At 56.3% G+C, this 57,671-nt stretch carries 53 protein-coding genes and 1 pseudogene (1 of these 54 running past the window's edge); 35 read left to right on the top strand and 19 right to left on the bottom strand.

The genetic code is table 11. The annotated features are described in order from the left end of the window. Positions 1 to 125 (bottom strand): transposase (locus tag AB1644_04340; GenBank protein ID MEW6050276.1); only part of this gene is annotated, 125 nt, incomplete at its 3' end. Positions 126 to 368: 243 nt separating this feature from the next. On the opposite strand from AB1644_04340, the gene AB1644_04345 reads away from it, so the two are divergent. From AB1644_04345 to AB1644_04390, 10 genes are all read left to right on the top strand, one after another. Continuing rightward, positions 369 to 1,295 (top strand): hypothetical protein, encoded by a 927-nt coding sequence (locus AB1644_04345; GenBank protein ID MEW6050277.1) that lies wholly within the window; start codon positions 369 to 371, stop codon positions 1,293 to 1,295. A gap of 240 nt (positions 1,296 to 1,535) precedes the next feature. Then, positions 1,536 to 2,582: a hypothetical protein gene (locus AB1644_04350; GenBank protein MEW6050278.1), complete on the top strand. Its 1,047-nt coding sequence runs from the start codon at positions 1,536 to 1,538 to the stop codon at positions 2,580 to 2,582. Positions 2,583 to 2,703: 121 nt separating this feature from the next. After that, positions 2,704 to 3,609: a hypothetical protein gene (locus AB1644_04355; GenBank protein ID MEW6050279.1), complete on the top strand. Its 906-nt coding sequence runs from the start codon at positions 2,704 to 2,706 to the stop codon at positions 3,607 to 3,609. A gap of 174 nt (positions 3,610 to 3,783) precedes the next feature. Further along, on the top strand, positions 3,784 to 6,456 hold the full coding sequence (locus AB1644_04360) for a hypothetical protein (protein MEW6050280.1): 2,673 nt from the start codon (positions 3,784 to 3,786) through the stop codon (positions 6,454 to 6,456). A 104-nt stretch (positions 6,457 to 6,560) separates the two neighbouring features. Further along, positions 6,561 to 8,375 carry an OPT/YSL family transporter gene (locus tag AB1644_04365; protein MEW6050281.1) on the top strand — a complete coding sequence of 605 codons (1,815 nt, stop codon included), beginning with the start codon at positions 6,561 to 6,563 and terminating at the stop codon, positions 8,373 to 8,375. Between the two features lie 227 nt (positions 8,376 to 8,602). After that, a complete protein-coding gene (locus tag AB1644_04370; protein ID MEW6050282.1) occupies positions 8,603 to 10,279 on the top strand; it encodes a hypothetical protein in 1,677 nt (558 codons plus the stop codon). A gap of 162 nt (positions 10,280 to 10,441) precedes the next feature. Then, positions 10,442 to 11,233 (top strand): hypothetical protein, encoded by a 792-nt coding sequence (locus tag AB1644_04375; GenBank protein MEW6050283.1) that lies wholly within the window; start codon positions 10,442 to 10,444, stop codon positions 11,231 to 11,233. Then, complete coding sequence (locus AB1644_04380) at positions 11,223 to 11,453, top strand: helix-turn-helix domain-containing protein (protein MEW6050284.1); 231 nt, start codon at positions 11,223 to 11,225, stop codon at positions 11,451 to 11,453. The genes AB1644_04375 and AB1644_04380 overlap by 11 nt, the downstream gene beginning before the upstream one ends. A gap of 89 nt (positions 11,454 to 11,542) precedes the next feature. Continuing rightward, positions 11,543 to 11,932, top strand: coding sequence for a DUF2007 domain-containing protein (locus AB1644_04385; GenBank protein ID MEW6050285.1), 390 nt, complete (start codon positions 11,543 to 11,545; stop codon positions 11,930 to 11,932). Next, complete coding sequence (locus AB1644_04390) at positions 11,925 to 12,368, top strand: DUF3788 domain-containing protein (GenBank protein ID MEW6050286.1); 444 nt, start codon at positions 11,925 to 11,927, stop codon at positions 12,366 to 12,368. The genes AB1644_04385 and AB1644_04390 overlap by 8 nt, the downstream gene beginning before the upstream one ends. A 325-nt stretch (positions 12,369 to 12,693) precedes the next feature. Here AB1644_04390 and AB1644_04395 read toward each other — a convergent pair whose 3' ends face one another. Beyond that, a complete protein-coding gene (locus AB1644_04395) occupies positions 12,694 to 13,893 on the bottom strand; it encodes an OmpA family protein (GenBank protein MEW6050287.1) in 1,200 nt (399 codons plus the stop codon). 380 nt (positions 13,894 to 14,273) lie between these two features. Between AB1644_04395 and gyrA the strand changes: the two genes are divergently transcribed. Continuing rightward, positions 14,274 to 16,703: a DNA gyrase subunit A gene (gene gyrA, locus AB1644_04400; protein ID MEW6050288.1), complete on the top strand. Its 2,430-nt coding sequence runs from the start codon at positions 14,274 to 14,276 to the stop codon at positions 16,701 to 16,703. 467 nt (positions 16,704 to 17,170) lie between these two features. Here the strand turns inward: gyrA and AB1644_04405 are convergent, their stop codons facing one another. Together AB1644_04405 and AB1644_04410 are read right to left on the bottom strand one after the other, a co-directional pair. Then, positions 17,171 to 18,739, bottom strand: coding sequence for a YCF48-related protein (locus AB1644_04405; protein ID MEW6050289.1), 1,569 nt, complete (start codon positions 18,737 to 18,739; stop codon positions 17,171 to 17,173). A 160-nt stretch (positions 18,740 to 18,899) separates the two neighbouring features. Further along, positions 18,900 to 19,109: a hypothetical protein gene (locus tag AB1644_04410; GenBank protein ID MEW6050290.1), complete on the bottom strand. Its 210-nt coding sequence runs from the start codon at positions 19,107 to 19,109 to the stop codon at positions 18,900 to 18,902. 385 nt (positions 19,110 to 19,494) lie between these two features. Here AB1644_04410 and AB1644_04415 point away from each other — a divergent pair, with 385 nt between their 5' ends. The 3 genes from AB1644_04415 to AB1644_04425 all read left to right on the top strand — a co-directional run bounded on the left by AB1644_04415 (position 19,495) and on the right by AB1644_04425 (position 22,927). Further along, positions 19,495 to 20,115 carry a hypothetical protein gene (locus AB1644_04415; protein MEW6050291.1) on the top strand — a complete coding sequence of 207 codons (621 nt, stop codon included), beginning with the start codon at positions 19,495 to 19,497 and terminating at the stop codon, positions 20,113 to 20,115. 153 nt (positions 20,116 to 20,268) lie between these two features. Further along, the gene (locus tag AB1644_04420; GenBank protein MEW6050292.1) at positions 20,269 to 21,252 is read left to right on the top strand and encodes an HD-GYP domain-containing protein; all 984 of its coding nucleotides are present in this window, start codon (positions 20,269 to 20,271) and stop codon (positions 21,250 to 21,252) included. Positions 21,253 to 21,697: 445 nt separating this feature from the next. Continuing rightward, a complete protein-coding gene (locus AB1644_04425; GenBank protein MEW6050293.1) occupies positions 21,698 to 22,927 on the top strand; it encodes a multiheme c-type cytochrome in 1,230 nt (409 codons plus the stop codon). A gap of 64 nt (positions 22,928 to 22,991) precedes the next feature. Here the strand turns inward: AB1644_04425 and AB1644_04430 are convergent, their stop codons facing one another. From AB1644_04430 to AB1644_04440, 3 genes are all read right to left on the bottom strand, one after another. Then, positions 22,992 to 23,549, bottom strand: coding sequence for a hypothetical protein (locus AB1644_04430; GenBank protein MEW6050294.1), 558 nt, complete (start codon positions 23,547 to 23,549; stop codon positions 22,992 to 22,994). A 9-nt stretch (positions 23,550 to 23,558) separates the two neighbouring features. Further along, positions 23,559 to 25,766, bottom strand: coding sequence for a tail fiber domain-containing protein (locus tag AB1644_04435; GenBank protein MEW6050295.1), 2,208 nt, complete (start codon positions 25,764 to 25,766; stop codon positions 23,559 to 23,561). A gap of 348 nt (positions 25,767 to 26,114) precedes the next feature. Continuing rightward, positions 26,115 to 27,503 (bottom strand): radical SAM protein, encoded by a 1,389-nt coding sequence (locus tag AB1644_04440; GenBank protein ID MEW6050296.1) that lies wholly within the window; start codon positions 27,501 to 27,503, stop codon positions 26,115 to 26,117. A gap of 342 nt (positions 27,504 to 27,845) precedes the next feature. On the opposite strand from AB1644_04440, the gene AB1644_04445 reads away from it, so the two are divergent. Further along, entirely contained in the window at positions 27,846 to 28,229 is a 384-nt protein-coding gene (locus AB1644_04445; GenBank protein ID MEW6050297.1) for a RidA family protein, read from the top strand. A gap of 97 nt (positions 28,230 to 28,326) precedes the next feature. Here AB1644_04445 and AB1644_04450 read toward each other — a convergent pair whose 3' ends face one another. From AB1644_04450 to AB1644_04465, 4 genes and pseudogenes are all read right to left on the bottom strand, one after another. Then, positions 28,327 to 28,992: an OmpA family protein gene (locus AB1644_04450; GenBank protein ID MEW6050298.1), complete on the bottom strand. Its 666-nt coding sequence runs from the start codon at positions 28,990 to 28,992 to the stop codon at positions 28,327 to 28,329. Positions 28,993 to 29,196: 204 nt separating this feature from the next. Continuing rightward, positions 29,197 to 29,283, bottom strand: a pseudogene (locus tag AB1644_04455) (hypothetical protein). 173 nt (positions 29,284 to 29,456) lie between these two features. Continuing rightward, positions 29,457 to 30,341 (bottom strand): DUF2231 domain-containing protein, encoded by an 885-nt coding sequence (locus AB1644_04460; GenBank protein ID MEW6050299.1) that lies wholly within the window; start codon positions 30,339 to 30,341, stop codon positions 29,457 to 29,459. A 16-nt stretch (positions 30,342 to 30,357) separates the two neighbouring features. Continuing rightward, the gene (locus AB1644_04465) at positions 30,358 to 30,843 is read right to left on the bottom strand and encodes a hypothetical protein (protein ID MEW6050300.1); all 486 of its coding nucleotides are present in this window, start codon (positions 30,841 to 30,843) and stop codon (positions 30,358 to 30,360) included. Between the two features lie 353 nt (positions 30,844 to 31,196). Between AB1644_04465 and AB1644_04470 the strand changes: the two genes are divergently transcribed. From AB1644_04470 to AB1644_04490, 5 genes are all read left to right on the top strand, one after another. Further along, complete coding sequence (locus AB1644_04470) at positions 31,197 to 32,279, top strand: ATP-binding protein (protein MEW6050301.1); 1,083 nt, start codon at positions 31,197 to 31,199, stop codon at positions 32,277 to 32,279. Beyond that, positions 32,276 to 33,646, top strand: a complete 1,371-nt coding sequence (locus tag AB1644_04475) for a sigma-54 dependent transcriptional regulator (protein MEW6050302.1) — start codon at positions 32,276 to 32,278, stop codon at positions 33,644 to 33,646. The genes AB1644_04470 and AB1644_04475 overlap by 4 nt, the downstream gene beginning before the upstream one ends. Before the next feature lie 188 nt (positions 33,647 to 33,834). Beyond that, on the top strand, positions 33,835 to 35,145 hold the full coding sequence (locus AB1644_04480; GenBank protein MEW6050303.1) for a TolC family protein: 1,311 nt from the start codon (positions 33,835 to 33,837) through the stop codon (positions 35,143 to 35,145). Positions 35,146 to 35,163: 18 nt separating this feature from the next. After that, on the top strand, positions 35,164 to 36,903 hold the full coding sequence (locus AB1644_04485) for an efflux RND transporter periplasmic adaptor subunit (protein MEW6050304.1): 1,740 nt from the start codon (positions 35,164 to 35,166) through the stop codon (positions 36,901 to 36,903). A gap of 20 nt (positions 36,904 to 36,923) precedes the next feature. Then, positions 36,924 to 40,385: an efflux RND transporter permease subunit gene (locus tag AB1644_04490; GenBank protein ID MEW6050305.1), complete on the top strand. Its 3,462-nt coding sequence runs from the start codon at positions 36,924 to 36,926 to the stop codon at positions 40,383 to 40,385. 2 nt (positions 40,386 to 40,387) lie between these two features. On the opposite strand, the gene AB1644_04495 is transcribed toward AB1644_04490, so the two are convergent. From AB1644_04495 to AB1644_04530, 8 genes are all read right to left on the bottom strand, one after another. Next, complete coding sequence (locus tag AB1644_04495; GenBank protein MEW6050306.1) at positions 40,388 to 41,608, bottom strand: hypothetical protein; 1,221 nt, start codon at positions 41,606 to 41,608, stop codon at positions 40,388 to 40,390. A 3-nt stretch (positions 41,609 to 41,611) separates the two neighbouring features. Next, positions 41,612 to 43,057 (bottom strand): MBOAT family O-acyltransferase, encoded by a 1,446-nt coding sequence (locus AB1644_04500; GenBank protein MEW6050307.1) that lies wholly within the window; start codon positions 43,055 to 43,057, stop codon positions 41,612 to 41,614. Between the two features lie 180 nt (positions 43,058 to 43,237). Continuing rightward, entirely contained in the window at positions 43,238 to 43,555 is a 318-nt protein-coding gene (locus tag AB1644_04505) for an RNA-binding protein (protein ID MEW6050308.1), read from the bottom strand. 50 nt (positions 43,556 to 43,605) lie between these two features. Continuing rightward, on the bottom strand, positions 43,606 to 44,310 hold the full coding sequence (locus AB1644_04510; protein ID MEW6050309.1) for a type 1 glutamine amidotransferase: 705 nt from the start codon (positions 44,308 to 44,310) through the stop codon (positions 43,606 to 43,608). 76 nt (positions 44,311 to 44,386) lie between these two features. Further along, positions 44,387 to 45,274: a polyamine aminopropyltransferase gene (speE, locus tag AB1644_04515; protein MEW6050310.1), complete on the bottom strand. Its 888-nt coding sequence runs from the start codon at positions 45,272 to 45,274 to the stop codon at positions 44,387 to 44,389. A 26-nt stretch (positions 45,275 to 45,300) separates the two neighbouring features. After that, positions 45,301 to 46,482, bottom strand: coding sequence for a type III PLP-dependent enzyme (locus tag AB1644_04520; protein ID MEW6050311.1), 1,182 nt, complete (start codon positions 46,480 to 46,482; stop codon positions 45,301 to 45,303). 14 nt (positions 46,483 to 46,496) lie between these two features. Further along, entirely contained in the window at positions 46,497 to 46,913 is a 417-nt protein-coding gene (gene speD / locus AB1644_04525; protein MEW6050312.1) for an adenosylmethionine decarboxylase, read from the bottom strand. Between the two features lie 36 nt (positions 46,914 to 46,949). After that, positions 46,950 to 47,492: an XRE family transcriptional regulator gene (locus AB1644_04530; GenBank protein MEW6050313.1), complete on the bottom strand. Its 543-nt coding sequence runs from the start codon at positions 47,490 to 47,492 to the stop codon at positions 46,950 to 46,952. Between the two features lie 267 nt (positions 47,493 to 47,759). Between AB1644_04530 and AB1644_04535 the strand changes: the two genes are divergently transcribed. The 15 genes from AB1644_04535 to plsX form a co-directional block, all read left to right on the top strand. After that, positions 47,760 to 48,308: an outer membrane beta-barrel protein gene (locus tag AB1644_04535; protein ID MEW6050314.1), complete on the top strand. Its 549-nt coding sequence runs from the start codon at positions 47,760 to 47,762 to the stop codon at positions 48,306 to 48,308. A gap of 21 nt (positions 48,309 to 48,329) precedes the next feature. Next, positions 48,330 to 48,857 carry a hypothetical protein gene (locus AB1644_04540; protein MEW6050315.1) on the top strand — a complete coding sequence of 176 codons (528 nt, stop codon included), beginning with the start codon at positions 48,330 to 48,332 and terminating at the stop codon, positions 48,855 to 48,857. 180 nt (positions 48,858 to 49,037) lie between these two features. Beyond that, the gene (locus AB1644_04545; GenBank protein MEW6050316.1) at positions 49,038 to 49,298 is read left to right on the top strand and encodes an AtpZ/AtpI family protein; all 261 of its coding nucleotides are present in this window, start codon (positions 49,038 to 49,040) and stop codon (positions 49,296 to 49,298) included. Further along, a complete protein-coding gene (locus AB1644_04550) occupies positions 49,291 to 49,704 on the top strand; it encodes a hypothetical protein (protein MEW6050317.1) in 414 nt (137 codons plus the stop codon). Before AB1644_04545 ends, AB1644_04550 begins: the two co-directional genes overlap by 8 nt. Next, positions 49,701 to 50,525, top strand: a complete 825-nt coding sequence (gene atpB / locus AB1644_04555; GenBank protein MEW6050318.1) for a F0F1 ATP synthase subunit A — start codon at positions 49,701 to 49,703, stop codon at positions 50,523 to 50,525. The genes AB1644_04550 and atpB overlap by 4 nt, the downstream gene beginning before the upstream one ends. A gap of 47 nt (positions 50,526 to 50,572) precedes the next feature. Beyond that, positions 50,573 to 50,812, top strand: coding sequence for an ATP synthase F0 subunit C (gene atpE, locus AB1644_04560; protein ID MEW6050319.1), 240 nt, complete (start codon positions 50,573 to 50,575; stop codon positions 50,810 to 50,812). Positions 50,813 to 50,878: 66 nt separating this feature from the next. After that, a complete protein-coding gene (gene atpF / locus AB1644_04565; GenBank protein ID MEW6050320.1) occupies positions 50,879 to 51,361 on the top strand; it encodes a F0F1 ATP synthase subunit B in 483 nt (160 codons plus the stop codon). Between the two features lie 5 nt (positions 51,362 to 51,366). Next, positions 51,367 to 51,915 (top strand): ATP synthase F1 subunit delta, encoded by a 549-nt coding sequence (atpH, locus tag AB1644_04570; GenBank protein ID MEW6050321.1) that lies wholly within the window; start codon positions 51,367 to 51,369, stop codon positions 51,913 to 51,915. A 127-nt stretch (positions 51,916 to 52,042) separates the two neighbouring features. Further along, positions 52,043 to 53,551 (top strand): F0F1 ATP synthase subunit alpha, encoded by a 1,509-nt coding sequence (gene atpA / locus AB1644_04575; GenBank protein MEW6050322.1) that lies wholly within the window; start codon positions 52,043 to 52,045, stop codon positions 53,549 to 53,551. A 34-nt stretch (positions 53,552 to 53,585) separates the two neighbouring features. Next, positions 53,586 to 54,449 carry an ATP synthase F1 subunit gamma gene (atpG, locus tag AB1644_04580; protein MEW6050323.1) on the top strand — a complete coding sequence of 288 codons (864 nt, stop codon included), beginning with the start codon at positions 53,586 to 53,588 and terminating at the stop codon, positions 54,447 to 54,449. 135 nt (positions 54,450 to 54,584) lie between these two features. Beyond that, complete coding sequence (gene atpD, locus AB1644_04585) at positions 54,585 to 55,991, top strand: F0F1 ATP synthase subunit beta (GenBank protein ID MEW6050324.1); 1,407 nt, start codon at positions 54,585 to 54,587, stop codon at positions 55,989 to 55,991. A 2-nt stretch (positions 55,992 to 55,993) separates the two neighbouring features. Continuing rightward, complete coding sequence (gene atpC / locus AB1644_04590; GenBank protein ID MEW6050325.1) at positions 55,994 to 56,410, top strand: ATP synthase F1 subunit epsilon; 417 nt, start codon at positions 55,994 to 55,996, stop codon at positions 56,408 to 56,410. A gap of 191 nt (positions 56,411 to 56,601) precedes the next feature. After that, positions 56,602 to 57,120, top strand: coding sequence for a DUF177 domain-containing protein (locus AB1644_04595; GenBank protein ID MEW6050326.1), 519 nt, complete (start codon positions 56,602 to 56,604; stop codon positions 57,118 to 57,120). A gap of 15 nt (positions 57,121 to 57,135) precedes the next feature. Then, the gene (gene rpmF / locus AB1644_04600) at positions 57,136 to 57,318 is read left to right on the top strand and encodes a 50S ribosomal protein L32 (protein MEW6050327.1); all 183 of its coding nucleotides are present in this window, start codon (positions 57,136 to 57,138) and stop codon (positions 57,316 to 57,318) included. 50 nt (positions 57,319 to 57,368) lie between these two features. After that, positions 57,369 to 57,671, top strand: the 5' end (the start) of a protein-coding gene (gene plsX, locus AB1644_04605; protein MEW6050328.1) for a phosphate acyltransferase PlsX. The gene runs 798 nt beyond the window's last position; only the first 303 of its 1,101 coding nucleotides appear in the window; the start codon lies at positions 57,369 to 57,371; its stop codon lies off the right edge, out of view.

The following is a 57,671-nucleotide window of genomic DNA, read 5'->3' on the forward strand; positions in this document are numbered from 1 at the left end:
TCGCGGGCCACCGCGGCCACACTCCGACCCGGCTCCAAACTCAGCCGTACTGCTTCCAGCTTGAACTCCCGGTCATACCTCCGACGTTTCTCTCCAGACATCTGAACACCTCCGGACAGGAACATAATCCCATCCTTTCGTTGTGTCCACTAAACCGGGGCAAGGTCAAGGACATCTTCTTCCGCGTGTACCCGGAGAACGCCGCCGCCTATGTTACCCAGACCCTTAACGGCCCGCCAGACGTATTTGATAGCCCAATTTCCTACAACCACCGTAGCGGGAGTTATGATACAACTATCGCAATCCCACAGCTACATAGTGGTCGATTCTACGTGATAAGTGGGTTGCAGGATGCTTATGGTGTGTGGATGACCGGCAGGCCATCGCCTGGGCAATTGCACGTTGTCGTAACAAACGAACGCTCTTCTGCATATGACCCCAATACTCAGACGCTCTATGTCAGCAATGCTATTGATGAAGCACAGGGCGGCCCAGATGACTTTGATCAAGATGTGATTTGGCATGAGTATGGACATTGGATCGGTGACGTGTTCCACTTCATGGATGGTGGCGATTCAGTACATTCATGGCGAGACACTGTCTCGCTGGAAACCGCTGGTACCGAGGCATTTGCACATCTCGTGGCTGCTTGGATAAAGGGATCTCCTTTTCTCCAGAACCGGTTTCGCAACTTCACCAAGAGTTTTGGGCGAAACGTGGAAAACGGCGAGTGGGGCTTTGATGGCTTCGTAGACTCTTCGGCCAACAATTGGGGGGCGCAGGTGGAGGCTGCCGTAGCAGGGATTCTCTGGGATATTTACGACTCGCAATCTGATGACCACAGCACTTTTGGTCAGATGGTGTACCCCCACCATGCAGACGGCATCGGCGATACTCTCAGCGATGGCATTGGTGATATCCTTGTGACTCTCATGGACCGTAACATTTCTGGACATCATCCAGATAACATTGAGGAGTTTTGGTCGGCCTGGTTCCAACAAAGTGCGCCGTTGGGTCACACTCAGGCGATGGCAGATATCTGGTATGAACACGGTATCAACGATGAACCTTGTTGTATTGGCACAACCGGGAACGTGGATTACGATCCTCAGGATTTGGTCGACATCTCGGATTTGTCGTACATGGTCGACTTTTTATTCCTTGACGGACCAGACCCCATTTGTCGGGCCGAGGCAAATGTCGACGCCGACCCTGGAGGGAGTATCGACATTTCAGATCAGAGTGCGCTGATCGATTTCATCTGCTTCAGTATTCCGCTACCGTCTTGCCCGTAAGCATGACGATCTGTATCGGCCGCCCTGGGGGAGGACGCCAGGACGGCCGAATCAAAGCCACCCGTTTTCCCTTGACAAAGCATCGGATTCTCCGCATACTTCGTATGAAATATCGGGCTCCGGTATCCTTCGCCCGAGTGAAAAAACTCTAATAGATTTTGCTTCTAAGGTAGGCCGCATTATTACTCGCTAAGGGATTGTAGTCGCACAGAAACCTTCTCCCTCAGGAAGGAGCACGCTATGTCCCATCGTCTGGCACACATGGCCAAAGCTGCGGCCCTTATGCCGTTCATCACCTTTGGCTTTATCGGTGCTTCGCTCTGCGCCCAATCGTACGATCTCACCGTCCGCGTGAACGACACCTCCGCCTATCCCTCTTCCGGCGGCATGCTCAGTATTTACCTGACCAACCGCATCGACAGCGTTGCTGGATTCTCAATTGGGCTGCAACTTGACCGACCGGACCTGATCTATTTCCCTGATTTTGCCGGAGCCGATACGGTTGGTACGCTGATTTCCGGGTGGGAATACGTCAATACGGGATCGATAGGAGGACAGGGTACCGATATCAAGATCATCGCGCTCGCCGATCTGATTGCACCTCCGGTCACGCCTCCCTTGCCGCCCCGGTCGCAGGAATCGCTCCTGGTGCGAATTCCATTCCTGACCTTTCCTGTTCCGGATACCCTCTCTGACAGGATTGTCCATGTGTTCATCATTACGGACCCACAACACACCGGCTTTTCCGATCCGCAAGGGAATCTGATATGCTACCCGGGCTACGTGGATACGACTTGCGTCTTGTACGAACAGGGCTCTGTCGCAATCGAGGGTTGTGTGACAATGGTGCCCGGTGATGTTCAGGGGGATGGCACTTCTGATATCGCCGACCTTTCGGAACTGATTGATTATGTACGCATTGGTGCCGGACAATTGACCGCCCCATACAACGGCGACGTCAATTTCGATTGCTGTGTTGGTTGGGACGATATCGACCAGATCATGTCCTGGCCGCAGCCGCCGCCTCCGGACCAACGGTGTGTTTGTCTCAATCCGCCCAGATGTTGCTGTCGTGGCCTGCGTGGCAATGTCGACAACGACATGAACGACGTCACGGATGTATCCGACCTCACTGCCCTTGTCGAATATCTGTTTCACGGCGGGGGACCATACGGCTGTGATGAGGAAATGGATGTCGATGGCGGCGGCATGACTGACATTGGCGACTTGAGCCGGCTGGTGGAGTTTCTCTTCTTCAGCGGACCATCACCCGCAGCTTGTCCATAGTTCGTTGACAGGCAATGTAAAAGAGACTATTATACGCTATATTTGGACCGACGCGGGGTGCTATCGAACAGCCCCAGCGTTCGGCTGAACGCTACTGAGGCAGCCACAAGGTATTGATGCCATGAAGCGCAAATTCGTTCACGTGGTTCTTGTAATGTTGGTCTGCGCCGGCATCCACGCTCGTGGCGTCGAGCGTCATTTGAGCCAGAGCGCGCCCCAGCGGCTTCAGATTCAGGAAGCAGCCGAAGTATCGGCTCCATGCATACTGAAGAACCACAATGATACGGCACTTGCCTATTACAGCGGTATCGGCGCCGGTGAGCGATACGTCACCTATCTCGACCCGGCAGCATGCGGAGCATCGCCGACATATCCGTTCGACGTCACCCAGATCCTCCTGTCGCTGTTCCCGGTTGCCGGCGCGGTGTGGCCCGTGAGTGTCGATCTCGAAGTGTGGAATCGAGCCGGATCCGGATCGTGCCAGGGTCCTGGCGCTCTTATCTGCAGTCAGCAGGTACTCCTGGATTCGGCGGGGTTCGCTTTGCCGCATGTCGGTTCGGTCACGCTGTCGACACTGTGCACGGTTAACGGACCATTCTACCTCTCCATCTATTACAATGGCGCAACTTCGGCGGTCTACCCGTCGGTCATGTTCGATAGTGATATGCCGGGCGATTCCTGCCTCAACTGGGGGTACTGGTCAGCGCAATGGTATCGGTGGAATCATTTTTTTGCGCCTCCAATTCCAGGCAACCTGATCGTATGGGGGATGGGTCAGCCGAGAGCGTCAGGTGACACTGCCGGCTGCTGTGTGGGTTTGACCGGAAATGTCGATTCAGATGCCGCGCAAGCAATTGATATCAGCGACCTGACATTTCTGGTCGATTATCTGTTCGGCGGGTCCGCTGTTTTGGGATGTTCCGAGGAGGCCAACCTCGACGGCGCCGCCGGTGTCGACATATCTGATCTGACCTTTCTTGTATCATACCTCTTTTTCGGCGGTACGGGACCGGGGCCCTGCCCGTAGCTGGTGGCACGCTAACCCTTCGTTAACGATACTCCGCCGGTATCTGACCGCAGAGATTCAACGACCGTGAAACTCCGCATTCCCCCTTGTCTTTTCCTTCCCGCCGACATACCTTCGACCGCTGTACTTTGAAATGACAGGTTTGAATCGTTGCCTCGAATGAGCTTCAGTACTTTGCGCTCACCATGGGGAGGCTCGCTCTTAGTTCTAATTGTCCTGGCCATGGTCTGCCCGGTTCGCAGCCAGGATGACTCCCTCATCAATCCGATAGACAGCGGATATTATGAGGACACGATACCTGATATATACAAAGGGCAACCGTCGGCGATAGGCCCGAAGGAGGAGCCGGAGCAGATCGATGCGTCCGGACCGGCCTACTGCCTCACCGCTCACAATATCGGGCGGATCGTTTTTCCTGTCTCGAACTATGGTCGTGTAGGTACGGCCGATGAAACGCCCTTTACGGACTGTTTCACCGGACTCAAGATCCCTAACGGGCAGTACCCCAAAGGGTCCAAATCGATCCACATGTTCAAAGGCGGCTTGTGGGTAGGTGCTGTCGTTGGCCGGGACACCCTTGTCTCGTGCGGTGCTGATGTTATCGTACGCAACCGCGAAATGAATCCGCTGCCGGCTCCGCTGGGGAACATCACCCGCCGCTCAACCCTCCGCCAGGAGTGGCCCGATTTCGAAAACGCGGTGTCCGAGCAGGACTATGTCGCGGTGTTCTATGACAGTGTCACCAGGGGCGTGCGATATCCATCGTTCGATGCTATCGACAGTCGGGCCCATGCACCACTGCCGATCAAAGTCGTTCAGACCTCGTACGCCTGGTCGTATGAGTACGCCGATGATTTTGTGCTGTTCGACACCCGTATTCGCAACGAAGGAAAGAAGACGCTGAAAGACGTCTACATCGGCTTGTACATGGATCTTGACGTGCACCAGGACCGTCTGAATCCCTTCGCCCAGCAGTACCCGCCTCCGGGAAAGATCATCACTGAGGGTCGTGACGATATCACGGGCATGCTTCGCACGCTGTCGGTCGGCTACACCGCATGTGAGTTCGAGGATACGATCAACCTCGCCTGGACCGCCGACAACGACGGTGATTTCTCCGGTGGTATTCCGCTGGTGCCCAATGTCACCGGCGTGCGGTTTCTGAAAGGGCTGGCCGAAACCAAGAACCTCTCGTTCAACTGGTGGGTCTCCAATTACAATCCGGCGCTGGATTTCGGACCGCAGACCAAAGAGAAGTTCCGGTACATGGGGAGTGGGACCGGCACCCCGATCGGCGATCGAAACAAGTACCACATGATGACCAACGGCGAGATCGACTACGATCAGGTATATAACTACCGCGTTTCCGCCACCGACCTCTACTGGACCTATCCGAATCAGTCAAACGCCCGGGCGCTGTCGATCGGTGGTGACGGCCAGTTCGTGCTCGCCGTGGGACCGTTCGAGCTTGGCCCCGGACACGAGATCATGGTGCCGTGGGCTTATGTGGGCGGCACGAACCTCCACTTAGATCAGTACAATCTCCAGCGGAACATTCGCTTCATATATAATCCGACGAAATTCTACAAAGGGCTTGATTTCGTGCCGCTCGCTAAGAACGCGGTGTGGGCGTCCTGGGTGTATGACAATCCCGGAGTCGATACCGATAACGACGGGTACGCCGGCAAGAGTGTCATCTGCGCTCTCGATTCGCAATTTGTCGATGGTCGCTGGGTGACCACGGCTGCCGAAACGACCTGGTACGAAGGGGACGGTATTCCCGATCTCAAAGGGGCCGCCCCGCCGATGCCGCCCAAGACTTGGGTCTATCCGATACCCAATGGCTTCCGCATTCGCTTCAACGGACAGGCCTCTGAGCAGAGCCGCGATGTGTTCTCCCGGCTGCTGGATTTTGAGGGGTACCGCGTCTATTTCGCGCGCGATGATCGTGAAAGCAGCTATTCACTGACGGCCTCGTACGATCGCGAAAACTACGACAAGTGGGTGTACAACGCCAATAGAAAGCCGCAGCCAGGTTACGACCTCACCGGTCCACCGATGACTCGTGAGGTCCTGGCCTGCGCGTATGGTTCCGGCCTGGATCGATGCAACGACTCGACATTTAATCCCTTGAAGTGGGGACCGGATGACCCGTACGTTCATCCGAATTTCCCACTGGATTCCGCATTCTATTTCACCATACACGACTTCAACGCCTCCGAACTGGGTGTGACCACGCCAATACGCAAGATCTATCCCGACGAGCCGGAGCCATCGCCGTTTGAAACGCCCCGGCCGGAGCAACTCACCGAGGATGGATACCTCAAGTATTATGAATACGAGTGCACCATCGAGGGACTCTTGCCGAGCATTTCATACTACGTGAACGTGACGGCGTTCGATTTCGGGTCGCCGCAATCCGGCCTTCGACCGCTCGAATCCTCGAGGACGATCAATCCCATACAAGGGTATCCCGACGGGACCGACCAGCCGGGACCCGATGGCACGCGCGCGATCTATGTCTATCCGAACCCGTATCGCCTCGATGCTCGCTATCGCGAAAGCGGCTACGAAGGTGTTGGCCGCGAAGATCGCCCCAATGATCGTGTGCGAGCCATCAACTTCGCCAATCTGCCGCCCAAGTGCACTATTCGGATATTCTCCCTCGACGGGGACCTGATACGAGCGCTCGACCACAACTATGCGCCGGGTGATCCCATGGCCGCCCACGAAACCTGGGACATGATCACCCGGAACACGCAGATGATCGTCTCGGGTATCTATTATTGGACGGTTGAGGACGACCGCGGCAACACGACCATCGGCAAGCTCGTCGTTATCATGTAACGACCGACCGGGCGAGCGTTTTCGCCTCAACACTTGACTTCCTCTTCACAATTCGCCTACTATCTCACCAAAGTCATGCACCGCTTTTTCATACAGAGGTCCGAATGACACAACGACCCGAAATCACCTGGCAATCTGTTGTCGGCGCTGTCGTCGTCTCGGCCGTGGTTTCCATGGCCTATCCGTACATCGTCCTCAAACTGGGGATGGGTCCCAACATGAGCGTCATCGCAGCGTTTCTGGGAGCGATCTTCCTGGCCATAACCGCCCGTGCCACTCACGGGCGCAACGCCGTTCAGAACAACATCATCCAATCCGCGGCCACCTCGGCAGTCTCCACCGCCTTCATGTGCGTGGTAGCGGCAGCATTCGGTTACCTGGCGATGAATGAGTCGGTAGATGTCAAAGTTACGATCTCCACTTGGGATATGTTCACTTGGCTGGCCTGTTCAGGCGCTATCGGCGTCTTCATGTCGGCCATGTTTCGGCGATACTTCGTGGACGACCCGGAGATGATCTTCGCTGACGGTGTCGCCGCCGCCGAGACGATCAATGTGCTCGACCAGGGAGCCGCATCAGGTGCGAAGTTCAAAGTACTTGGTTTCAGTGCCGTCATCGGTATGGTCGTGGCGTTTCTCCGCGATGGTCTGACCTGGATCGGCACCCTCGGACTCGCCATGCGGTATCGCATCGGAATCGAATGGGGCGTCTTGAACATCGGCACCGGCATGCTGATCGGCATTAACGTGGGGTTGTCGATGCTTCTTGGCACCATGGTGGTCTGGATATTCGGGTCGATGGTCATGGACAAGGCCGGGCTATTCATTGTGCAGAACAGCATCGCCTCCCAGTATTGGGATCAGGCACAAGCGCTTATCGGGGTGAGTGAACTCTCCGACGTTCAGCGGGAGTTCCTGCATCAGCACGGCGGGCAGATGGCCAACTACCTCAATGGAAACCATTTTCCGATCGTCATGCTCTGGTTCATGTGGCCCGCAACTGCGGTCATGATCACCGCCGCGCTAACTGCCGTCATCCTGAAATGGCGCTCGATTGTCACCATGTTTCGCGAGCTGCGCGCGCCTAAGGCGGCGGGACACGAACGGACGGATGTTTCTTTGCGGACTATCATGATCATGAGTGCGCTGTTCACGCTGCTGTTGGCGTTTGTGCAAATGTCCCATTTCGCCATGCCCTGGTGGCAAACGATCGCTGCTGTTATCGCCGGTTTTCCGCTCATTCTGGTCGGCGTGCGAGTGCTGGGGGAGACCAACAACGGCCCGGTTTCGCTCATGGCGAACACACTGCAGGCGATCTTTCGGGCGTTCTCACCGGCTATCGGCCACAACCTGGTAGCAGCCGGTATGGCCGGCAATATCAACTCGCAAGGCGAAGGACTCATGCAGGTGTTCAAGACCGGTAAGCTGGTCGGCTCGACACCGCGCGTGCTGACGTGGGTACAGTTTTTCGCCGTCCCGATCGGCGCCGCCTCGGTGGCGTTCATGTATCCCCTTCTGATCGCGCGATACGGTCTCGGCGGTGATGGTCTCGCCGCCCCTACCGGGCTGAAACTGGCCAACATGGCGGTTCTGATGTCCAAAGGGGTGTCCGCGTTTCCGCCCGGGGCGCTTAAGTGGACCGTGATCGCCGCGGTGGCCGGTGTGGTGATCGCGTTGTGCAAAAACAAATTCGGATGGCACTGGCTGCCAAGCGCGGCGGGATTCGGCTTTGCCCTGATCCTCCCCGGCACACTCAATCTTCCCATAGCGCTGGGCGCGATCTTAGCGTGGATCTGGCAAAAGATGTCTCCTGCCACGTATGAGCGGAATTATGTCACTGTCGCCTCTGGGTTTATTGGTGGTGAAGCGTTGATCGCCGGCCTGCTTTTGCCGCTGTTGTTCTATTTTGGAGTGTTTTAGAGGTCGAGACGCATGGCTGAGAACAGGCTGCACTGATGTATGGTCAGTTTGTCGTATTGGGCCCAAAAGCCTCAGGAATATCGCCCGAGGCGCTGACTTCGTGGTGGCGTCTGCAGGCAGACCTGGTTCTTGAACGTCCATCTCCTGATATACTCGCAGCAACTTTCGCCCCTTCGCCACGACAAGCATCGCGATCAGTCGCGCGGTCTGGTGACGGCAACGTTTTCGTGTCGGTCGACGGATATCTTCTGTGCGAAAATCTGCCGGCCTCGCGAACCCAGACAGAGCATTTCCATTACCTGGCCGATCTGATTCGGAGCGGTGGGATAACGGCCGGACTTGGGGCCATCCGATACGGCAGCTATAACCTGATCGTATCCGACCTGGCGAGGCGTCGCACCCACGTGGCGAACGATCATCTGGCCTCCATCCCGTTCTATCATGGGACCTTCGGAGATCTGCATGTCCTCTCTTCCAACCCGGTGGCGATCGCGCGTTCGCACCTGCTACCTAACACGTTCGACTGGCTGGCGTGTGCCGAATGGATGCGGGTTGGCTATTCGTTCGGGTCCCGCTATTTCTTGCGCGAGGTGCGCCTGCTTGACGCTAATGTCTGTCTGCAATACGATCACGACAGCGGCGAAGTAGCGTGGCTGACACGCCCTCCTTCGCCAATCGACAAACTCCCCGAAGCACAATACCCGTCAATCGACCAGTTGAATTCCGCGTTGAAACAGTCTCTTGACGAGTTGGGTCAGATCGATCCGCATCCGGCTCATTTCATGAGCGCGGGAAAGGATTCGCGCCTGCTCCTTGCCGCCTGGCCGACAGAGTATGATCCGCCGTGTTACACGTACGGCAATCCTGATTCGCACGAGTTTACGATCGCCCAACAAGTAGCCCGCCTTCGCGGCTCGGAGTGGATCCATATCTGGCCGCACGGCGATGAAGCGGCCTCGCATATCGAAAGCATGTTCGATACCAATGGCCTGATCGTGTTTCCGGACCGATATATCGCCGCCAAACGGATCGCTGAAAACGGTCACGAGGGTGTGATGGACGGACTCCTGGGGGACACGTTCATGGGGTGGGGTTACCACCAGCGGAGCTCGGCATACGCAGGAATGATGGGACGGATACTCCGGCACATCACCATTTACCATGATGACACGGTCGACTCGGTGGGGCTGGAGCGGTACGCGGGGAGACTGTATGTCGATATTCAGGATCCGAACGTCCGGTCGGCGCTTTCCGGTTATATCCGCGCCGATTTTCTGGCGACGTTGGACGATCACGACGACGCTATCCGCGAGGACCTGATGGCGGAATTGCGTCGCTGTCTTCCAGCCAACGGTTCGCTCGGGCTGTTGCGCCGCAGGTTCATGCTGGCAAACAGGAGCGCGCATGCGATCATCCATCAAGGGACCATGTGCCGCGCATTCGTGCAGCCGTATTATCCGTTTGCTTCGGACCTGGGTTTTCTCGAGTTGCAGCGGCGGATCCCGCTCCAGGTATCGTCATTCAACCGCCCGATCATCCGAATTTTTCGCACCTATTACCCGGCCTATGGAAAGATCCCGTACGGCGCGTCGTTGTTGCCGTTGAATGCACCCCCGTTGCGTCATCAATTGTCGCAGCAGCTCATAGGGCGCGGTCTGTTCATTCCCGGATTGAGCGGGCAGCTCCGCGGAAAGGCGCGGGATGCCAACAGCTGGGGTGTGTGGCTGCGTCAGAGCGCGGCACTTCGCGACGTCGCGTGTGAGATGATGCGCCAGGGGGGAATTCTCGACGAGGCGGCCGCGGCCATCACCATGCAGAAGATCGCCACGGGGGAGATCGCGGGAACAGGCCTGATGTTCCACATGGCGGCGATCGCGAAGTGGCTGAGGCTGGCTCAACGATGACCTCACCCGCCGATTCCGATTATTCAAAGCCACAAGCCCCCCATCTTGCCCTTCAATTCGACATAAGAAACATACATAAATAGTAATAAACAGTAGAAAACGCTTGCAAAGTCTCTCTTTTCTGCGTTGTTTGAAGTCAAGAGTCAACCAACGGAGGTTACCATGGGACTCAGAGCATTGTTTTCGTCCGATGCCTTCCCGTCGCTGGTCAACACCGATGCTTACTTTGAGAGACTGCTGCATGCCGACGGTACCAAGGCGCGCATTAATGGTCAGATTCTGCTTCTGACACTGTTTCTTTTTGCTTATGGCGTGGTGATGGGTGCTTACCACAGCCCCTTGCAGGCAGTGGTGGCCGGTGTCAAACTGCCCGCGCTCGTCATGCTTTCGCTTCTGATTTGTTTCCCGGCTTTCTTCATCGTTCAGTTCATTTTGGGCTCGCGACTGAAGTTGATCCAGATGGCCCCGCTGATCCTCTCGGGATTTCTTCTCATGTCGGCCATCATGCTCTCGTTCGTACCGATCGTGATCATCTTCCTGTTGACCGGCAGCGATTACTATTTCCTGCATCTCCTGCACATAGCCGTCGTGGTGTTCGCCGGCGTGTTTGGAATGAACACGATCGTCCAGGCGCTCAAATTTTCGTGCGAGAAGAAGGATATCTATCCCCGAAACGGCGTCGTCGTCTTTCGCGTCTGGGTGATGATCCTTGCCTTTGTCGGAATTCAATTGGCGTGGAACCTGAGACCATTCATCGCCAAACAGGGGCAGCCGTTCGAGCTTTTCGGCACCTATGAAGGGAATTTCTACGCTGCCGTGATCTACTCCGTCAAGCAGCTTGCCGATGCCGACCAGACACCGCACAACCGCCGGGAAACCGGACCTACGGATGTTGCTCCCGCCGACACCACGCGCATGCCTGTAGACTGGAGCGACAGTCTCTATGGACACTGACATCATGACGCTCGAAGAAGTCGCCGCGTATCTGAAACTGAAGCCGCAGACGATCTACACGTGGGCACAGGAGAAGCGGATTCCGGCCGCCAAGCTGGGCAAGGAGTGGCGGTTCAGAAAGTCCATGATCGACAGGTGGTTCGCTTCTCATATCGACGCCAGGTTCCGCGAGATCATCGAGGCGGGTGATGCGCTTGGCGGCGAAGGCGCCGAGACCTGAGGGGGAGGCGGAACCCCCCAAAACCACCGCTTTGCCCTTGTACTGCTACAGACTGCCGCATATCTTTGGCGACAAAGATAGGGGAATCGATGATCTGTCCTAAATGTCACGCCGAGTATCGGGAGGGGACCTATAAGTGCGCCGATTGCGACGTGTGGCTGGTGACCTATCTACCCGACAAACCCGCGGATGCCGACAGTGAGCCTAAGCCAGAGCTCGATGAATCAGAAGAGGGGGAACTGGAATACCAGGAGCTGGTGACAATCCTCACCACCAATAATCTCTCGATCCTGTTGATAGCGCGCTCGGTGCTGGACAGCGCGGGGATCGACTATTACACGCAGGGGGACGCACTGGGCGGGATAGTCGACAGCCGTCTATTGGTGCGCGAAAGCGATGTCGAGGAAGCGGTCAAGCTGTTAGAGACGCTGCCTGAGGAGGGGGAGATGGGGGGAAGCGAAGGAGAAGCACATGAGTGAAGAACGAGTGCGTCTGTTCGACGGGAGCAAGGAGCCAAATCCACGGCAAGTAGCTTCCTTTGTAGGGGCCAGGAGCTACAAGCGCTGGAAGCGGATCGGTGCATTCATCGACAAGAACTATCCGGGAGTATTCTCACCCGAATGGCTCTACGGGGGAAAGAAGTACGGGTGGGGGCTCCGCTATAAGAAGTCGAAGTCCTTTTGCACGCTCATACCGGAGAAGAACCAGTTTCGCATTCTGATCGTGTTTGGAGGCGAGGAACGGGCGAAAGTAGAAGCAACCATTTCCGAACTCGTTTCTCATGCACGAGAAGATTATGTCGCCGCGAAAACATACGCCGACGGCAAGTGGCTTGGACTGCTGGTCGACAGCGACAAGGTGCTGGCCGATGTTGAGCGACTGTTGTTGATCAAGAGGAGGCCGAAGCGGGGGTAATGATTGACGGGGAAGTACGACAAAGTTCGCACCTGATAGGTGCGGCACGAATTGAAAACGGCACACGAGGACGTGTGCGGTTTATGGTATTGTTGGATTCCCGCGTCCGCTGGAATGACAATTTGTGGGTGTCGGGTTTCTCGGTCGAAGCGACCTCGGAACCCGACCTACGATGCGCCAGACAAACAGAAGACAGGCGCGGGGGGGCCGCGCCTGTTGCATATCGCACACAGTGTTATTACATAGGGAGCCGTCAGGCGGGGACGCCTGACGGCACAGTAAATGTCACACACAATGTAAGGTGTCGAAGATGTAATGTGTCGAATTATTCGACCGATTCGATCTCCACGCGGCGGTTCTGGGCTTTGCCTTCATCAGTGTTGTTGTCGCCGATGAAGTACTGCGGGTTCTCACCGTAGCCTTTGGAGGACATCCGATTGCTCGGTACACCTTTGCCTTCAAGATATGAGACGACCGCCTTGGCGCGGTTCTCGGACAGACGCTGGTTGTAGCCGGAGCCGCCGGTGTTGTCGGTAAATCCACCGACACGGATATTGATCTCCGGGAACGACTGCATTGTCTGCGCGACACCATCGAGAATCCGTTGCGAGCCAAGATCGATCTCGTACGAGTTAGTCGGGAAGTTGATGTGCAGTGTTATCTTCTCGCCCTTCTTGATGATCTTGGGGCAACCGGTCTCATCAACCGGAATCCCTGCCGGAGTGCCGGGGCATTTGTCCAGATAATCGGCCACACCGTCACCATCGGAATCCTTCGGGCAGCCAACCGCATCGACCGGAGCGCCGGTCGGCGTGTTCGGGCATTTGTCGAGATTATCGGTCACGCCATCGCCATCGGAGTCTATCGGGCATCCACTGGCGTCAACTCGCACACCAGCGGGAGTGCGTGGGCACTTGTCTGCTTCATCGGTGACACCATCGCCATCACTGTCTTTCGGGGTCTCTTTGACTACCGGTTTCTCGACCATCGCTGCCACCAATGGCTTATAATATTCGGCGACATAGGGACGATTGTCCTGAACATCGGGTACACCGTCCTGATCGGAGTCGACATCAGGCGGCTGCTGGAGCGGATCGACACGCGGACCCATGGGCGCCATGTAATACTCCAGCACGTACGGGCGATTGTCCAGATAGTCAGGGACTCCATCCATATCGGAGTCGACGGTGTTCGGCTGGGTGGTCGGATCCACGCGCGGCCCGGCCGGCATGTTGATATACTCCGCGAGATACGGACGGTTGTCGTTCATATCCGGCACGCCATCGGCATCGCTGTCCACCGTGGCAGGCTGCATCGCCGGATTCGCGCGCTCGGAGCTTGGCGCCATGAAGTACGAGGCGACATGCGGACGGCGATCCAGGTCATCAGGCAAGCCGTCGCCGTCGCTGTCGATTGCGCGAGCGGCAGGCGCGGCGAGCACAAAACAGGCGAGCAGTACCAGCAGCCCGGCTCTGATAATCTGCTTTCCGTACATAGACATTTCTCCCTTTTCAGTCAGGTTCATCAGGGTTTCCTTTGCTATTGGATATATTTGGTCGAAAACTGCCCATATTTAATGTGCTGTCGGGCGATTAGTCAACACCAACCCGCGGGCAATATGTGTTTTTGCCTGTATTCTATTGCGCTGCATAATGTTATATTGCTCCATTATGCCGAGTTTTGGTTGCCCAATGGCTATGAAAAGAGTATCTTGGTGAGTCGCCGATGTCCACATAGCACCCGTGTCGGGTTTCTCGCTGGAGTTGAGTAGGACTTTGGCGAGGATTTGGTCGAGCGAGTAGTGGCGCGATGTAAAATTCGGTGATGGTCGCACTCGGAACCCGACCTACGAGCCACTGTGTGTTAGTGAAGATGAACGATTTAGCATAAAGGAGCTGGGCTCCCATGGAACTGGAACGACAACGGATCGAGACAGTCTACCTCGAAGAGGAGATGAAGTCCTCGTATCTGGATTATTCGATGTCAGTCATCACCAACCGGGCGCTTCCGGATATACGGGATGGCCTCAAACCCTCGAACCGGCGCATTTTGGTGGCGATGAACGATCTGAATTTGATGCCGGGGCGGGCGCACCGAAAGTGCGCCAAGATCGCGGGTGACACCTCCGGTAATTATCATCCGCACGGCGAGCAGGTGGTATACCCCACGCTCGTACGCATGGCGCAGGATTTCAACATGCGGTATCCGCTGGTGGACGGACAAGGGAACTTCGGGTCGATCGATGGCGATGATGCGGCAGCCATGCGGTACACGGAAGCTCGTCTGACACCGGTGGCGGTGGAGATGCTGGCCGATCTCGAAAAAGAGACGGTAGACTTCATGCCGAACTACGACTCGACGCTGACGGAGCCGAAAGTGCTGCCGGGGAAATTTCCGAATCTACTTTGTAACGGCACATCGGGTATTGCGGTGGGCATGGCAACCAGTATTCCGCCGCATAATCTTCGCGAGATCGTGCAGGCGATTATACATGTGATCGACAATGAAGAGTGCACTAATTCCGATCTGATCGACCTGGTGCCGGGTCCCGATTTTCCGACCGGCGGTATTATCAATGGTCGCGAGGGAATTCGCCAGGCATACATGACCGGCAAGGGGCATATTCCGGTCCGCGCCAAGGCGCTTGTTGAGCATATGAAAAACGGCAAGGATGCCGTAGTGGTGACCGAGATTCCGTATCAGGTCAACAAGGCGAATCTGCTTGAGAAGATAGCCGACCTGGTGCGCGACAAGAAGATCGAGGGGATCTCCGATCTGCGTGATGAATCCGACCGCGATGGCATGCGGATTGTCATCGAACTCAAGAGGGATATTCCGCCTGAGGTCGTCCTGAATCAACTGTACGCCCACACGACCATGCAGGTGACGTTCTCGGTTACGATGCTGGGGTTGGATCATGGCGTGCCGAAGCTGCTTTCGCTCAAAGAGATGATCCAGGCGTTTGTCGAGCACCGTCACGAAGTGGTAGTGCGCCGTACCCAGTTTGATCTGCGCAAAGCGGAAGAACGGGCGCATATACTTGAGGGGTACAAGATCGCGCTCGACAATATCGATGCGGTGATCGCGCTGATCAAGAAATCCAAGGATGTCTCCACGGCGCGGACCGGTTTGATGAGCACGTTCGGACTTTCCGAGATTCAGGCCAACGCCATTCTCGATATGCGTCTTCAGCGGCTGACCGGACTGGAGCGGCAGAAGATCGAGGATGAATATCTGGAGTTGATCAAACGGATAAGCGAGTACAAGGCGATCCTGGCCTCGAGAGACCTGCGCATGAAGATCATCAAGGACGAGACCAACGAACTGGCGATCAAGTACGGTGATGATCGCCGGACGGAGATCCAGGATGCCGCCGAGGAGTTGTCGGTCGAGGACCTGATCGCCGAGGAAGATATGGTGATCACGATCTCGCATCTGGGGTATGTGAAGCGGCTTTCCGTCTCGGCGTATCGCAAACAGCAGAGGGGCGGCAAGGGTGTGATCGGGATCGAGACCAAGGAAGAGGATTTTGCCGAGCACGTCTTCGTGGCCTCGACACACGACTACATCCTGTTCTTCTCCAATCGCGGACGATGCTACTGGGTGAAAGTGCATGAGATCCCCACCGGCGGCAAGATGGCCAAAGGGAAGCCGATCGTCAACATGTGCGAGATGGGGCAGGAGGAAGTGATCACGGCGTTCTGCAAGGTGCGGGATTTCCCGGCGGACAAATATGTCGTGATGGCGACGAGAGAGGGAGTTATCAAGAAGACCAGTCTCGATGCTTTCTCCAATCCGCGTAAAGTTGGTGTCAACGCGATGGATATCGCCGAAAAGACCGACGAGCTGATTGAGGCGGCGATCACGGACGGCACCTACGAGATCGTCCTGGCCACCCGCAAGGGGATGGCAATTCGATTCAGCGAGGATAAAGTCCGTTCCATGGGGCGCACAGCGTACGGCGTGAAAGGAATCGAACTGCCCAAGGGGGATTATGTGGTTGGCATGGTCGTGGTACGCCGCGACAGCACACTATTGGTCGTCACGGAAAACGGGTACGGCAAACGAACCTCGATCGATGATTATCGTGTCACCAACCGTGGGGGCAAGGGGATAATCAATGTCAAAACCTCCGACCGTAACGGCGACGTGGTGGCGATCAAGGAAGTGCTGGACAACGACGAATTGATCCTGATCACCAAGAAGGGGATCACCAATCGTCAAGCCGTGAGCCAGATAAAAGTAATCGGGCGGAACACGCAGGGGGTGCGGCTAATCGCGCTGGGGAAGGATGACCTGGTGACTGATGTCGCGAGGGTGGCGAAAGAGGAATAGGGAGAATTTGCTCTCACCGCAATCCTTCGTCTGCGCTCAGGACGACGGCCGTGAGGTACCCCGCCGCTTGCGGCGGGTCAGACTCCGCTCAGCGCGACTATGACACAGCATACCGGCATTGAGGTGCGGCCGTGTGCCCCGCCACTTTTTCAACATTCCTCAAGCGGTGGGGTAGCCCGCCCGAGTGTGTCACCCCAGCGAAAGCTGGGGTCCAGACCGGGGCCCGCATTCTGGGTTATGTTTGATTGACAAAACAGATGTCGGGTTTCTCGCCCGAAGCGGGCTCGGAACCCGACCTACCGCATCACCGAGGCCGAGTTTGACATTCCCGCGCACGCGGGAATCCAACCATAGCCACGGCTATTGATTGCCGTTTTCACAGGAGTGACACCTGACGGCTTTACCCGCGTTTCAACACTGCTCAGCGCAACGAAGCCGGCCGTCAGTGGATCCAAAGTGTTCCGATTCTATCGTCCGCCGCTGAAGGTGGTGATGATCGTGCCGTACGCGCCGATCGCCCAGCCGCGTCGGTTATTCAGGAAGTGGACTCCGAACAACCATTGGTCTGTCCCGGAAATCTGCTGTTGCCAGGTGGCACCGCCGTTCTGCGTATGAATGATCACCCCGTCCGGTCCCACCGCCCAGCCATAATTCAAGTCGACGAACTGGACCGATCGAAACTCGATGTTGCTGCCGCTTGTCTGCGGTGTCCAACTGGTGCCGCCGTTCGTGGTCACCAGCACTCTTCCGCTGTCGCCAACAACCCACCCATGTTGCCGGTCCACAAATGAGACTCCCCACAGGCTGGCCCCCACGCCGGATGGCACTGCCTCCCAGAGTTGCCCGCCGTTGGTGGTGTGGAGTATGACGGCGTTATTACCAACGACAAACCCCTCCTGCGTGTCAAAGAATTGCAAGTCAGCCAGTGACGTCGTGACGGTGGAGTTCTGCGGTGTCCAGCCGCGGCCGCCATCGATGGTCTTGATGATCAAACCAGACCGCCCGACCGCATAACCCGTGTCCGGCGTCAACATGTCCACTTTCCACAGCATCCAGGATTTGTCAAACGTGTGGGGTTCCCAGTGATCGCCGCCATCCGCGCTGATCAACACCTTGCCGCTATCTCCGACCGCGACACCATAGGTACTGTTCGTGAAGTCAATCCCTCCTAGTGTGGTGCCGGAGTAACTCGGTCCGACCTGATTCCAGGTAGCGCCGCCATCCTTGGTGCCGAGCATTACGCCCGTTGGATCCGGCGCGTTGGGAATGAACCCGACCACGAATCCCCGCAACTCGTCAATGAATGTAAGCCCGCGAAAATCGAACGAATGCAGGCTGTATTGCTGAGTCCAGCCGATGACCGTCAGTGAGCACGGGACGACGAAGGGGGAATTGGCCGCCTGGGCCGACGTGAAGACCAGGTCATGACCGTATACGCCCGACAGCAGCCCGGTAGTGTCCAGTCCGACGAGGACCGTGTCGGGAGCCGAACCGGATGTTGGCGTCACGGTCAACCATGGTGCGGACTCTGTGGCTGTAAAATCAAGTGGCCCGCCGCCGTTGTTGGTGATGTAGAGTGTTTCCGCCGGTGGGAGTGGCCCGCCCGCAGACATGCTGAATTTCACCACCTCGGGAGCGATCCCGATCGCACCGGAGATGGTGAATCGGACCGGTATGCGCTGGGGGGAATTGCTCGCCTTGCTCGTTGCCGTCACGACAATGGTGTCGTAATGCTCGCCGGAAACCAGGCTGCCGACATAGGCGGTGGCATATATAGTATCAGGTGCACTGCCAAGCGTCTGGGTTTCCAACCACGACGCCTTGTTGGAGACCTGGTAGGTCAGCGAGCCGGTACCACTGTTGGTGACTGCCACAACCTGACTGGACGGGTTGGCGCCACCGGCATTGGCGACAAAATGCAGTGAACCGGGCGAAAGGCTGATGGTGGCCTGATCGGAGTTAACGGTTCGACTGTTGGAACAACCGAGGCCAAGTAGAAGTCCGACGATGCCGAGAGTTGTGAGCTTACGCGCCATCTTTGCCTGCTTCGTAGACGAGTGCACCGAATCACATCGTGTCCATCCTCTTACTACGATGACAGCGGCAATTTGTCAAAAGAAAAAGCACGGCGGCTAAGACGGCCGTGCCGTGGGAATCTGCTCGTGAGTCAATCTCGCGCGTTTTTCGGTCCGGCGCTTACATCTCCGTATCCAGCAGGTAGTCCCTCAAGTCATCAATATCCATGTTTTGCAGCAACTGCTTATGCTGGCGCCAGACGCGGTGTCCTCCACGGGGCGCTTTCTCTCGCAGGCTGGGCCGTCCATGACCGCTCCGAGGCTGGTCCGAGCCACTTGCGGGCATGGTCGATTCTGTCCGTTTGTCGTCCTGTTTTCTGTGCTCCTCCATCGTTCCTCCGGATCGGTTCTCCCTTGCTGGACATGGATGTGTGGGCTTTTCACCTTCTGTTATCGGTCGGTTGAAATGCGCGGATTGAGGGAAAGCGGGTCTGCCAACCTGAAAAGTGCATTTTTTGAGCGGACGTCCCCGATAGGGGGTCCCGCCCCGTCATGGTCGACTTCATAGCAGCAATCTCGACAGAGTCTGCAAGAGCGCAGCCGGTTGCTTAGTTGGCGGCTGGTCTGCGAACCATATTCCCAATCCACGAGCTGCAGCTTTTCGCTGTCCGGCATGCAGATAGGGGTGCATGTCCGCGGTCAGAAAGAGCCGTTTGACTGCGGCACAGCGTATGCTCAAAGCTTAGTCAGAGACGAAGGAACCAGAAGGTGGTAGCATGTTAGACGGCAAATTTCAGCGTGGATTCTCCAACGAGCGACTCGCCGCTGCGCATGAACCCAAAGTGCGCAAGGACGACCACGGCTTCTACATCATGTCCCTTTCCGAGAACTGCAAGGTGTATTTTGAGGACTACTACGGGTTCCTAAGCCTGACCTACGACAAGGCCAAACGGGAACGGGACTCCGCTCGCATCAAATTAGCGCGGACTTCCCACGAGCATGGCGAGACGGTCGCCTATTACCGCGCCCGGTTGGTGATCATCGATCTGCTCATGCGCACGATCCTCCGGTTCTACACCGATGGTTCCAATTTCGGGGTGATCATGACTCCCTGGTGCTTCGGGACGGTGGTGCTGGAGAAGATCGAGGTGTACCGCGACCGCCTGAACAAAGGGGAGGTCGAGGATCCCAATATTCCGGAGTACCCGTATTACGTAATCAAGTACGTTGACGAGGTCTACAAGATTACGCTGCTTGAGCTGTTCGATTTTCCCCAGCAGGCGTTTCAAATGCGCTGGCAGTATTCCGAACTGTTGAAACGGTACTCGCGGATACTGACCGATATCACCGGCTCGTTGCAGTCGGTCATCCACTCCGTACGAAATCTTGGTTCTTAAGAGAATAGAGCCAGAGCCCTCCAACTCTCCGTGAGCCCCCGGTCCCGCCTGGACCGGGGGAATTTGTTTAGTCATGTCGGTCGTCTGCCGATATTCAGATGAAAGCAACCGGGTATAGTTTGTAAGCGCCGGACATACCGGAAATATGGTCCCATGACTTCTACAGCAGTCAAGAACAGGGTCGAACAGAAGTATCTGCCCATCTATCTGGATTCGCTCCGGGTGGACTCAGTGTTGGATTTCGATCTGTACCTGCAGGTCAACAACGATCTGATCCTGTACCGTTCCCCCAATCTCTCGTTTACGGACAAGACCCGCCAGAAACTGCTTGAGAACCGTGTCGACCGCCTCTATGTCCCGATCGACAAGAAGGCAGAGTACCAGCAGTACATCGAGCGGAATCTCGACAAGATCCTGGTCGACCCGACCATCCAGGAAGAGAAAAAAGCGGCCATCCTGTACGATACCTCCACCAATCTGGTCAAGGATGTACTGAGTAACCCGACGTTCGGCGACAATATCCACCGCTCCAAGAATCTGGTGGAAAACACAGTCGAATATATTCTCAGAGGGCGGGATGCATTCTTGAATCTGCTTCGGATCACGTCGTTCGACTACTACACGTTCACCCACAGCGTCAACGTCTGCACGTTCTCAATTGCATTGGCCCAACAGATGGGATTCAAAGACGAGCAGTTTCTCAATCAACTTGGGGTCGGGGCGCTCTTACATGATATCGGCAAGTCGAAGATCTCCGACCGGATCATCAACAAGCGCTCGGCGCTTACGCCGATCGAATTCGAGATCATGAAGAAACATCCCAAGTGGGGCGTGGATATTCTCCAGGAGACCGCTCTGGTAGCCGAGCCCAGCTATTACCCGGTCCTCCAGCATCACGAGCGAGGGGATCGGCGGGGGTACCCATCGGGCCTGTCGCTTGATGACATGCATATCTATTCGCGGATCGTGGCGATCGCCGATTCGTTCGACGCCATGACCACCCAGCGTGTGTATCAGAAGGCGATGGACACATTCCCGGCGCTCAAGATCATGTTCTCGCTGAAGGGGGCCTACGACGAGCAGCTGCTCCGGAGTTTTGTCGAGCTGATGGGCCCGAGCGGTCTGACCGACATCTGAAACTGGCCCGCAGCCTTTCCGCTTAGGACTGAAATTCCCGAAGGTGTTGTTGAAAACGGACTTATGTTCGTATATCCTCCTCTGAACGCAATGAACAAACGGGCAGTGTCACGGATAGCCGACCCCGAAACACAGGGAAAGTCTAACCTGCAAGAGGAGGAGCTTTCATGTTGAGACGCTCGGCGTCGATCTTGCCGGTACTGAAGATGACACTTGGAGTTGTCGTTGCATGCGGCCCGGCCCGAGATGAACCGTGCCCCCCTGATGCCCAGCAAGCGAATTTCAAACCGGGTGCCGCAGCCGATTCCGCCAATTGTTTGGAGAATTGACTTGAGTCAAATCGCCCAGTTTTGTGAATTACGATACTATCTCAGGCAGCCGGGCTACCCCTGCCGATAAGTCGAGATCAAGGGACTGTATTTTCGTGGAGGAGACAAGTGATATGATGCATTGGGTACTCACGACACTTCTGGTTCTGACGGCGACGTCGCTATTCGCGGCCGAGAATTGTGTGGAGTGTCACACACAAACAACACCGAACATTGTGACCGACTGGCAACTCAGCAAACACGAAGAGAATGATATTACCTGTTCTGTCTGCCATGGCAGCGGGCACCAGTCAGCCGCTGACGTCGCGAACGTGCAGATTCCTACGCCCCAGACCTGCGCTCAGTGTCACGAGGCGCAGGTGACACAGTTCAGCAAAGGTAAACACGCGTTTGGCTGGGCCTCTTATAAGGCAATGCCGACGACACATGAATTGCCCATGGCCCTTGTGGACGGCATGAAGGGGTGCGGAGGATGTCACAAGATCGGTCTCAAGACCGATGGCGATATCCAGACGCTTCGGGCCGAGGGAAACAATTTCGGGATCGCCTCGTGTGATGCCTGTCATACGCGCCACACGTTCTCTGTGAAGGAAGCCAAGCAGCCGCAGGCGTGTCAAACGTGCCACATGGGGTTTGACCATCCGCAGTGGGAAATGTATGCATCATCGAAACACGGTGTGAGGAATGAGCTAAAGCAGAAGGCGATTCTCCCGTCCTCAGCAGCAGCTCCGACCTGTCAGACTTGTCACATGCCCGAGGGGAATCACGAGGTTCGCACGGCGTGGGGCTTTTTGGCGGTTCGCCTGCCGCTACCCGAGGACCCGCAATGGAAAGCAGACCAGGTTACGATTTTGCAGGCGCTCGGTGTGCTTGATCCCGAGGGCAAGCCGACCGCTCGCCTCGATGTGGTGAAAGCGGCCGATGTCGCCCGTCTGACGCAGGAAGCATTTGATGCCGAGCGGAACAAGATGCTCACTACCTGCAACCGGTGCCATTCGATGAATTTCGCGAAAGGGGAACTCAAGAAAGGGGACGACATGATTCGTGAAATCGATCATCTCCTGGCCGAGGCAATTCGAATAATCGCCGGGCTTTATCAGGACGGCATTATTCCCAAGCCGAACGGCTACGCCTATGCTTTCCCGGATTTGCTGGCGTTCCACGACGCCCCTACCGTAATCGAACAGAGGCTGTTCACGATGCATTTGAAGCATCGGATGCGGGCGTTCCAGGGGGTATTTCATGCCAACCCGGACTATGCGCTGTGGTACGGTTGGAGTGAGATGGTGCGCGACCTGGCCGAGATCAAGGAAATGGCCGCTGAACTCCGCTCCAAGAAGATCTGATTCCAAATCGTCAATTCTCGTCAAGGGCAGGCTCGACACCGATCCTGCCCTTTTGTTTTGCATTTCACGGACACGCGGGAAAATCGCAGGTACCGAAACCGAACAAACAATCTACAAGTACTGCCAAATCGCTGATATCAAGCACGGCGTCCCCATTGATGTCTGCTTCTTCCCGACACGGGAGGATCGCCGAACAGACTAAGAAGAGCCAGTCGACCAGGTACGTGAGATCCGAGATGTCTACAACATCGCCGAAATCGTAGTCAACGTTTCCGCGAATGCCATGACAACATACGCCCGCGAAGTTCTGCCAGAATCCGTGATAGTTTCCCAAGCAGCCGAACGACGAATATTCCACCGCTGTCTGGCCGCCAGTGCCGCTCAGGCGATACATGGGCGAACTGGCTTCGGAGCCAGCATCGGACATGACCTGCCACATGAGCGGTGGAACGGAGTCCGGGCGAATAGAAATTGATGCCTGAGTAATTACTGCCTTCCCCGCAGAATCAGTTTTCGGTGGAACATCGATTCGAGTGCTGGCGGTCGGCACTTCGCCGGCCGCCGATATGCCACAACACATGAGCCAAAAGACAATCGATGCGATCAAGTGTTTTGCAGTCATGGTGTCACCTCATCGAGTGTTTTCGGGCTTGTGGCCAAATTGGGCGGTGCGTTGTTCCAACTTTTCGAGACGGCTACGGAGTTCATCGTTTTGTGTCTTTAGTTCTTTAACGGCTTCGACGAGGACGGCTGAGAGTCGGGCGTAGTCGACCGCCAGGTATCCATCGGGATCCTGCGAAACAGCTTCGGGAACGACCTGTTGCATCTGCTGAGCGATGAAGCCGAGATGTCGACCTTCGGGGAAGTTCTTCGAGGGGAACTCGTCTCTGCGCCACTCGTAGGTCACCCCCTGAAGTCGCGCAATCTTGTCGAGACTGGAAGCGATCGGAAGGACGTTTTTCTTATAGTGTGAATCGGAACAGGCTCCAAACGTCCCGGTATAACAAAGATTTCCTGCAAAAGACCCAGCATAGCCGGGACCGGGTGCCGAGCCGTATACACCGTTGCCCCCACCAGTGCTAATTCCGGCGACACCCGAATAGCTTCCTGATGAGGTCCCCGTTATAGCATTTACCCCGTTCTGGTTTGAGCTGGCGGTGATTGGGCCAGTGGCATCGAGTCGCCCATTACAGGCAATCGCGGGACTTGAAGCCTGATTATTGTAGGAGATAGCTTGGAAAGCATACGCAGACGCTGTTCCCGTGCCACATGATATTGCCGTTCCAGCAGAGTTGTAGCTCCAGAGTGCGACCGATGTACTACTCCCGTTTCGAACGCTGGCTGCTGCTTCATTGCCCGCCGAAATGGCCAGTCTGGCATCCGGAGCAGTCGTTCCAATGCCGACATTGCCTGAAGCTGCTCTGATGACCATGCGGTTTGAAGCACCAGCGTCAAATTGCAGATCAACAAGCTCCGTTGAACCGAATGTTGTCGTGGTACCATTGCTTGACGCGATCCACTTGTCTGCTCCTCGAAGGGGCTGATCTGCATCAAGCGAGATGGCGCCACCTGACACAGTTAGCTTGTAGGCTGGGTTGGTTGTGCCGATGCCGACATTACCTGAACTGCTGATTCTTACACGTTCAAGTCCACCGTCAGTACCGATTGAAAGTCCTTGCCCGCTAAGAGTGTAAATTTGCGATACTTGATTTGCAGCAGTGCCTATTATCAGATCAGAATTTCCATTGTCGCTTCTGAATCTCGCAACGTCGTTAACGCCTGCAGGCACGACCACGGTCAATTTTCTGTCGGGCGCTGTTGTGCCTATGCCGACATTTCGGTTGGACACAATACTCGGGCCAATTGTAAACAGGTCTCCAAGACCAGCGCTTACCCATTTCCATTCTTCTGTACTACCTCCGCCAGTACTGCGGTGGTACATCTTGTTTGTACCTTGTCCTTGTGACATGTAGAACCCGCAGTTAGATCTGTTATCCCACCACAAAAACGTCTCCTGCGATCCCGCGTCCAAGTAGATACCGTTATCTGCCCAAGGTGTCGATGGACCAATCCCAAAGGAGATGGCACGAGCCCGGCCGTTTACGTCAAGTGTTCGCTCTGGGGTGAGAGTTCCGAGGCCGACGTTTCCGCTTGGCACGATGGTGAGGCGTGATAGTCCACCGGCACTCTCATCGACGATGTCGAAATTCCCCGGGTTGCCCGGAATTTCTCCGGAAGATACACTATACTGCCTTCCGCCCGGCAGGCTATTTAAGAGTGACAACTGTGGCCCGCGACTGCCGTCATCTTGTACTTCTGCAAACCACCTGAATCGGCCCGTACCGGCTACGTCAAGGGTGGTGGTTGGTGTAGTAGTCCCAATCCCTACATTTCCCGTCAAGCGATAGACGTTTCCATTACTTACCTGCCAGACGGTATCAGTCGTCGGCGTAAAATTGCAGCTATCCGCATACGTTGAACGAAATGCATACGCCACAGATACAAACAGTGTACGTGGACTCATTGGACTGTCGGCACCGACCTGTATTTCCATCCAGCGGCGGTCAGATTTGAACACCGTGTCAGACACAGGGTTCACTTTGCCCAATTTGACAGTGAACAGGCCATTGCGGACAAGGACACTGTCCTGAGTTTCAGTCCAGATGGGCAGGCCACCGCTTGAGTCAGCGAAAATGGAGAACGTCATCGGGGTTTGGAGGTCTATGGGCACGCCTACAGAGTTGGTGAGACGCCCCTGATAATTCATCTGATTTGGCGTGGCTGCTAACAGTATGCCTGAGAGAATGCAGAGTCCCAGGCATGCGGCGAACTTGGGCATACGGTTCATGATACTCCTCCCGTGATTGGGTACTTATGGTTGTTTGGACGGAATAACGGGAATGCGGTCTACGCGAACCGCTCCGATGAATTCTAAGGCGACATAAACTCCCCTCCTGGCAACCAGGATATTTTTGACGATCAGCCCGATCGTTTGAAAGCCCTTTTCTTATAGTCTACCGTTTTGTCCGGGCTTTGTCAAGGGAAAAACGTGTTTGTCAATCGTTCGTCACACGCCACAGTTACCATCGTATGGGTACCGTTTGCCTGGATTCAAGAGACATGAAGACTCCTGAATCGATTGAGTCATAAGAGAGAGAATGCACTAAGGGAGTCTTCAGGTCCGATGCTATGCACTGGCAGGCTGGGAGATCTGACCATTATTGTAGTGATCGACGAACGCCATGACCTCCCTGGCTAATGTATCGAATCGGCGCTCCGGTATGGCCCGTCGAAATTGAGGTACAAGACAAAAAGGATCCATCGCCCCCCAATCGAGGTCAGCAGTGAACTGACCGTTTCGCAGTAAATCGTCGTAGTACTGCGACCCAGGATAAGGGGTGAACAGGCTCATCGACACGTGATCGGGGCGACACTGCTCGATGAGACGGATGGTATCCTGGATATCCTGTTCCGTTTCTTCCGGGAAGCCGATCATAAAGAAGGCGGACCAGTGCAGGTTCGCGTCTCGGACTGTTTTCGCGAAATTCACAACATCCGTTGGCGTGAGTTTTTTATCAATCCTCTTCAGGATTCGTTCGCTGCCGCTTTCGATCCCCACCTTGAGCATAGAGCATTTCGATCGCGAGAGCATCTGCAATCGGTCGGCGTCAAGCGTATCGATGCGCGTCAGGCACTCCCAATCCCTGATGCCTTGATGTCCGGCGATGTAGTCGGTGATTTTCTTGAGCCGCCGTGTGGAAGCGCTGAAGGTGTCGTCTCGGAAGTACAGCGAGCCGCTCCCGTAAGTGACGACGATAGTGCTGATTTCCTCAAACACGTCGCTCAGAGACCGATATGCGAGGCTGTTATGTATGGAGTTCGAGCAAAAGCGGCACCGGTACGGACAACCGAACGATGTCATGATAATGCTGAGATCGCGATGCGAATAGGTGTCTGCATTCCGCAGCGCTTCTCTCCTCGGACGCCGTTGCTTCAGTACGGACAGATCGTTGTCCTCGGGGCCGTGCTCAATCGAGCCGCCCGCAAGTCGGTAGGTCAACCCAGCTATCCGCTCCGGTCGCGTGCCTGACAGACCGACCACGGAATTGACCAGGTCAGTGAATCCGGGCAGGGCGCTGCCGCGGACCACGTAGTCGATGCAATCATATTCGAGCAACTGTTCCGGCAAGGCCGTCGCATGCGGCCCGCCGCATACCACGGCGGGTCCGGTGTTCTGCTTTACCAGGCGTGCGATGGCTACCGCTGACGGGACTTTCACGGTCATGCAGGAAATTCCGACCACGTCTGGCTGGAATCGTTTTATTTCGTCGACAATCGCCGTATAAATCGGATGCGCGAGATCGGAGACAGCCAGACGATATTGGGGAAACAGATCAAGCATTTCCAAGTATGTGAAGCACGTTGTCGAATCAGTGTGATCGGCGTCAAAGATTTCGACGTCATGCCCCTGCTGCATCAGGTCGTCTGCCAGAAACGACAACCCGACCGGATAGAACCATCGTGAAAAGCCCATGAACGCCGCGAAAGGGGGCTCGATCAACATCACCCGGGCCATCAGTAGTCCTTCAGGCTGTTGCCAAGGGGATTCCGACACGACGCCAACTCGTGGGTGCTCATGCTGGCAGGAACCGTGTGACACGTGCGTCGTGAAGGGCGACATGCTGTGCGAAAGCGCGGCTCAGGCATATAGCCAAGATATGTCCGGATAGAGGGGCAGGGCAAGGGGAACTGTCGACAGTAAACTCCGTCATTCCGTCAACCTGCAGCCCGGTGAGCGCACCGCTCGCCACTCAAACGCCGACGCTCGATCAGACGAGTTTGGCAGCACCGTTTTCCATTGTGGTGTCTTGGACAAGTAATATATTCGAGCAGCGTCACATCGAAAGAAGGAGACAGGATGAAAGAAGTAATAAAGACGCCCATGGCCCCGCAGGCAATCGGCCCATATTCACAGGCGATCCGAACACAGTGCAGCACGCTGCTCTTTTGTTCCGGTCAGATTCCGCTTGACCCGAAGACGATGCAGGTGGTCGGCAAGACCGCCGGTGAACAGTGTCAGCAGGTGATGGACAACATCACGAACCTGCTCAAGGCGGCTGGTGCCGACTGGTCACACGTTGTCAAAACCACCATCTTCCTGGCCGACATGAACGATTTCGGCCCAGTCAACGACATGTACTCCACGTACCTGGGTGTCAATCCGCCGGCCCGCTCGACCGTGCAAGTGGCGCGGTTGCCGAAGGATGTAAAGATAGAAATTGAGGTGATCGCGGCGATATAGAAGAAAATCGGCAGGTCACAACATTCGCCGGGGTGGCGAAAGTCAGGACCTGCCGAAACAGTCCAATCGATGTTTGGCTAATGGATACCTGTGCGAATCAGCCCTGTTGGGCTTTGGCGGCGGCTTTGAGCTTGTCGTTGGCGAACACGGCGATCTCAACGCGTCGGTTCAATTGCTTGCCGTCAACCGTCTCATTCGACGCCACCGGCTGGTCCTCGCCGTACCCCATCATTTTGAGACGATTCCCCATGACCTGTTGCAGTGTCATGTAGCTGCCGACTGAATTGGCGCGGCGGATCGATAGCTCGCGGTTGTGTTCCGATGAGCCGTCGGCATCGGTATGCCCTTCAATGAGCACATCGGTATCGGGATACTTGTTCAGGATGACGGCCAGCTTCTGCAGGTTCGTCTTAGCTTCGGTCCGAAGATCAGATTTGTTGACATCGAACAAGATGCCGGATTCAAACGTAATCTTGATTCCTTCGCCGATTCGCTCGATGTGTGCACCCTCGAGGTCCCGTTTCATTTCTTCGGCTTGCTTGTCCATCTGGTGCCCGATATAGGCCCCGGCGGCGCCGCCGACAACCGCTCCCAGGATCGCGCCGACCGCGGTGTTGCCGGCCTCGTGGCCGATGACACCACCGATTACTGCCCCGGCTCCGGTGCCGATCGCCGCCCCCTTGTCACGCTTTTTCCATGACCCGCATCCGAGCAGGTTGACGGTGAAAACAACCAGAACGAACAGGACTATTGATTTGCGCATATGCATGTACCTCCTTGGTCTTCTCGCATGACAAGTGTTGTTCGAAGACGTCGAAGTGTCAAGGCAAAAAGGTGAGGGGAGCTGTGTCGTGACGCGTCCTCGACAGTCTTGTATCACATCGTCTGGTATCATTTTGATGGCCAAATACGCCAGTGTCGGCATCACTATCAGGTCATCGACATGACCAATGCCAGGAATGAAATCAGGCACGATATCGAACGGCAGGAGCAAATAGCCGAGCGCAACCCGCAACAGCAGGCGGGCAAGTCGAGGCGTCCGCGGATGTTTCATCACCAGTTGGTACACTCGGATCTCACGTCTGAGATTTCGGCCGAGTGATTTCAAGCGTTCAAGCACAGACGCAAGTATGGGACCAGGCTTGCGCTTGGCAATAGTGATCCTGTCTCTAAGAGAATCGATTGCGTCGGCCGCCGAGGTTTGCTGGTGGTGTCAATACCCAGACATCAGAAGGAAAAGTGATCGGGGCCGTACACAAGCGTGGCGCCAAGATGAGCGGTTATCCCTATAAACAGGCTGTTGAGGGCGAGCAATCCTCGAAAGAGCCATCCCGTCAGCGGAGTACCTTTTCTTTCAAAACGGTACGCGGAATAAGCGGTGAGACAACTAAGCATAGCCGACGATATTCCCAGGATGCGATGCCAGGAGAAATAGGCGGTCAAAAGGGCGGGATACCGGGCATCGGAACCTGCCGCCAGCCCCAGCAGTACCGCCAGTAAGGAGGAGGCTGCTCCAAGGTAGGTCATTTTTGTGCTGACCAGGTCAAGAATGGTCGACCGTCCGACTACGGACGGCAGTGACATAAACAGGGCCGCAATGATCAACGCGATGGGGAAATGCACCACCACGGGGTGAAATTTGCCCAGATAGGTGATCATTCGGTTCGAAGAACGATCGTGATCAGTAGCGTGATTGTGGCCGGCCATGGAACCGCTCTCGCTGTGACCTGTCTCCGACGCAGTTATCGAGTCGGGCTGCAAGGAATCCGTTGCCATCGGACCATGCTCGTTGGTGTGATCGTGTGCTTTATGACCGTTGGCCAGCGTAGCAAGATTGGATACGAATTTCTGTGGGTCGGCCAGGAATTGCCGTCGGCACTTCTGACAGCAGAAAGCAATTTCCTGTCCCTCGTATGTGACTGTAATAGTCGAATCGACCGGTTCGTCTGTTGTCACCGGACACAGCGCGTTGACAGGCGCTGCCCCGATATCAATGGCCAAAAGTACGGCAAAGGTGCTTGCAAGTACAAGCGCCTTTGCCTGATGGAAAAGTCGGGAGCTGAAATGGGCAGTCTCGACACCGAGGGGAAGAGAACTATCGGACAACCTCATTGTCAATCAAACGCTGTTAGTGTCCAGAATGATCATGACCGCTATGGTCTTCCGCTGGCGTCTTCTCTTTTGCTGGCGCATCCATAGCCTTCAGGTATTCCTGAGGGTTCTCAGCAAATTTCTTCTGGCACTTCTTGCAGCAGAAATAAATGCGACGCCCTTCGAAGTCTGTGAATACGTCTTTATCTTCGAGCGCTTCACCAGATACCGGACAGGTCTTTTGGACATTCTCGAAAAGCACGCCCTCTGCGGCTGCTTTCTTGAAATACTTGTCCGGATCTGCTTTCAGTTTGGCGCTGCACATCGGGCAGCAATGATATACGCGCTGCCCTTGAATGTCTGTGTAGGCGGATGAATCGGTCGGCTTTCCCATCACGGGACAGAGCGTCTGCGGCTTTAGCTCTTTCGGTGCGGACTGAGCAGCATCTTTCTTTTCATCAGCGCCGAACGCGACAGCGGCGAGTGTGAGGATTGAGAGCGCGATTAATGTGGTTTTCTTCACTGAGTTCTCCTTATGTTACTCTATTGTTGCTTTCACTCCGTGTTCAGTCGATTGTACGCCACGTAGTCAACTGCCATGCCGTTAGTCGGCCTAATCGTAACCTGTTGTAAGACAGCAAAATATGATGTAACATGGGGTGACGGGCGAACAATCAGTGGCTAATTTTGTTGATTAGTGTAGAATATTCTCTAATGGTTGTCGATGACAAAGGTGAAAGGTCATGAGGAAGGCGGGTTCCGGAGGAAACGGGACTGCGTTGTCCTCGTTGTCGTACATGGAGTTCGACGATTGCATGAGCCCGTTCGGTAATTGGAGATCGCGACCGGCACGCTGATTGTGAGGAACTGAACTTGATGAAAGGGAAAGTCGGCTATTCCATGACGATGACGGCACGAGAGCGAAACCTGAAGTTGGGGACACTCGTGCTGACGACGGCCCTGACGCTGGCAATTCATTACGGCTGGGTGCAGTACCTCTTTGGGCATTACGACTGGCTCCATGCGCTGCACAGCCGGTTCTGCTATATACCCATCGTTATCGGGGCTGCCTGGTTCGGGTTGCGAGGAGGCATTCTGACCGCAGCCGTTATCTCGCTTCTCGTTGTGCCTTATTTGTACGGGCATGGGTCACATGAGGTTGACCTGACACAGGAACTGGTAGAGATTTTCTTTTACTTTGCCATTGGGGGACTGATTGGCGCTCTGATCGACCGGGAGGAGCGTATCCGCCGAAAGCACGAGGAAACGGAACGATATCTCGAACGAAGTCAGCATCTGTCGCTTTTGGGTCAGATGGCAGCCGGGGTGGCGCACGAAATCAAAAACCCGCTGGCCTCGATCAAGGGGGCAGTGGAGATTCTCAGCGATTGCAATACGCCTGAAACCGACCGCAAGGAATTCCGCGAGATCGTATCGAGCGAAATACGCCGGATAGACGGCACGGTCCGTGATTTTCTCGAGTTCGGACGCCCCCGTGAACCTCGGTACGAGGAGATTGATCTCTCGGCTACGGTCGCCGCGACGATCAAGCAAGTCGAGGCGCAGGCGGGAGCGGTAGGAGTGTCGCTACGGACAAACATCGACGAGGGGGTAGTAGTACTTGGAGACCGGGAGAAGCTCCACCAGGTGATCCTGAATTTGATTCTGAACGCACTCGATGCCTCAGCCCACGGGTCGCACATCGATATTTGCGTAACGGAAAGAGCGCGACACTCGGCAGTTCTGGCTATAACGGATCACGGTCGCGGCATTGCGCCGGGAGATCTCGACAAAGTGTTCGAGCCGTTTTTCTCTACCAAGGCGACAGGCACCGGGCTCGGATTGCCGATCGTGAAGGCGATAATTGAAAAGCATCAAGGCAACATAACCCTTGAAAGTAGGCTGAATCACGGTACTACCGCAACCGTCACGCTGCCGCTTTTCCGGGAGGTGGTATGAGCATGCGGGTCCTGTTGGCCGATGATGACTTGGCGCTTCGGCGGGTAGTACAGTTCAAACTGAAGCAGAAGGGATATGAGGTCACGGCGGTGGCCAACGCCGAAGAAGCGCTGTTCGAGTTGAAGCGGGGGCGGTTCGATCTCCTGCTTTCCGACATGAAGATGCCCGGTCTGAGCGGGCTCGAACTTCTCGAGATGGTGAAGAAGTCGCAGCCGGATATCGAGGTGATACTGATGACCGCCTACGCGGCGGTGTCACAGGCGGTGCAGGCGGTCAAGCTGGGGGCGTTCGACTACCTGACCAAGCCGTTCGAGGACGAGCAGTTGTTTGTGACGATCGAAAAGGCGGTCAAATTCCGTTCACTTGAACAGGAAAACAAGCGACTGAAGGAGCAGTTGAAAGCGGAGCGATCATCGCGGCCCATGGTCGGGGTGTCGAAACCGTTTCGCGAACTGGTGGCGCTGGTCGAAAAGATCGCGCCTACCGATGCGACCGTTCTCCTCACGGGGGAATCTGGCACCGGTAAGGAATTGATCGCGCGCGAAATTCACCGACTGAGCGCACGCAGCGGCGGGCCGTTCGTAGCGGTCAATTGCGCGGCTATCCCCAAGGACCTGCTGGAATCGGAGCTGTTCGGACACGTCAAAGGCGCATTCACCGGCGCCGTGAAGGACAAACGGGGGAAGTTTGAACTGGCGGCCGGCGGTACTCTATTACTCGATGAGATCAGCGAGTTGAATGTGGAACTACAGGCGAAGCTGCTTCGCGCCATTCAGGAGCGCGTGATCGATCCGGTCGGTTCGGAACAGCACACGGAGATCGATGTCCGGCTGATAGCCTCGACCAATGTCAACCTTAAGGAGAGAGTATCGGGCGGCACGTTTCGCGAGGACCTGTTCTACAGGTTGAATGTCATCCCGATCGAGGTGCCGGCGCTCCGCCGGCGACAGGAAGATATTCTCATTCTGGCGAGGAGCTTTGCACGCCAGTTTGCAGGAGGACAGGAGTTGCCGTTCGCGGCCGACCTCGCCGATCGACTTGTCAAATATGACTGGCCGGGGAACATCAGAGAGTTGGAAAATCTCATCGAACGGATGGTCATTCTGCGGCATTCGGATACACTGACTGTTGACGATCTGCCGAGGGACTTCGCGGTGGACTCCCCTGCTCGCCCGTCCACGAGCGATGTGCCCATCGCCGGACACCTGACGTTTCATGAGGCGGAAAAGAAGCTGGTGCTTGAGGCGCTGGCTCGATTTGCCTGGAATAAGTCGCGTGCGGCAGATTACCTGAAGATTCCGCGCCACGTTCTAATCTACCGAATGAAGAAGTATGGGCTGTCCGGTTCAGGCCCTGAACTGGACTGATTTCCTCTTCTGACATTTTGCTCCCCAAAACCTGAGAATATTCTACACCAATGGAGAATAATATCATCATCCATTGCTGTCGGATCAACGAGACACTACCGTATTTGCTTGTCGTTCAATAAAATAGATAGTTGTATAGCCGTGGCACGGGGCTTGCCAAAGACAAGGCAGATAAGATGTGGAGTAAAATGGTAAGGCAAGGCAGATTGGTTGGTATGGTGACGCTGGTGGGTCTGGCGATTGGTCCATCCCTCAAAGGACAAGTAGCCAGTCCAGGTGTTCCGCAGGACACGCTGTCGCAGGAACAAGTGGTGCGCGAGGTAGTCGCGCACAATGACCGGGCGGCGGCCATGCAATACATGGAAGCAGCGGCGAACGCCAAGATCGGACCTGCCGGTGCGTGGGACGATCCGATGCTAATGCTGGGTGTCAATAACGTGCCAACGTCGTTCGACTTCCGCATGGACCCCATGACGATGAAGATGGTGGGGCTGAGCCAGAACATTCCGTATGCCGGTCAGAAGGGGCTGGCGTCTAAAGCAGCGCGTGCGGACGCGGCAGCCTCAACCGATGACAAACAAACCGTTCAACTTGAGTTGGCAGCCACCGCCAGGACGGCGTACGCCGAGCTGTATTATCGGCGGAAGGCACTGGCGTATCTGGCGTCACAGTATGAGTTGCTTGATGGGGTGGTGGCGTCTACGCGCGCGAAGCTGATCGCGAACCAGGCGACGCAGGATGAACTGCTGGCGGCTCAGGCGGAACAATGGCGCATGCAGGCACAACTGGTGATGGCCGAGTCAGACGCTCAAGAGGCCGGATTCAAGCTGAACGCATTGCGTGGCCGGGCGGCCGCGGAGGCAATTCCTCCACTGGCACGACCGCTTCTGGACTCGATTCCCAAAAGTGTCGATCCATGGCTTTCATCGGCCCAAGCGCATTACCCGCCGCTGCAAAAGCTTCGCCATAAATCCGAATCGTACGGTTTCTCGGCCGGCGCGGCACGGCGGATGAGCTGGCCGATGCTGGGGCTATCGGCGAGTTACGGCATCCGTGAGAGCACGGAGATGGAAAAGCGCGACAATATGCTCAGCTTCCAGGCAACGGTTTCGCTGCCGCTGTTCAGCGGACGATCACAGCGGCAGATGGCCCGCTCGATGGAAGCGATGAAGAAGAGCTCGGATGCCGAAGCCTCACAACTGTGGCGCGATGTTGAAGCGGCACTTTCAGCGCTGCATCAGCACGCCGAGCATTACCAGGAGAATGTGAAGATGTACGATAGCCGGATCATTCCGGCCTCGGAGGACGCATTTCGCGGAGCGCTGGCCGGTTACCAGACCAACCGGACATCACTCACCACAGTACTCAGCTATGCCCTGGCGATCTATCGCGATCGGCTTGGCATGCTTCAGCAGGCAAACAATCTGGCGAGGACCATGGCCGAGGCTGAGAAATACGCCGGCGATCCTGGCGCATATTCGAGCTCGGAAAGACATTAGAATTGGGAGTTAGACGATATGACGAATACACACGAACCAATCGATCCCCACGGGCACGACTATATGCCGGAAGGGGAAGAGGCGCCGCCGCCGTACGTGCACACTGCTGCGATCGTACGGTGGGCCATTCTGGGTGCAATGTCGCTGTTTGCGCTCATCATGATCCTGAACTACTTCGGGCTCACCAGTTGGGCGAGTGCAGATGCCGGGACGACCCAATACCATTGCCCCATGCACCCGACCTACGTCAGCAACCAGCCGGGAGATTGCCCGATCTGCGGAATGAGTCTGGTGCCGGTCCCGAAGAATGCCAAAGATTCAGCAGCGCAGGTCGATTCACACGCGGGACATGACATGACCTCCAATATGGAGACTTCGTCAGGTCCAAAGTACTATTGTCCGATGGACCCGGAGATCGTATCCGACACTATGGGAACTTGCAGCAAATGCGGCATGAATCTGGAGCCGGTGCCGGTCGCGAAACCGGGTCAATATATCTGTCCTATGGATCCGCAGATTGTGTCCGATACAGCGGGCCGGTGCCCAATCTGCAAGATGTTCCTGGAGAAAGTGCCTGAGTCGGGTTCGACGGACGCTATGAAACAAGATGCCGGCGGCGCGCAAGACATGCAAGGTATGCCGGATATGCCGGGGATGGCCGGTACCGCGAGTTCTTCGGGAACGGCCGAAATGCAGGATATGGGTCCCGCGCCGGTGCCGGGACTGGTGCCGGTGACGATCGAGCCGGAGCGGCTGCAATTGATCGGCATCAGGACCGGTAAGGTGGAGCGACGTGTTATCGGGGACAACGCCCGCCTGGTCGGGTATGTCACGCCCGATGAAAGCAAGCTGGCTTCCATCAGCGTTCGGTTCAGCGGCTGGGTGAAAGAGTTGTTCGCCGACCAGACGGGGCAGGCGGTATGGGCCGGGCAGCCGCTGCTTTCGGTATACAGCCAGGACCTGTTTCAGGCAGAACAGGACTACCTGATAGCGCGCGAGGCAAACAGCCGGGTGGCCACTGATGTCTCGCTCGCGGGGACGCGCAAACTGATGCTCGATGCGGCGCGGCAGAGACTTCAATTGCTCGGCGTTCCGGAGCAGGAGATGTCGCGACTCGACGCCGAAAAGAAGGCGAATGCCGAGTTGACTATTCGCAGCCCGTTTGGCGGATATGTGCTGGAGAAATCGGTGGTCGCAGGGCAATTCATCGGACCGGACCAGGCGCTGTTCAAAGTTGCCGATCTGAGCACTGTTTGGGTACTGGCGGACCTGTATGAACAGGATTTGCCGTCGCTGCGGCTCGACCAGAAAGCATCGCTGCGCTTGTCGGCCTTACCCGAAGAGATATTTGAGGGAAGGGTGGCGTATATCTACCCGACCGTTTCCGCGCAGACACGGACAATCAAAGCGCGTTTGCAGTTTGTCAACCACAGTATGAAACTGCGACCGGGGATGTACGCTGAGATATCTCTCGAAAACGCCGGCAACTCGACGCTGGCCGTATCGAACGATGCAATCATGGACGGTGGCAACACGCAGTATGCATTTGTGGTCGAGGACGGCCGCCACTTCGAACCGCGCCTATTGAAACTCGGCAGGCGTGGGGACGACTACAGCGAGGTCGTCTCCGGGCTGTCTGAAGGAGAGGCGGTGGTGACAAGTGCGAATTTCCTGATCGACTCGGAAAGTCGACTCAAGGCGGCTATCAGCGGCATGGGGGGTGCCAAACCAGAATCACATGAAGGACACGTGCAGTAAGCACCGGAAAGCAGGCGGCCATGATAAACGCGATTATCGAATACTGCGCGCGCAACAAAACAGTGGTGCTGATCGGGGCGTTATTCGCCGTGGTGGGCGCCTGGTATTCAATCACGAACGTCCCGCTGGACGCCATACCGGACCTGTCCGACACACAGGTGATTTTATTCTCCCAGTGGATGGGCCGAAGCCCCGATCTGGTGGAAGACCAGATTACATATCCCATAACCACCGCCCTTTTGTCGGCGCCGCATGTGACGGCCGTGCGCGGCTATTCGATGTTCGGTATGTCGTTCATTTATGTCATCTTCGAGGACGGCACCGACATCTACTGGGCACGCAGTCGCGTTATCGAATACATGAAACAGATAGAGGGGAAACTTCCGGCCGGTGTGACACCGACCATCGGACCTGACGCGACGTCGGTCGGCTGGGTCTATCAGTATGCATTGATCGATACCACCGGTACGCACGACCTGGCCGAGCTTCGCACCTTTCAGGATTTCAATCTCCGTTACGCGCTCTCGTCCGTCCCGGGAGTGGCCGAAGTGGCCAGCATCGGCGGATACCAGAAGCAATACCAGGTAGAGATCGATCCGGCGAAGTTGAAGGCGTATGGCTTGTCGATAGGGGATGTCAGCCGCGCCATTCGGGCCGGTAATAATGATGTTGGCGGGCGAGTTATAGAAATGACCGGTCGCGAGTATTTTGTCCGTGGCCAGGGATATGTGCAGGACCTCAACGCGCTTCGACAGGTCAGCCTGGGTGCATCGCCTGACGGGACGCCGATTCTTCTTGGCAATGTGGCCAAAGTGAGTTTTGGTCCGGAAATTCGCAGGGGACTTGGGGAATTCGACGGTGAGGGGGAAGCAGTGGGTGGGACAGTCATCATGCGCTATGGCGAGAACGCGCTCGATGTAATCAGCCGAGTCAAGGCGAGAATCGACGAATTGAAGCCGGGTTTTCCTGCCGGCGTGGAACTTCGCGCTGTCTATGACCGCAGCAGTCTTATCGATCGGGCGATCCACACGTTGAAAAACAGTCTTATCGAGGAGGGAATAGTTGTCGCGGCGGTCATCATCATATTCCTGCTTCATTTCGGAAGCTCGCTGGTGCCGATTATTGCGCTGCCGTTGGCGGTGGCGCTGGCGTTTATCCCCATGCACTTGTTGGGGATCAATTCCAACATCATGAGCCTGGGCGGTATTGCCATCGCGATCGGCGCCATGGTGGATGCCAGTATCGTGCTGGTGGAGAATTCTCACAAGCGACTGGAGAAAGCACCGCCCGGGTCGAACCGCACGGACGTAATTATCGCCGCCGCGAAGGAAGTCGGGCCCGCCATATTCTACTCACTGCTCATCATAACGATCGCCTTCCTGCCCATTTTTGCCCTGACCGGCCAGGCGGGGAAGATGTTTTCGCCGCTGGCGTGGACCAAAACATTTGCCATGTTCTTCTCAGCCGTGGTGGCGATCACGGTGGCGCCAGCATTGATGACGATCCTCATCCGTGGGAAGATCCACCCGGAATCCAAACATCCGGTTTCGCGCTATCTCATCTCGATCTACAAGCCGTTCGTGTACGTGGCGCTTAGAAACCCCAGGACCACGATAGCCATTGGTCTGGCCGCTATCATCTCGGCCATACCTATGCTCCCGAAGATCGGCTCGGAGTTCATGCCGCCTTTGAACGAAGGGGACATTCTGTATATGCCGACCACGTTCCCGAATATCTCCATCGAACAGGCCAAACAGTACATGCAGTTTCAGGATCGGGTGATCAAATCGTTCCCCGAGGTGATCTCAGTTTATGGTAAGGCTGGTCGCTCCGAAACCGCCACTGATCCGGCGCCGCTCTCCATGCTTGAAACGGTCGTGCAACTGAAGCCGCCGAGTGAGTGGCGCAAGGTGCCGGAGAACCGATGGTATTCGGGCTGGGCGCCGGAGTTTGTAAAGAAAATGCTTCGACCTGTCTGGCCGGAAGAACGGACAATCTCCTGGAAGGAACTGATCGCCGAGTTTGACAAGGCGATGCAGATGCCGGGCTGGACCAACGCCTGGACGATGCCGATCAAGACCCGCATCGACATGCTCTCGACTGGTATTCGTACACCGATCGGAATCAAGATATTCGGTACTGATCTGAAGGAGATAGAAAATATCGGCATGCAGCTTGAGCGATCGGTATCAAAGATCCCGGGGACACGCAGTGTTTATTCCGATCGGAACACCGGCGGTTATTACGTAGATATCATTCCGGACCGCGCCGCCATTGCGCGATATGGTCTGAGCATGCAGGATGTTCAGGATGTTATCGAGGCAGCGATTGGCGGGATGCCGCTGTCGGTAACGGTCGAGGGGCGGAATCGATTCTCTATCAACCTCAGATACCCACGTGATCTTCGTGACGATCTCGAAAAGTTGAAAGCGATCGAGGTGCCGTTGCCGCAGCGAACGAACCCGGCCGGCTCGTCCGCAATGGGACAAATGGGTGCTATTGGACCGACCGGCGGGTCGCCGATGCTCGCCAGCACCGATGCGTCGCTCGACTATCAGGTCTGGGCGCAGATGGACAGGATGGGGAGTGGAGCCGGCTCGGGCAGTTCGCTGCCGACCGGGGCTGCTTCAGTCATGACCGGCGGCATGAATGGCCAGGCGGCGCCATCGAGCGGCGCCTCAAGCGCGTTTAGCTTCCCGGAAGGGCGCCCGCATGTGCCGCTGGGACAGATCGCCGAGATCAAGATAGCCAGCGGTCCGCCCATGATCCGAGATGAAAACGGCATGCTGGTCGGATATGTCTATGTGGACATGGACCAGGCCAAGCGGGATATCGGCGGCTATGTAAACGAAGCCAAGCAGGTGGTGGCGAAAGAGGTCAGTATTCCCGCCGGATACCATCTCAAGTGGACAGGGCAATATGAGTTACTTGAAGTCATGGCGCGCCGGATGAAGGTGGTCATTCCGATCACGATTCTCCTCGTCATCATCCTCCTGTATCTGAACTTCCGCAATATCACGGAGACGCTCATCGTGTTGGCCTCGGTGCCGTTCGCATTGGTCGGAAGCATCTGGCTCATGTATTTTCTCGGATACAACTACTCGACTGCCACGCTTGTCGGGATCATTGCGCTGGTTGGCTTGGCCACCGAAACCGGTATTGTGATGATCTTGTACCTCGACCATGCCTATGAGCGCCGCAAGAAGGCCGGCAAGGTACGGGATCTGAACGACATCATCTGGGCGCACATGGAAGGGACAGTGATGCGGGTACGGCCGAAGTTGATGACGGTTGGCACCACGATGATCGGGCTCGTGCCGCTCTTGTGGGCGACCGGTACCGGTGCTGATGTCATGAAGCGGATTGCCGCGCCGATGGTAGGGGGGCTTATCAGCTCGACGTTTCTGACACTTGAGATCATCCCGGTAGTGTACACGTACTGGCGGTTGTGGCAGATCAAGCATGAGAAGCGCGCAGCCTGAAATCAGGGCTTCTCGCGAAGCAGCAAGTCGGAAGTCGATTGAACTTGGGACTGTACGCTTAGCGGCCTAAGGGCATCGGCAATGAGTCGATTGCCCAGGGGTCGGAAGTGGCCGCCATCCTCAAAAAACAGCTGCCACGGCGGCTCCCCGGAGTCACGAAGGACCTGCCGGACATCGACCATAGTGAAACCCTCCTTTCTAAGATTGGCTACGAGCGTGCCAAACTGATCCGGTAGACGTTTGCGCCATCGGGATGGAAACGCGGTCGCCTGATCCGGGATCAGCATGTAGATGACCTTCGCATCGTGTCTTGCAGCTTCGTCCTTCAACCGCCGCATGAGGGTGAGCACCAAAGGAGAGGTCTCTCGTTCGTCGCTGAGTATACCGAATAGTCCGCGTGCCTTTTTGTACGTCCACCAACCTAAAGACGCGAGCGGTGAAAAACCGCACCGTTGATAGCCGGTGAATTCGGCGTAGTATTCATCACTCGCCACAAGACTGTCGAGCAGGTCGTTGTGTTGGAATACCGTTCGCCAGATATCACGGTGCGGAACGGGCATCAACGTAAGAGCTGTATCGCGCATAATAAGGCGTGGCTTAAAGTGCGGCATGTAGACTTCCTGCGGATATCGTAACGGCAGGTACCGGTTGTCAAGTCCATCGGAAGGATGGTAGGGAAGTCCGACAGCGATCACGTTCGCGTTGTATTGCCAAAGTCGATTGGAATAGGCGAGGTACATCTGGTCCAGCGTGTAAAGCATGGTGGCGAAGTTGAGACATTCTGTGGTCGAGTCTTCCAAGTACGCTGAAATGGTCTCATCGGTTGTGACCGCGGCACCTCCGTTGGTCAGCGAACTACCAAGAAAGAGCGCGCGAATCGGCGTGGTCCGGTCCAGGCCATACTCATGCATCGAGCGAGCGCCGTTGGCGTCGAGTTGCCATTTGTCGCGGCTGGCATTAGGGCGATTTCGCCATCCCAGCAAAGAATCATACACGAGGTAATCATCGCGGTCATCCAAAAAGCGGATCGTGGTCATGCGGGCGCGGTCGCCGAGGTAGGCGGACAAGTAGACATGTTTTGGTACTATTAGCGGTCCCACTAGTGATACGATGAGTTCGGCGGCAACGAGAATCAGCGTAGCGTACCACAACGCCGGTGCACCGCGGCGGAGATGGACCAACTGCTTGAATAGTGAAGGGGCGTTTGTCTCAATGTTATTCATATCTCAAAACTGAAAGTAGATGAACTGGCTGGTCTGTCCCGGCCGGGCGTTGAAGAGAAACAGTATCAAGGCCACGTATGCGACGGCGGCGGTTATGGCGGGGACAGATGCCTTTACGGTCGGTCGATGCTCCAGCAGCCATCCGGCAATGTGGTCAACCGCAAAGGCGAAGAACGCTCCCCATACCATCATCGGGAGTTGCAACTGTTTCACCCCAGAGCCAGAGAACAGGCCAGTCAGGTAGGAAGCAAACGCATCAAAGCTATTGGATCGAAAGAGCACCCATGAAACCAGCAAGGCCGCCTGCGTGATAAGCCATGCCGCCACTATTCCGAATGAGAACCAGCTATTGTCGGATTTCTTTGTCTCAACCGCCGCACGGGATCGATGCCAAATTTCGTAGGTGACAATGTAGATGCCGTGAAGCGCTCCCCACGCCACAAATGTCCAGCTGGCTCCATGCCAGAGTCCGCAGATGACAAAGACGACGAACAGGCTAAAATGGGAGCGAAGCCGGATTTTCCAGCCGCCACTGAACGGAATGTTCTTTGCCAACGCCCACCAGATATAGTCACGAAGCCATCGCGATAGCGTGATATGCCACCGCCGCCAGAACTCGGCGATGTTCACGGCGAGGTAGGGGAAGTTGAAGTTCTCCGGCAGTTTCAGGCCCAACAGGCGTGCCACGCCAACGGCCATGCTGGAGTACCCCGAGAAGTCGGCATATATCTGAACGGCGTATCCCGCCATGGCCAGCCAGTGAAGACCTGCCGAGTAGCTCTCTGGAGCGGCAAAGACCGGATCGACGAGATACAGCGCCAGCGTGTCGGCGATGAACAGTTTCTTGAACAGACCGAGCAGAATCCGACGGAGGCCCACCTCCAGATCGGCGGGGGTGGGCTGTCTTTCCTTCCGAAACTGGGGCAGGAACTGGCGGGCACGAGTGATGGGACCGGCCACAATATGGCCGAAAAAGCCGGCGAAGACCGCAAAGTGAAGCGAGGAACCGGTCGGCTTGATCTGACCGCGATAGATGTCCAGAGTGTACGTGAGCATTTGGAACGTGTAGTACGAGAGGCCGAGCGGGAGAATAATGTGTCGAGTGACCGACGACACGGTGAATCCCGCCGACGCCAGCATCGCAGCAAAACTCTCGACGAAGAAATTGTAGTACTTGAAATATCCGAGCACGCCAACACTTACGATGAGACTGACCAGCAGCCAGGCGCGCCGGCGCACCGGTCGGTCGGCCTGATCGATCTGGCTGCCGCAGACATAATTGACGGCGGCAAGGGAAAACAAGAGTGCCAGGAAGCGCCAGTCCCAGTACGCGTAGAAGAGGCAATTGGCGGATAGAAGCAACCAGACCTGCGGGCGATTCGGTAAATACCAGTAGACCAGGAAAACGCCAATCAGGAATACGGCAAAGACGGATGATGCAAAGCTCATGATCACCTGCGTATGTTTGGCGGCACCGGATCAGACCGCCAAGCATACAATGTGGACCAGTGTGGTCCAAGTCCTTTTTGCGGTAGGGCCGTCTCAATAACAACAGGCAGGTACCTTCGGACACCTGCCTGACAACTCTCACTGAAGATGACGCCTGAACGGGTCGTGTCGTTCGGAGAACTATTCTCTGCTGCGGCCGCGGAAACCGCCGCCACCGTCGCCGAACCGACGGTCACCACCGCCGCCCGGTCGGTCCTCTTTGGGACGACCGACGTTTACGCGGAGACGACGACCCTTCAGGTCCTGTCCGTTCAGCCCGTCGATAGCGGCCTGAGCCTCGGAGTCGGAGGGCATCTCGACGAACCCGAAGCCGCGCGGCTGACGCGTATCGCGGTCGAAAATGATCTTCGCGGATGAGACCTCGCCGAACGCCTCAAACGCTGTTCTCAGTTCCTGCTCTGTCAATTCGTGGGGCAGGTTGCCTACGTAGATGTTCATGAAAAAAACCTCATTAAGTGGGGTTACCCCCGCTGTGCGCGGAGAATGGTTTATGTATGATTTGTTGCTATACGAAAGAAGTTTTCAAGCAATTGATTGTTGAGAGTCCTGATCTTTGTTTCGTTATCGACAAAAGAAGCGATAACTTTATCTGCGTTCAGGCCGGTTTCGACAAGCTCGCCTTGGTAGGTTTGACACCAGCCGGCAATATCCGACCCTGTGGCCTCGAGGTGAAACTGAATCCCAACTTGTTTCCCTCGCCGGAACGCCTGATTGGCACACAGGTCGCTCTTCGCCAGATTCGGCACGCCAAATGGTGTCTTGAAGGTGTCCCCATGCCACTGGAACGCCGGAAAGCTGGTGTCAAAACCCCAAAACAGCGGGTCGGTCTGACCTTCCGAGGTCAGCTCGATCATGGAAGCGCCGATCTCCTTCACGTTGTTGCGTCCGACTGACGCCCCCAACACGCGGGCCAGGAGCTGACCGCCGAAGCAAATGCCCAGGTATGGGATATCGGCCCGCACCGTGCCGGACACGTACTCGAAAAGCCTGACCAGAAATTCATGCTCGCGATAGGTGGTGACCGACAGCGGACACCCCATCACCACCAAAGCGCCGAGATCGCCGGCATCCGGGTATGCATTATCGGTCCATGACCTGACCAGAGTCCACGGTATGTCTCTTTGGGAGAGGTAATCCACTATGGCGCCGGGTGGCTCCGGGGCACAATTCTGAACGACAAGAACAGGTTTCATATAGGAAGACAACTGCACTGCCTTCAGCCAAACAAGCTACACGAAATACGGGATACGTGCAATAGCTGTTAGAAAGCTATTTGAAGAGCTCCTTGACAAATTGTGGCAGCGCAAAGGCCGCGTGATGGATATCGGCGTTGTAGTAGCGGGTGGTGAGACGGAGTCGCTCGTATCGAGCCCGGTCGAAGTCCTTGAGCGGGTCGTACTTGCGCGTGCAAAGGGCAAACGACCAGTAAGCCGACGGATATATGGGCATAAAACATGTATACATTTTTACAACCGGGAAGACCGCTTGAAGGTTCGCGAAAATCCCCCTGACCGACTGCTGGTTGAAGAAAGGTGATTCGGACTGCGCTACCACGATGCCATCGGGGTTCAGGCGGGCCGCCACGTTTCGGTAGAATGGCTGCTGGAACAGTTCCTGAGCAGGACCAACCGGATCAGAAAGGTCCAACAGGATGATATCGAATTTGTCCGTCCCCTTTTCGATATACTCTTTGCCGTCCATGAAAACCAGCCTGGCCCTTCGGTCATTCACGCCGGTGGTCAGGTAGGGGAAGTATTTCTTTGAGACCTCGACCACCATCTGGTCGATCTCGCACATCACGCACTCTTCGACTTCCGGGTGTTTGAGGATCTCGGTCAGGGCGCCGCAGTCACCGCCTCCTATAATGAGCACTCGTTTCGGGCTCGGGTGGGTGAAGAGCGGAATGTGGGTGATCATCTCGTTGTAGGCGTTGTTGTCACGGTCGGCGGCCATGAGGGAGCCATAGAGGACCAGCAGGCGACCGAAATCCCGGCTCTCCAGAATGTCGATCCGCTGAAACTCCGATTGGAGGGATGCCACCACTCGGTCAACCTTGACGGTGAGACCGGAGAGCCCCTCATGGAGTTCGGAGTACCAGACATTCCACAGGTCGGTCATGCTGGTCTCATGGACCATCACGCCATCTTGCCTCGACATGTTCTTCTCCTGGGCGCCAATTCCGCTCACGACTGTGCCTGCTCGATCACTTTGTATTCCGGGCGATACAGCGAGTTGAAATCGGAGCCGGAGACGGCACAATAAGCGCCGGTCATCGGGAATACAAACATCTCGCCGATCTCGTGCTCCGGGATGAACAGGCCATCGTACATGACGTCAAAGGAGTCGCAGGTCGGGCCGGCCAGCACCGAGAGCTTCTCGTTGCCCCGCTTATTGGTCACGACCGGATACTGGCAATGGTCGTACACAATGCCGGAGAAGGTCGAGTAGAGGCCGTCATCCAGATAGTACCACATTTTGCCGTCGCGGAACGACTTGCCTATGACCGAGCAGACCAGGGTTACGGGACTGGCGGAAATGAACCGCCCCGGTTCGCAGACCACCTTGATGCCGGGACGGATCTTCTTGTCCAATGCCTTCCGAATCGGCACGCAGAAATCCTCGATATTGGGGATCGGCTGAATGTACTCGACCGGGAAACCACCGCCGATATCCAGCACGCGAGTGTCGAACCCTTCGAGATCCAGCGCGTGGATCAGGTCTTTGGCGGCGTTGATCGCCTTGACATAGTTTTCCGGGTAGATGCATTGGGAGCCGATATGGAAGCACAGGCCGTAGAATTCATGCCCTGCCTCCTGGATCTGACGTGCCAGCGGGAGAACTTCGGCAACCGTGCAGCCGAACTTGTACTGGAGATTCACGACCGCCCGGGTGTTGGTGTTGATGCGATACCGAATGAGCACCTTGAGCTTCTTGTCGGTATAGCGATTGAACTTGGGGATCTCCGAGGGGTTGTCCACCACGAAAATCTCCACCCCTTTGCCGACTGCGTAGTCGAACTCATCCCGGGTCTTGACTGGATGGGAGTGAATCAGCGTGTGGGAGGCGACGCCGGTTTTGAGCACAGATTCGATCTCCTTGGCGGAGCAGACGTCAAAATTGCCGCCGCCGGCCGCTACCTCGTCGATGATCTGCTGGTGGTTATTGGATTTGACGGCATAATGAATGCCCACCCTCGGCAGCGCCGCTTTGAGCGCCAGATAATTCCTGCGAATCTCGGCCCGCGACAGTAGGAGCATCGGCGTGCCGAGCGACCTGTTTTCGAACAACTCCCTGATAAGAGCAGTGTCCACGCCTCGGAAGAGGCTGGTGTTTTCCATAACCGCGAAATCCATAGCGTGCGTCATGGCGTACACTCCCCTTAGTGGGCCACTTGGGCCCGGTTGACGGTTTGCGGGAACGGCTTGTGGTGGATGACCTCATCGGTCTCCGACGGTATGCCGCGTTTCAGTTCCTGAACGTGGGCCTGGCGAGCCGCCAGCGCCTCGACCATGTGTTGGTGGGCCTTGTACGGGTCGACCGTGTCACCGCAGGTGAAATAATCGACTGCCGCATAGCCGTACTCGGGCCAGGTATGGATGGAAATGTGAGACTCGGCGATCACCACGACCCCCGAAACGCCCTGGGGGTTGTAGCGGTGAAAGACGGAGCGGACAATGGTCGCGCCCGACTTGCGAACCGCCTCGTTCATAGCCTCTTCGAGGTAGCGGATATCATCGAGCACGCGTTTGTCGCAGTTCGAGTACTCCACTACCAGGTGGCGTCCGAGCATCTTCATCGTACCGGTCCCTCCTTCAGGACTCCAGGGTTACGTCTACATCTGGGGCGGGGTGGTGACCCACAGGACTCTCACCATGTTCCGCCCGTTGTTGATCAACTGATGAGTCTTATCGGACTCAAAATAGAAGCAGTGCCGGCTGGGCACCTTGTAACTCTTCTTGTTCATCTTCAGCGTGACTGTGCCGCCCAGCACATAGCCAAACTGCTCGCCGGGATGTGGCCCCTGGGGTTCCAGGCGGTCACCCGGTTTCATCTCCAGCATGATCGGGTCCATCAGGTTGTTGGTGGAGCCGGGCACCAGCAGTTCGAATTTGCTGATTCCCCAGCCCTCCACCGGCACCCGCTCCGCCGGCGTGAACACCACTTTTTCTTCGGCGCTGTCGGTGAAGAACTCGGACAGGGTCACGCTGAGCGCCTCCAGGAGGTCCGCCAGCGAATCGACCGAAATGGAGGATTGATCGTTTTCGAGTTGAGATATGAACCCCTTGGTGAGCTGGGCGCGGTCCGCCAGCTCTTCCTGTGTCAGCCCGGAGGCCAACCGCAGCGCCTTGATTTTCTCCCCGATCTTCAGCTCCAACGAATCAATCCGTTCACCTTCTTGGTTTAGTAAACTAAGCTTTTCTGTTTAATAAACGGTGGCAGTATACTTTCAGTTTCAAACTTGTCAAGGATTTTTTGCCCGCGTCGGTGTTTTTTTTGAACAGTCTCGGCGCCGTTAGCCGCGGCAGAAGCGCTTTTGCCTTGCCAGAGCGCCGCCTGAATGGTACATTATCTATTGAGGACTTGCAAAGACCACCATTTACCCGCTGTGAAGAGTTCGTTGATGAAATATAGAGGAGGCCATGTGAGGAAACTGCTTGTGGCCTGCTGCCTGCTGGCGGGGCTGGGAGGGACCGTCCAGGCGCAGAGCATCAGGGTCGGCATCGGGTTTTCCGCCGGTATGGATGTGCCGATCGGCCAGGAAGACCAGAAGTCCGGATCGCTGTTCGGGTTTAGAGCCCGACTGAAACTGCTCCCGGCGATTGCGCTGGAGCCAAACCTGTTTTTCACCAAATACGGGCAACCCTCCCCGCAGGATATCCCCGACTACGATCTCCCCGGTTCCAAGATCACGGCGTATGGCGTTGATGCCACGCTGGGGGCGAAGATCGGTGGCACCGGTGTCAAGCCGTTCGGTATTCTGGGAGTCGGACACTACACGGTCAAGCGGGAGGAGGCGGATCAGAAATTCTCAGAGATCGGTTGGTCGGCCGGGTTGGGACTGGAGATCGGGATTACGTCAGTGGTGGGGCTCGATTTCCGCGGCAAACTGGTGGTCATTCCTGTCGAAGGGGGCGATTCTAAAAAAGCCGCCTCGGTGACGGGTGGCCTTAACTACTACTTCGGTAACTGAGGAGAGACAACGATGCGCACTATGATAAGAAGATCAGCCATCGCCGGTATGCTCGCCTCAGCTCTGATGGTAGGCGGCTGCCTGCTCTCGGCCACTTTCGTTGTGCAGGTCCTTTTCCGTGACTCCGATATGGGAGACCATACGGTTCGGTACCATAAGCTGGTGGATATTACCACTGAACCGGACTGGCAGGACAACAAGGACAAGATCCATACGATCGAGCTGGTCGGCTTCCAACTCTGGATAACCAATAACATTCAGGGGAATAGTTTCAACCTGTATGTCGATGATGGCGATGATCCCGAGCAAATGACCCGAGCCGATGTCGACGCCAACACGACCAAGATCATCAATGCCCTCGCCCTTCCGGCGGGAGAACAGAGATATGTGCGGTATTCCGAATCGCTGAGGCTGCTGCAGAATGAAGACATCCTCAAAGCGCTGGTGAAGGAAGGGAAGTTCCATTTCTACGCCACCAGCAAGAATCCGAACATCGATTTCACGCTCGATTCGGTGCGGGTGATCGTGACACTGTCGGCGGGCAACTGAGAGTCGGTCTCAGGCATACGCTATATAATGGAGAGCCGGCTCCGGATTCGGAGCCGGCTCTTTTTCCTGCCCGAGTTTCTGTTGCGCCAGATGGCGCGGGATGAAGGACAAAAAAATCGGTTTGACTTTGCTTTGGTCAGAAATATATTGGCGTCCGAAATTGTCACTGAAAGGGTTATTATGACCCTTTTACTCGTTCCACCCGGTGGAAAAAAGGACAGGTCGTACGCCCAGATATCGCTGTTAGCGGCGATACCGGCGATCTTGGTGGCGGCCCCGCTGGTCGGGTTTTTCATCGGCCGTTGGGCCGACCAGAAACTCGGCACGGAGCCGTATCTGGTGATCGGTGGGATAGTCCTTGGTTTTTTCGCAGCGGGTCGCGAGATATATCGACTGGTGAAAAAGTCTGAGGAGTTGGATAAGGACGACCGGGATGGCTGAGATGGGATTGGAGTTTATCGACCGCACGCTGCGCTCTTCCGGCATTGTCCTCCTCATTTTTCTGCCGTTCGGAGTCTATTACTTCGGCCTTTTCCCAACGCTCGCAATCCTGTCCGGAGCCATCTGGGGGATGCTCAATCTGATGATGACGACCGCTCTCATCCGGGCGTTCATTCGACCGGGTGGTGCCGATGTCGCGCGGTCGATTGCGTGGGCAGTGGTCAAGTTCCCGCTCTTGTATGGAGCTGGATTTGGCCTCCTGATGATACGCGAGTTCAATCCCATGCATCTGCTTATCGGTTTCACCGGCGTGCTCGGCGTGATGGTCCTCAAAGCTCTGGGACGATTGCTTCTTGGTTTGGATGCCGGAACGAGCAATGATAACCATATGGCTAAGACAGTATGAGCGCTTTCGTTCACCAGATAATGACCCTTGCTGCGCCAACCGTGCTGCCGCTCCTGTCTGTGGCTTCATCGACTGAAGAGGGCGGGTCGTCCGAGCTTCCCTCACTCGTCGGGATGCTGACGCATCACGAAGGGCCAATATATCACTGGGTCAATATTATCTACGCGCTGGCGGTCTCCGTGATCCTCTGCGTGGTGGCGGTGCGGGTATATGCGAAACGACAGATGATCCCGGGACCGCTTCAGAATGTCGTCGAAATGGCCGTGGAAGGAATGTACAATTTCCTTCATTCAATCCTCGGCCACGAAGCCCGTAGGTTTGTGCCGTTTCTGGGGACATTGTTTTTCTATATCCTCTTTATGAACTTGATGGGGATCGTCCCGCTCGGCCATTCGCCCTCGACCAATATCAACATCACGGCATCGCTGGCGATAATGGTGTTCCTGTACGTGCAGTACATAGGGGTCACTCGGCTCGGCATTGTCGGGTATTTCGACCACCTGATCGGTCAGCCACGCGACGTGATCGGATGGGTGATCGTGCCATTGATATTTCCCATTCACGTCATCGGCGAATTCGCCAAACCGTTCAGCCTGGCGCTCCGGTTGTTCGGTAATATTACCGGTGAGGATATTCTGGTGGCGGCGTTCGTGGGCTTAGGCGTGATGGCGCTGGGATTCATCGGTTCACCTGTCGGGCTGCCGTTCAACGTGCCGTTCATCCTTTTGGGATTGTTGCTGTCGACCATACAGGCACTGGTGTTCACGCTGTTGTCGACCATCTATATACTCATGATGTTACCGCATGAGGAGCATCATTGACCGAGAACGATTCTGTTTTGAAGGAATAACGTAGATAGGAGGAAACAATGGACTATCAATCAATGTTGGCATGGGCATTGCCGATGGGCGTCGGCCTGGCGGCGGTTGGTTCCGGCCTCGGTCTGGGACGGGCGGTCGGTTCAGCGATGGAAGCGATCGGTCGTCAGCCCGAAGCATCCGGCAAGATTCAGACGGCCATGATTATCGGCGCTGCGCTGATCGAAGCTTTGACGATCTACGCCCTGGTGGTGTTTTTCCTGATGTTCGGGAAAATCGGCGCTCACTGAAGTGGATTCGGCGTACGGCAACACAAGCGAAAGCCGTGCGCCAGCCGTTAGAGGACTGGAGATCGCATGAGTTTAGAGTGGCAGCAGTTACTTACCCATGCATTGGGTTTTCTCATCACGCTGTGGATCCTCAAACGCTTCGCCTGGAAGCCGCTTCTGGCTTTGATGGAAGAACGGCGGAATCGGATCGCGGGAGAATTCCGGCAGATTGAAACCGAAAGGGCGAATGTCGCAGGCCAAAAAGCTGAATACGATGCCAAGCTGCGTGAGATTGAGAATGAACGCCGGGCCAAAATTGTCGAAGCGGTTGAAGAAGGCAAGAAAGTGGCGGCAGATATCAAGAGCTCGGCGCAGAACGAGGTGAAGGAACTTCACGTCAAGGCGCGGGCCGAACTCGAACGGGATGTCGCCAAGGCGCGAGTGGAGCTTCGCAATCAGATGGTGACGATCACGATGACGGCCGCGGAAAAGCTGCTTCGCGAGAAGCTGGACGACAAAAAACACCGCGACCTGATCGACCGCTATATCGCGGAGATCGAGAAAGCATAGTTCGGATGCTGGCGCAAGAGATCGGACACAAATATGCGCACGCACTGTTCATGTCCGCCAAGCATAAGAAGATGCTTGAGTTGGCTGATGAGCAGTTCCTGGCGCTGAAAGCAATCCTTTCGCAGGACCGGTCGCTGCAGTCGTTTCTCGATGCGCCGCAAGTGCCGGATGACAAGAAAGAAGCGCTGATCCGGAAGGTCTTCGAAGGCCGCATGGAACGGATGTTTGTCGAGTTCCTGCTGGTCCTGCTTGATAAGCACCGGATCAACTACCTGCCGGAGATCATCGACGAATTCGACCGGCTCGTGAAAGCCGAGAAGGGTATTGCGCGGGTAACCGTCATCACGGCGATGCCGCTTTCGACAGCCGAAGCGCAGTCGCTGATCGCCCGCCTGGCAGTGAGGAGCGGGATGACCATTGAACTGGAGCAGAAGATCGATCCGGCCATCTTAGGCGGCACCATCGTGATTATGCACAACCAAATCATTGACGGATCGCTGCGGCACGGTCTGGACCGGATCCGCGAACAATTGGAAAAGGTCAAGGTGGCGTGATCGGTGGCGTGAGCCCGCGAAGAGAATACTTCGTCGTCACTTGCCTTTCGGCGGGCGACGCCTCGCAGTGACGGCGACGGGCTGTCCAGCGTATGGAATGTGAGCAATTTGACATAGGAGGATGATGATGGGTCTCAATCCTGAAGAAGTCTCATCGGTCATCAGAAAAGAGATCGAGAAATACGAGACCAAGCTCGAAATGGAGTCGGTGGGAACCGTGCTCCAGGTGGGCGATGGTATCGCTCGCATCTGGGGTCTTGAGGACGTCCAGATGTCCGAGTTGATCCTGTTCCCCGGCGATCTGCTGGGCATGGTGCTCAATCTCGAAGCCGACAACGTTGGCGCGGCGATTTTCGGCCCGGATACCAAGATTAACGAAGGGGACACGGTTCGTCGCACCGGACGAGTAGCCTCCGTGCCGGTAGGTGAGGCGCTGGTCGGCCGGGTGGTGAATCCGCTCGGGCAGCCGCTTGACGGCAAGGGCCCGATTGTGACCGATAAATATCGGGTGATCGAAGGGCACGCGCCGAATGTCGTGCAGCGCCAGCCGGTGAAAGAGCCGCTCCAGACAGGTCTCAAGGCGATTGACTCGATGATTCCCATCGGGCGCGGACAGCGCGAATTGATTATTGGGGACCGTCAGACCGGCAAGACGGCGCTGGCCATCGACACCATCATCAATCAAAAAGGTCAAAACGTCTTCTGCATATACGTAGCGATCGGGCAGAAGGCCTCGACGGTGGCCCAGGTAGTGGAAGTGCTCCGCAAGCACGGTGCGATGGAATATACCACAGTCGTGACCGCGTCGGCGACCGACCCGGCACCGCTTCAATATATCGCGCCCTATTCCGGATGTGCCATGGGTGAGGAGTTCCGCGATTCCAAGCGGCACGCGCTCTGTATTTACGATGACCTGTCCAAACAGGCGCAGGCGTACCGCCAGTTGTCGCTCCTGCTTCGTCGTCCGCCGGGCCGCGAGGCATACCCCGGAGACATTTTCTACTGTCACTCGCGTCTGCTGGAGCGTGCGGCCAAGTTGTCCGATGAATTGGGTGGCGGATCGCTGACCGCACTGCCGATTATCGAAACGCAGGCCGGCGACGTATCGGCTTACATTCCGACCAACGTAATCTCCATTACCGATGGCCAGATATTTCTCGAATCCGAGTTGTTCTTCTCCGGCGTACGACCGGCGATCAACGTGGGTATCTCGGTGTCGCGAGTCGGCGGCAACGCGCAAACCAAGATGATGAAGCAGGTGGCTGGCTCGTTGAAGCTGGACCTGGCGCAGTACCGTGAGCTGGCGGCGTTTACGCAGTTCGGTTCAGACCTGGACGAGGCGACCCGCAAGCAGCTCAACCGTGGCGAGAAGATGGTAGAGTTGCTTAAACAGTTGCAGTATGTCCCGATGCCGGTCGCCAAACAAGTGATGGTCATTTGGGTGGGAACCCGCGGGCATTTTGATGATGTGCCAAAGGCGGCGATTGCCCGATTCGAACGTGAGTTCTTCGCCTATTGCGACAAAAACTATCCGGAGATCGAGCCGACACTCGCCAAAGACAAAGTGATTTCGGACGCGACTGAAGCGAAGCTGAAAGACGCGGTCGGGAAATTCAAAGCCCAGTTCAAAGCATGAACATGAAACACGTCAGGATTAGACAGGCTCGCCCGTGGCGACACTGAGAGCAGTAAAAAAACGAATCCGGACGGTTGTATCGACTCGTCGCATCACCAAGGCGATGGAGATGGTAGCTGCGGCCAATCTGCGTAAGGCGCAGCAACGGGTCATGCAGGCCAAACCGTATGCCAGGAAGCTTGACGAGATGCTGAGGCATCTGGCGGCCGGTTCAGCCGGCGAGATCACGCATCCGTATTTCGAGGAACGGCCGGTAAAACGGCACACCTTGGTGGTGATCACGTCGGATCGAGGGCTCTGCGGCTCGTTCAACTCGAACGTGATCCGTCGCGCTGACCAGTGGCTCAACGAGCAGCACGAGGCGGAGGTCGAGATCGTGGCGATAGGCAAACGCGCCAACGATTACTACAAGCGCCGCCGCTGGCCGGTCGTCCAATTCTATGGCGACTGGGGCGGCGTCATCGACTACGATAAAGCCCGCCGTATCGTGTCGTTTCTTACTGCACGGTTCGTGGCGGGCGAAACCGATGCCATCAATCTGGTCTATACGCGTTTTTTGTCCATGGCTCGATATCAGTTGACGAACGAGCAGTACCTGCCGATCGCGCGTCCGAAAGTCAGCGCGGAAGAGAAATGTGGTGAGTATATATTTGAGCCGTCACCCGAAATGATCTATGCGGCGCTGATGCCGGGATATGCGACAACCAAAATGGTAACCGCTCTCGTGGAATCATTCGCCAGCGAACATGGCAGCCGGATGATGGCTATGGGGGCCGCCACCAACAACGCGGGCGATATGATCAATACCCTCACCCTGGATTACAACAAGGCGCGGCAGGCTCAGATCACGAAAGAGATATTGGAAGTGGTGTCCGGAGCGGAGGCGTTGAAAGGGTGAGTGGCAAGCCACTTTTTTCCGCTTCGCGTCCAATGAGAGCGGCTGATGATCGGAAGAGTAGTGTAACAACCGGCCTATAGACGGAACTGGCCGTAAGTTTGACTAGATGTATTGTGAATAGACGGAGTAGGCTGCATGGCTGAAAATATCGGAAAAGTGGTTCAGGTAATCGGCCCGACGGTGGATTGCGAGTTCCCCTCGGATTCGCTGCCGAACATCCTCAACGCCATCAAGATCAAGGATGAGTCACGCAAGATCGACCTGACGGTCGAGGTGGCGATTCATATCGGCGACAATATCGTGCGCTGTGTGGCGCTGGCCTCGACCGACGGCTTGGTGCGCGGCATGAAGGCGGTTGACACCGGTTCGCCCATTACCGTTCCTGTCGGCGATGTGGCGCTGGGACGCCTGTTCAATCTGCTTGGCGAGCCGATCGATACAGTTGGTGCATTGCCCCCGGGCACCAAGCGGCTGCCGATACATCGCGCCGCTCCCGCGTTCGAGGATCAGGTGACGACGGTCGAGATGTTCGAGACCGGTATCAAGGTGATCGACCTGCTGGAGCCGTATGCGAAGGGCGGAAAAGTGGGGCTCTTCGGTGGCGCCGGTGTCGGCAAAACGGTGGTCATTCAGGAACTGATCCACAATATCGCCACCGAGCATGGTGGCTATTCCGTGTTCTGCGGCGTCGGCGAACGAACCCGCGAGGGGAACGACCTCTGGCTCGAAATGACGCATTCCGGTGTTATCAAGAAAACCGCGCTGGTGTTCGGCCAGATGAACGAGCCGCCGGGCGCGCGCCTTCGCGTGGGACTTTCCGGTCTGACGGTGGCGGAATATTTCCGCGACGAAGAGAACCAGGATGTACTGTTGTTCATCGATAACATCTTCCGCTTCGTACAGGCAGGTTCGGAGGTTTCGGCGCTGCTCGGGCGGATGCCGTCGGCGGTAGGGTACCAACCTACTTTGGGCACGGAGATGGGGGCGCTCCAAGAGCGAATCACCTCGACAAAATCTGGTTCCATCACATCAGTGCAGGCGATCTACGTGCCGGCCGATGACCTGACCGATCCGGCCCCGGCGACCACGTTCTCGCACCTGGATGCCACGACCGTGCTGTCGCGGCAGATCGCCGAGCTGGGTATCTACCCGGCGGTGGACCCGCTCGACTCAACTTCGCGAATTCTCGATCCATTGATCGTCGGTGAAGATCATTACCGCGTGGCGCGCGGCGTGCAGCAGGTTCTTCAGCGCTATAAAGACCTTCAGGACATCATCGCCATTCTTGGTATTGATGAGCTGTCCGAGGAGGACAAACTGACGGTGCAGCGAGCGCGCAAAATTCAACGGTTCCTGTCGCAGCCGTTCCATGTGGCTGAGGCGTTCACCGGCAAGGCCGGTAAGTATGTCAGGGTGGGCGACACGATCAGGGGATTTGACATGCTGATATCGGGCCAGCTCGATCACATCCCTGAGCAGTTCTTCTTCCTGGTCGGACCGATCGAGGAAGCGGTCGAGAATTTCGAGAAATCGAAGAAGTAGGAATGATGTTTCTTCTGTCGATCGTCACGCCGGAACGCGCGTACTATGAGGCGGAGGTCCGGTCACTAACCGCGCCGGGCAGCGAGGGGTATCTTGGTGTGCTTTCCCAGCACGCGCCGCTAATCACGGCGCTCAAGCCGGGCAAGATCGAGTTTCGAGATGCTGAGGATGTCGTGCATGTGCTGGCAGTGTCCGACGGCTTTCTGGAAGTTTCGGCAAACCGGGCGACGATCCTGGCGGATGCGGTTGAGGAAGCGAATGGGATCGACATCGAGCGGGCCAGGGCCGCATACGAGCGGAACAAAGCGCGCATTGTGAAGGCGGGTGCGGGGGAAACCGATATCGACCTGCCGTCGGTGCGTTCGGCTCTGGAGCGAGCGGCTAATCGCATTCGAGTGTATAACGAAACGCACCAGTAGGGGCCCGGACCAGGGGTCAAGCGTGAGCCGGTCGGTTGATACTGGCCGGTTTTTCTTTGTTCTTCAGGTTGACCCTGACCCGGCGGCGGCCGGCCGCAGAAACGAGACAACTCGTTGTGTTGCTGTATGTTGTCGCTGGTGATTCGGCTTGACTTTTCAGGACTATTTGGGTAAAATTAGCGGTTATGATATTGGACCTAAGAGAATTCGATCAGTTTCCGGCGACGGCCGAAGTGGCGGCTCAAAAGGACGAATTTCAATCGTTCGCTCCCGAAGTGACGGCGGTTGACGATGTCCTGTTGCGGGTCACGATCCACAAGTCCGGTCAGGAATATATATGTCACGGGACAGTGCAGGCGCACGTCAAGATGGAGTGCAGCCGCTGCTTGCGCGAATTCTCGACTGAATTGAATATGCCGACCGAGTTTATCGTCCGATCGGATAGTCAGCCGGCGGAAACAATCAAGGGCGTGTTCGACGACCAGGATTATGTCTATATGCACGGACAGAACTTGATGGCCGACCCGGGCGAAATCGTCCGTCAGGCGCTGGTTCTATCTCTCGACATGAAGCCGTTATGTGCGGCGGACTGCAAGGGGTTGTGCCCGCGTTGCGGCGCCAATCTGAATGATGGCGCCTGCAGTTGCCGCCTTGAGCGGATCGATGACCGCTGGAGCGCGTTGAAGAGTCTGCGAAACAATCATACATAGAAAGAGGATACTCGGATGCCCAACCCAAAACGACGACACTCGCGAACGCGCGGGCGGCTGCGCCGCACCGGCTGGAAGATAGCCGTGCCCAACGTGGGCGAGTGCTCCAACTGCCACCAATCGCGTCTGCCGCACCATATCTGCCCGCACTGCGGGTTCTATGACGGGCGCAAGGTGCTTGCCACCCGGGAAGTGTAGTCTGGCGGTCACGCGACCGCGACATTGAGAAACGAAGACAAAAGGAACGAATGACCGGAAACGGCCAGTACACGGTGGCGCTCGATGTCATGGGCGCGGACAAGGGCCCCGGCGACATTATTGATGGGGGCATAAGCGCCGCTCTCAAGCTGGGGGATCGAGTCAAAATCTGTCTGGTCGGTCACAAGGACAAAATGGACCAATACCTGGTCCACCATAAATCGCTTCCCGCGAATGTCTCCATACATCATGCCGAGTCCGAGGTGCCGATGCATATCGCGGCGACGGACGGTGTCAAATTGAAGGACAGTTCGATCTCGGTCGGACTCCGCATGGTGCAGCGCCGAGAGGCG

The organism is Candidatus Zixiibacteriota bacterium (genome assembly GCA_040753875.1).
In the GTDB taxonomy this organism is placed as follows: Bacteria; Zixibacteria; MSB-5A5; order GN15; family FEB-12; genus DATKJY01.

What these genes read in the sequence shown, in the direction of transcription:
- AB1644_04345 (MEW6050277.1), top strand. Translation starts at nt 369, where the DNA reads ATGACCGGCAGGCCATCGCCTGGGCAATTGCACGTTGTCGTAACAAAC.
- AB1644_04350 (MEW6050278.1), top strand. Translation starts at nt 1,536, where the DNA reads ATGTCCCATCGTCTGGCACACATGGCCAAAGCTGCGGCCCTTATGCCG.
- AB1644_04355 (MEW6050279.1), top strand. Translation starts at nt 2,704, where the DNA reads ATGAAGCGCAAATTCGTTCACGTGGTTCTTGTAATGTTGGTCTGCGCC.
- AB1644_04365 (MEW6050281.1), top strand. Translation starts at nt 6,561, where the DNA reads ATGACACAACGACCCGAAATCACCTGGCAATCTGTTGTCGGCGCTGTC.
- AB1644_04375 (MEW6050283.1), top strand. Translation starts at nt 10,442, where the DNA reads ATGGGACTCAGAGCATTGTTTTCGTCCGATGCCTTCCCGTCGCTGGTC.
- AB1644_04380 (MEW6050284.1), top strand. Translation starts at nt 11,223, where the DNA reads ATGGACACTGACATCATGACGCTCGAAGAAGTCGCCGCGTATCTGAAA.
- AB1644_04385 (MEW6050285.1), top strand. Translation starts at nt 11,543, where the DNA reads ATGATCTGTCCTAAATGTCACGCCGAGTATCGGGAGGGGACCTATAAG.
- AB1644_04390 (MEW6050286.1), top strand. Translation starts at nt 11,925, where the DNA reads ATGAGTGAAGAACGAGTGCGTCTGTTCGACGGGAGCAAGGAGCCAAAT.
- AB1644_04395 (MEW6050287.1), bottom strand. Translation starts at nt 13,893, where the DNA reads ATGAACCTGACTGAAAAGGGAGAAATGTCTATGTACGGAAAGCAGATT.
- gyrA (MEW6050288.1), top strand. Translation starts at nt 14,274, where the DNA reads ATGGAACTGGAACGACAACGGATCGAGACAGTCTACCTCGAAGAGGAG.
- AB1644_04405 (MEW6050289.1), bottom strand. Translation starts at nt 18,739, where the DNA reads ATGGCGCGTAAGCTCACAACTCTCGGCATCGTCGGACTTCTACTTGGC.
- AB1644_04410 (MEW6050290.1), bottom strand. Translation starts at nt 19,109, where the DNA reads ATGGAGGAGCACAGAAAACAGGACGACAAACGGACAGAATCGACCATG.
- AB1644_04415 (MEW6050291.1), top strand. Translation starts at nt 19,495, where the DNA reads ATGTTAGACGGCAAATTTCAGCGTGGATTCTCCAACGAGCGACTCGCC.
- AB1644_04420 (MEW6050292.1), top strand. Translation starts at nt 20,269, where the DNA reads ATGACTTCTACAGCAGTCAAGAACAGGGTCGAACAGAAGTATCTGCCC.
- AB1644_04425 (MEW6050293.1), top strand. Translation starts at nt 21,698, where the DNA reads ATGCATTGGGTACTCACGACACTTCTGGTTCTGACGGCGACGTCGCTA.
- AB1644_04430 (MEW6050294.1), bottom strand. Translation starts at nt 23,549, where the DNA reads ATGACTGCAAAACACTTGATCGCATCGATTGTCTTTTGGCTCATGTGT.
- AB1644_04435 (MEW6050295.1), bottom strand. Translation starts at nt 25,766, where the DNA reads ATGCCCAAGTTCGCCGCATGCCTGGGACTCTGCATTCTCTCAGGCATA.
- AB1644_04440 (MEW6050296.1), bottom strand. Translation starts at nt 27,503, where the DNA reads ATGGCCCGGGTGATGTTGATCGAGCCCCCTTTCGCGGCGTTCATGGGC.
- AB1644_04445 (MEW6050297.1), top strand. Translation starts at nt 27,846, where the DNA reads ATGAAAGAAGTAATAAAGACGCCCATGGCCCCGCAGGCAATCGGCCCA.
- AB1644_04450 (MEW6050298.1), bottom strand. Translation starts at nt 28,992, where the DNA reads ATGCGCAAATCAATAGTCCTGTTCGTTCTGGTTGTTTTCACCGTCAAC.
- AB1644_04460 (MEW6050299.1), bottom strand. Translation starts at nt 30,341, where the DNA reads ATGAGGTTGTCCGATAGTTCTCTTCCCCTCGGTGTCGAGACTGCCCAT.
- AB1644_04470 (MEW6050301.1), top strand. Translation starts at nt 31,197, where the DNA reads ATGAAAGGGAAAGTCGGCTATTCCATGACGATGACGGCACGAGAGCGA.
- AB1644_04475 (MEW6050302.1), top strand. Translation starts at nt 32,276, where the DNA reads ATGAGCATGCGGGTCCTGTTGGCCGATGATGACTTGGCGCTTCGGCGG.
- AB1644_04480 (MEW6050303.1), top strand. Translation starts at nt 33,835, where the DNA reads ATGGTAAGGCAAGGCAGATTGGTTGGTATGGTGACGCTGGTGGGTCTG.
- AB1644_04485 (MEW6050304.1), top strand. Translation starts at nt 35,164, where the DNA reads ATGACGAATACACACGAACCAATCGATCCCCACGGGCACGACTATATG.
- AB1644_04490 (MEW6050305.1), top strand. Translation starts at nt 36,924, where the DNA reads ATGATAAACGCGATTATCGAATACTGCGCGCGCAACAAAACAGTGGTG.
- AB1644_04495 (MEW6050306.1), bottom strand. Translation starts at nt 41,608, where the DNA reads ATGAATAACATTGAGACAAACGCCCCTTCACTATTCAAGCAGTTGGTC.
- AB1644_04500 (MEW6050307.1), bottom strand. Translation starts at nt 43,057, where the DNA reads ATGAGCTTTGCATCATCCGTCTTTGCCGTATTCCTGATTGGCGTTTTC.
- AB1644_04505 (MEW6050308.1), bottom strand. Translation starts at nt 43,555, where the DNA reads ATGAACATCTACGTAGGCAACCTGCCCCACGAATTGACAGAGCAGGAA.
- AB1644_04510 (MEW6050309.1), bottom strand. Translation starts at nt 44,310, where the DNA reads ATGAAACCTGTTCTTGTCGTTCAGAATTGTGCCCCGGAGCCACCCGGC.
- speE (MEW6050310.1), bottom strand. Translation starts at nt 45,274, where the DNA reads ATGTCGAGGCAAGATGGCGTGATGGTCCATGAGACCAGCATGACCGAC.
- AB1644_04520 (MEW6050311.1), bottom strand. Translation starts at nt 46,482, where the DNA reads ATGACGCACGCTATGGATTTCGCGGTTATGGAAAACACCAGCCTCTTC.
- speD (MEW6050312.1), bottom strand. Translation starts at nt 46,913, where the DNA reads ATGAAGATGCTCGGACGCCACCTGGTAGTGGAGTACTCGAACTGCGAC.
- AB1644_04540 (MEW6050315.1), top strand. Translation starts at nt 48,330, where the DNA reads ATGATAAGAAGATCAGCCATCGCCGGTATGCTCGCCTCAGCTCTGATG.
- AB1644_04545 (MEW6050316.1), top strand. Translation starts at nt 49,038, where the DNA reads ATGACCCTTTTACTCGTTCCACCCGGTGGAAAAAAGGACAGGTCGTAC.
- AB1644_04550 (MEW6050317.1), top strand. Translation starts at nt 49,291, where the DNA reads ATGGCTGAGATGGGATTGGAGTTTATCGACCGCACGCTGCGCTCTTCC.
- atpB (MEW6050318.1), top strand. Translation starts at nt 49,701, where the DNA reads ATGAGCGCTTTCGTTCACCAGATAATGACCCTTGCTGCGCCAACCGTG.
- atpE (MEW6050319.1), top strand. Translation starts at nt 50,573, where the DNA reads ATGGACTATCAATCAATGTTGGCATGGGCATTGCCGATGGGCGTCGGC.
- atpF (MEW6050320.1), top strand. Translation starts at nt 50,879, where the DNA reads ATGAGTTTAGAGTGGCAGCAGTTACTTACCCATGCATTGGGTTTTCTC.
- atpH (MEW6050321.1), top strand. Translation starts at nt 51,367, where the DNA reads ATGCTGGCGCAAGAGATCGGACACAAATATGCGCACGCACTGTTCATG.
- atpA (MEW6050322.1), top strand. Translation starts at nt 52,043, where the DNA reads ATGGGTCTCAATCCTGAAGAAGTCTCATCGGTCATCAGAAAAGAGATC.
- atpD (MEW6050324.1), top strand. Translation starts at nt 54,585, where the DNA reads ATGGCTGAAAATATCGGAAAAGTGGTTCAGGTAATCGGCCCGACGGTG.
- atpC (MEW6050325.1), top strand. Translation starts at nt 55,994, where the DNA reads ATGATGTTTCTTCTGTCGATCGTCACGCCGGAACGCGCGTACTATGAG.
- rpmF (MEW6050327.1), top strand. Translation starts at nt 57,136, where the DNA reads ATGCCCAACCCAAAACGACGACACTCGCGAACGCGCGGGCGGCTGCGC.